Source organism: Streptosporangium sp. NPDC002544, assembly GCF_040295965.1.
In the GTDB taxonomy this organism is placed as follows: domain Bacteria; phylum Actinomycetota; class Actinomycetes; order Streptosporangiales; family Streptosporangiaceae; genus Streptosporangium.
In genome coordinates, this window is sequence record NZ_JBEOWJ010000031.1 from 57,672 (window position 1) to 114,974 (window position 57,303).

A 57,303-nucleotide genomic window follows, 5' to 3' on the forward strand; every position below is an offset into this window, starting at 1 on the left:
CTGAGCTGCATAGGGCGTTCACGCAGCTCACACCGTGTAAGTCAGCCATACGGCCACCGCTCCCCTGATCCGAAAATCAAACATTCGCCAGGCACGCGGCAGCAAACCTCATGTGGTGATGCGGAGCGAGGTCGTGCGGACCGTACTGGTCAGGCGGTGAGTTCGAGAGTGACGCGATAGCCGAGGGCTTCGAGTTCGCGGACGTGGTTGCGCTTCTTGTGGTCGAGGTTGGCGTGCCGAGCGTAGAAGTCGGCGCCGAGATCGATGAAGTGCGCATCGGGGTCGGATAGCAGGTACCAGATGATGACCAGGATGGAGCGGCCGACCGCGACGATGGCGCGTTTCTTGCCTTTGCGCCGGACTATCCGCCGGTAGTGCTCGCCCAGGAAGGTGTCGGTGCGGCCGACGACGACCGCGGCTTCGCCGAGGGTGCGGGCCAGGTAGCGGTTGCCGTGCCCGGTGGCGTTCTTCCCCTTGCGCTTGCCAGCTGACTCTTTCACTCCTGGCGCGAACTTCGCCCAGGAGGTCAGGTGCGCGGTGGTGGGGAAGCGGCTCATGTCCAGGCCGATCTCGGCGATGATCGCGTGCGCGGCGGTCAGGCCGATCCCCGGAACCTCATCCAGGCGCTCGACAGCAGCAGTGAACGGCGAGATCTACTGAACGAGTAAGTCCGTCGCATGTGGTGCCTGAGGGGCCACAGCGTGCTGGTTTCTCGGCGATGCCGGCGGCTGCGTGCCACGACGGTGGCATGCTCCTCGCTATGCATGAAGATCCGCAGGGCAAGGCAACACCGGGTTTGTGGGGGCGTATCGCGTGCACCTGGGCGGTCGCTTTCGCTGTGCTTCATTTCTACTGGGCGCTGGGCGGTGGGTGGGGCCTGAGCGTCTCGGCGGGACCTCTGGCCGCGGAACGCCCTGGGTGGTTCGTGGTGGTTGGCCTGTGGGGTGTGGGAGTGCTGTGCCTTGTCGGCGGCGTGCTGGGATGGCTTCTCGCCCGGCCGCGGCCTGGTGGCCTGGGTGGACGGGTGATCAAGGCGCTGGGCTGGTGCGCTTGCGCTGTGCTGCTCGCGCGCGGCATCGCCGTGGAGGTGCTGTTGCTGACTGACACAGCGGGCCAGGGGATAGACATAAGCCCGCAACAGCGGCTATGGACGCTGGTGCTGTGGAATCCCTGGTTCCTGGTCGGCGGTCTTGCCTTCGGCGTGGCCGCACGAGGGTTCAGAGGAGCGAAGGGCCCAAGTAGCGGTGCCGCCTGACGATACGTCGGGGAACGCGAAGAGGGTGTCCAAGATCGTTGTGTGACGAGTGACCTGGACGCCCTGCTGACCGCGCTGTACGTGAAGGTCGATGACGAGCTGGAGACCCGTCGCTGGATGGCAGGCCACCGCGGCTGACCGACGCCGAACTGGTCACTCTCGCGGTCGCGCAGGCGCTGCTCGGCTTCCACTCCGAGACGCGCCGACCGCGGTACGCAAACGCGCACCTGACGTCGATGTTCCCGTACCTGCCGCAGCAGTCCGGGTACAACAACGCGTTGTCGCTGGTGAAGAAGGCGATACGGATGCCGGCGGCGGACACGGACTTCTGGTTCGACACCCACTGGATCGCAGACTCCACGCCGGTGCCGTGTGGCATGGCCCGCCCAGGTCAGCTGTCCGCCGTGGTCGGCCGTACCGGGGCGAAGGTCGCCTGACCGGCGCGGCGGAAGCACCAGAGGCGACGGCCGAGTGCGACCGCCCCGAGCACGCAGCAGATGAGGCAGAAGAGCGCCAGCAGCGGCAGCAGCCAGGCGGTGACGATCCAGTACTGGAAGCTGAACGCCCCCCAGATCAGCGTCGGCAGCACCACGCCCAGCACCATCACCAGGGCAAGGGGCACGAGCCGCAGAACCAGCCTCGGCCGGCGCGCCGCGCGGCGTCGCGAGGCCCAGCGACGCGCTCGGACGACCGCGGTGACCAGCAGTGCGGTCATCCCCACCGTGAGCCCGAGCAGGACCGCGTTCACGACGGTGAGCGGGTTGCTCATCGGCGTTGCCGGTGCCCCGATCCGTTCGGCGAGAAGGTTGGTCGAGAGCAGGCTGGGATCGCCGCCGCTGTTGGTGAGGACGAGGGCGGCCACACCGGTCTTGGGCGAGAAGACCATGTCCCCGGTCCACGTCGCCAGTGTTCCGCCGTGGCCGATCACCGACGGCGGGGCGCCTGCCGTGACGGGGCGGGCCTGCCAGCCGAGGGCGTAGTCGCCGGCCTTCGGCTGGACGGTGTGCAACTCGGCCAGGGAGCCGGCACTCAGCAGGTCCGCCCCTAAGGTTCCCTGGTTGAACCGCAGCCACCGCACCATGTCGTCCAGGGTCGAGATCACCCCGCCGTTGCCGACGCAGATCCCCGGCATCTCCGGTGCCGCGACGGCGACCCCGAGAACGACCTCGTACCCGGACGGCAGGCCCTCGGCACGATCGGAACACCCCAGCGTCGAGCTGGTGCCGGTCATGCCCAGCGGCGTGAACAGCTCGGTGTGGAGGAAGGCGTCGAAGGACTTCCCCGACACCACCTCGACGATCCTCGCCGCGATCGAGTAGTTGGTGTTGTGGTACTCCGAGCGGGTGCCCGGATCGGCGGCCAGGGTCTTGTCGGCCAGCCTGGCCACGATTTCCTGCGCGCTGCGCGGAGGCGGGAACACGTACTCGTTGTTCGTGCTGTTCGACAGTCCCGAGGTGTGGCTGAGGATCTGGCGCACGGTGATCCCGGTGAAGCGGGGATCGGCCATCCTGAAGTCGGGCAGGACCTTGACGACCGGGTCGTCCAGGGAGACGCGGTCACGGTCGACCAGCAGCATGATCGCCGCCGCCGTCATCGACTTGCTCATCGACGCGATCCGGAACCGAGTCCGCGCCGTCACCGCGTCGCCGTCCCCGTCCCGGCCGCGGACGATCGTCTCGACCGACGCCCCGTCGATCACGGCCGCCGCGACACCCGGCGTGCCGTAGACGGAGCGGTAGTCGTCGACCAGTCGTTCGCCGGTGGCATGGGCCGGTGCCGTCCAGCCGAGCAGCAGGGCGACGAGCACACCTCCGAGGACGAGGAGGGAGATCACACGAGGAAAGCGCAGATGTAGGAAAAACACGACGTCGAACCTAGGCCGGGCGTCACCGGCCGACATCACCCGAAGGGGTGAGACGGCACCACCCGGCAGGATGGAATCTCAGTCAGGCAGATCGTTGCGACCCACAAGCCCGTTCTCGTACGCGTGGATCACCGCGTGCACGCGGTCGCGCAGGTTCAGTTTCTGCAGGACGGCCCGGACGTGCGACTTCACCGTGTTCTCGCTCAGCACCAGTTCCGCGCAGATCTCGCTGTTGGACCTGCCGCGGGCGAGCAGGCCGAAGATCTCGACCTCGCGTGGGGTGAGGCCGTCCAGGGCTGCCGTCCTCCGCATCGGCACCTGCCGTACGAGATCGAGGATCGTCGCGGCCACCCCCGGGGCCAGCGCCGACGTCCCGGAGGCGACGTCACACACGGCCTGGGCCAGGGCGGCGGGCCGGACGTCCTTGGTCAGGTAGCCGCTCGCGCCGGCCCGGATGGCGGCCACGACCAGTTCGTCATCATCGAACGTCGTCAGCATGAGCACCCGGGTCGCCGGTGCGATCTTGACGATCTCCGCCGTGGCGGCGACCCCGTCCATGCGCGGCATGCGGATGTCCATCAGTACCACGTCGAGGCGGTGCCGCCGGACGACCTCGATCGCGTCGCTGCCGTTCGCGACGTCGTGGGTGACCTCGATGCGTTCGTCGGCCGACAGCACCGTACGGAGCGAGGCCCGCAGCAACTCCTGATCGTCGACGAGCATGACACGGATCCCGGTCACGAGACCTCCTTCGTCGGCCTCATGACCAAGGTGCTGTGCTTGCTGATTCCCTCACTTCGTTCGGTCATTCCCCTCCTTCGTGGGGAGCCGCGCCCGCAGCACCCACCCGTCGTCCCCGTCGTCGATCGACAGGGTGCCGCCTGCGGTACGCACACGTTCCTCGATCCCCATCAAGCCGGTCCCCTGGCTGCCGACGTCGCGAAGCGCCTTGCCGCCGTCGTCGCGCACCTCCACCACCACCTCGGCCGGGGTCCAGCGCAGGCGAACGGTCACCTCGACCGGTGGTTCGAGGTGGCGCAGCGCGTTGGTGATGCCCTCCTGCACGGTCCGGACCGCCGCGACCTCGGCACTCAGGCTCAGCGGTCGTCGCTCACCCACCTCCGCGAACGTCACCGCATGGAGCGGGCTCGCCGCCGAGGCCACGAGGTCGGGGAGGGCATCGAGCGAGATCGGGACCTGTCTGGGCCGGGGATCGGCGCGCGGCGCCACGGTGGCCGGGCCCAAGGTGGCCAGCATCGCTCGCAGACCTTGGTGGGCGTCCCGGCCGGCCTCGGCGATGTCGCCGAGTTCGCGGCGGGTCGCCGGATCCGCCGTCGTGACCGCCGCGGCCTCGATCCGCGCGACCATGACGGTGACCGTGTGGGCGATCACGTCGTGCAGGTCGCGGCGGATGCTGGCCCGTTCGTCCGCGACCGCCGCGGCCAGTCGTTCGCTCTCGGCTCGTCGGCCTGCCTCGTGCCTGCGGCGTACCAGCAGGGCCGCAAGCCACACGCCGCCGACCACGAGCATCAGCAGCCCGCCCTCGACCAGGCGGGTCCACCCAGGGTCAGGGGGCAGCCGGGCCCACGCCACCAGCTCGGTGAGGACGATCCCGAGCGCGGCGACGGCCAACGCGACCACCGAGGACCTGACCGAGACCAGGCTGGTCAGCCGCCACAACGTCAGGGGGAAGCACACAGCCGAGGGCAGCATGCTCGGTGACCAACCCAGGAAGGGCATCGTCACCAGGACGAGCATTGCCAGCGCGCCGATCGCGTACCCCACCCACGGCCGTCGATGGGCCACCACCGCTCCCACATGGAGCAGGACGGCGGCACCCGCCGCAGTGAAGATCTGCCACAGGTCCGCGCCGAGGTGCCAGACGCCCGCCAGGATGAGCATCGTCAGGAGAGCCAGGACCACGTGCGCCACCACCGTCGTCGCCGGCCATGTGCTCCGGCGCTGGGAGGCTGTCACGGTCGTCGCCTTCCGGTGGGCTCGTGGTGGGGAGCCGTGCCTGGCTCGACGTGCCACAGGATAGCCAGCAGCGGGCAGGCCGATTCTGGCGCCCCGCCACGAACCCGCCGGCGAAGCCCGTCGATGAGCTGCCTCATCGAACGCCGAGCCGTCGAAGCGGCCGGCGTCCCAGAAGACCGCGCGCGGGCATGTTAACGACGTCTGAATCTTGACCCCCAGGCGTCGCCACGGGGTCAGTTTTCACCCGCCGTCGACAGGGCAGAACGTGGGGCGGGCGGGCAGGCGCTGTCCTGAGCTGTGGTCAAGCGGCGTGGTGGTATTCGCTGATCACGCTTGTGACGACGGGTCTTCGGCCATCACCAGGTTGCGGGCCTGCACCGTCCGGGGTGCGCAATCACGCCGGCGCGGGATCGCCCACACCGTTGAGGCCGCGATGATGTAGCCCAACCGGGCCAATTCGCCTTGGAGATTGCATGCCCGTCGGCCTCCTGAGGCCGATGCCGACGTGTCCGGTCGTATGGTCCAGGTCCTACCAGCGGACGTGGACGGCCGCGAACCGGCGGGGGCCGCTGAGGCAGTCTCGGCTACCTGCTGCCGTCATCGGGTCGGGGTCCGGGGGCGGTTCCACCAGAGGGAGAGGGACAGGGCCGCGGCGATGAGGATGGCGCCGCCGGCGGCGAAGGCGGCGGCTGTGTCGACCCGTTGACGGATGACGGTGAAGCTGCCGGGAAGGGTGTCGAGGGCGCTTTGGAGCTGGTCGGCGTTCTCAGCGCGGTGGTAGGAGCCGCCGGTGGTCTGGGCTATCCGCTTGAGTGCGGGCTCGTCGATGGTGCGGGGGTTACGGCCGCTGTCGAATCCGCCGCGGCCGCCGAAGCCGCCGCCCCGGCCGCCGAAGCCGCGGCCGTCGAACTGTGAGTTGTCGCAGACCATCGGGGCCGGGTTCGTGGTGCCGAAGCCGATGGTGAAGACGCGAACGCGGCGCAGGGCCGCCTCCTGGGCGGCGAGCTGCGGGTCGACGCCCTGGGTGTTGGCGCCGTCGGTGAGCACGACGATCGCGGCACCGGCGTAGCCTTCCCCGCCGCCGGGGTCCGCCCCGGTGGGGGCGACCGACGGGTCGACCCCCGCGATCGCGTCGATCGAGGTGAGCATGGCCTGCCCGATCGCGGTGCCGCGGGACACGGTGAGGCCGTCCAGCGCCTCGATCAGCGAGTCGGTGTCGTCGGTGGGAGGGACGAGCAGACCCGCGGTGCCCGCGAAGGTGACCAGGCCGATGCGCGGCCCGCCCCGCTGTGACTCGATGAAGTCCGCGGCGGCCTTCTTCGCGGCGATGATGCGGTTGGGGTCGACGTCCGTGGAGCACATGGAGCCGGAGGTGTCGAACGCGAGCAGGATCGTCGCCGACGTCCGCGGCACCGGGACCGACACCTGCGGGCGCGCGGCCCCGACCACGAGCAGCGCGAGCCCGGCTATGAACAGTGCCGCGGGGATCTTCCGCGTCCAGCGCGTACGGCCGGGCAGGGCGCTCCGTACGAGCGCGATCGAGGTGACGCGCACGGCGGCCCGCCGACGGCGGCGCCGCGCCCACTCGCGGATGGCGAAGATCAGCGGGATGATCAGGACTGCCGGCAGCGCCCACGGCCATGAGAACGACATTCAGATCACCCGTCCGGACCGGAGCACGGTGAGCGCCGCTCCCGCGGTGAGCAGCGCGAGGGCGAGCCCGATCAGCCCGCCGGCGAGGGGCAGCGGCTCATCGGAGACGGTGAGCCGCAGATCGATCGTGTCGGCGATCCCGTCGAGCCGCGCGGTGTCGGAGGCGGGGTGGTAGGCACCGCCGGTGGTCTGCGCGATCACGGCGAGGGTGTCCTCCTCGAGCGAGGTCTGCAGGTGGTAGCCGTCGACCCGCACCGTCGCCCCGGCCGTGGTGCCGACCCCGACGGTGTGGATGTGGACGCCCGCCCGCTGGGCCACGGTGGCGGCGCGTTCGACGTCCGCGCCCTGGTTCTGGCCGTCGGAGAACATCACGATCGTCGCCGACGGCCAGTAGCCGATGTCGGGAGCGGCGCCGTCGCGGCCGACGGTCACCTGCTTGCCGGTGATCGCCGACAGCGAGGCCATGATGGCCGTCCCCAGCGAGGTGCCGCCAATGATCTTCAGCCGGTCGATGGCCGCGAGCGCGACGGAGTGGTCGGCGTCGGGCCGTGCGGTGGTGAGCGCGCCCCGTTCGAACGCGACGACTCCGATGTCGACGCTGTCGGGCTGGGCCGCCACGAACGCGCGGGCCGCCCGCTGCGCGGCCGCCAGCCGGGTGGGCGCGACATCGTCGGCGCCCATGCTGTTGGAGACGTCGATGGCGAGGATGACGGTGCCCGCGGTCCGCGGCACCGGCACCATGGCCGTCGGTCCGGCGGTGGCGATCGCGAGTACCCCGACGCCGGCGATCGTCAGGCCGATGCCGAGGTACGCCTGGCGTCCGCCCGGCACAGCGACGCCGGCCGCGGCGAGCGCTGCCGTCCGGCGGCGCGCCGAGACGACGGTCGCCCAGACGAGCGCCGCCGTGACGAGCAGTCCGATGGCCAGCAGGAGCGGGGAGGACAGGGTCATGAGGCCGGCCTCACATGTCCGTCGATGACCTCGACAGGCCCGGTCATGGCGACCGGTCCCCGGTTCTGGCGACGACCTCGACGAGCGCCTCGGCCAGATCGCGGTCGGTGTCGATGCGGTGGACGGGCACCCCGGCCCGGCGCATGCCCGCCGCGAGCCGGGCGTCGCGGGCGTCGACGGCGGCGCGGAAGCGGACCCGCAGCAGCGGGTCGGCGGAGTCGACGACGAGTTGCTCGCCGGTCTCGGCGTCCTCGACCACGATCAGTCCGGCTTCGGGCAGCACGTCGTCGGCGGTGTCCACGATCCGCAGGGCGACCACCTCGTGCCGCCGGGCCAGGCGCTGGAGCGAGCGCTCCCAGTCGCCGTCGCCGATGAAGTCCGACAGCACGACGATGAGTGCGCGGCGGCGCGCGAGCCGTCCGGCCGCGTCGAGCATCTCCGCCAGGTCGGTGGTGGTGCCGGCGCGCGTCCCGGAGGCGCGTTCCAGCTCGGCGCCGATCCGCAGCGCGTGCCGCCGGGAGGTGCCGGGCGGCACGACGCGCGGCGTCCCGGTGTCGAACAGCAGGGCGCCGACGCGGTTGCCGCCCCGGCCGAACAGCCGAGCGAGGACGAGCGCGAGCTCGGCGAGTACGTCGTGTTTGCCGCGCCCCGGCCGGCCGGCCGCCATCGACGCCGACCGGTCAAGGACGAGCCACACCGTCAGCTCGCGGTCCTCGGTGAACACTCGCAGGTGCGGCTCGTCCAGCCGCGCGGTCACGTTCCAGTCGATGTGCCGGGCGTCGTCGCCGTCGCTGTAGGCGCGCAAGCCGGTGAAGTCGATCCCGGAGCCGCGGTGCGCGGTGCGGTGGGCGCCCTGGAGCCGGCCGTCGAGCCTGCGGACGACCTTCCACTCCAGGCGGAGCAGGAGCCTCTCGGGGGCGGTGGCCATGGCTCAGCGGTTCTGCAGGACGACGTCGGGCGCCCGGACGGCCCCGAGCACCCTGGTGATGATCGTGTCGGCGTCGACGTCGTCCGCGAGGGCCTCGTAGGACAGCACGAGGCGGTGGCGCAGCACGTCGAGCGCGAGCTCGGACAGGTCGTGCGGCAGGGCGTAGTCGCGACCGCGCAGGAACGCCAGTGCCCGGGCGCCCGTGACGAGCGCGATGGACGCCCGCGGGCTCGCCCCGTAGGTGACATACCGTTCCAGCTCGCCGAGCCCGGCCGTCGCGGGAGAGCGCGTCACGGAGACCAGCCGTACCGCGTAGTCGACGATCGCCGGATCGACGTACACCTGCCGAGCGCGGGCCCGCATCGCGATCAGGTCCTCGGCCGTCACCATCGGCTGCGGCGGCTCGGGCGGACGCAGCGCCCGGTCGACGATCGCCTGCTCTTCTGCCCGCGTCGGATAGTCGACGACCACCTTCATCATGAAACGGTCGACCTGCGCTTCCGGCAGCGGGTAGGTGCCCTCCGACTCGATCGGGTTCTCCGTCGCCATGACCAGGAACGGCTCGGGCACCCGGAACGTCTCGCGGCCGATCGTCACCTGATGTTCCTGCATCACCTCCAGCAGGGCGCTCTGCACCTTGGCGGGGGCACGGTTGATCTCGTCGGCCAGCAGCAGGTTCGCGAACACCGGGCCGAGCTCGGTTCGGAACTCCCCGGAGTGCTGGTGGTAGACCCGCGTGCCCACGAGGTCGGCGGGCACCAGGTCGGGGGTGAACTGGACGCGCTGGAAACTCCCGGCGATCGCGGCGGCCAGCGACCGCACCGCGAGCGTCTTGGCCAGGCCCGGCACGCCCTCGACGAGCAGGTGGCCGCCGGCGATCAGCGCGACGGCCATGCGCTCCAGCAGCACGTCCTGCCCGACGATCACGCGTTTGACCTCGAACAGCACATGTTCCAGCGGATGGGCCGACTCGGGGGACTTGGTCGAGGTCATGGTCTTCCTTCTCGTGAGGCTTCGATCAGATCTCGGGCCCGCCCGGCGGGCCGTCGCCTTCGCCGCCGCCCAGGGCCACGCCGATCGGCACCGCGAACGCGATACCGGCGAACGCCTCGTCTCCTCCCGGGTCGGCGATCGAGACGACGATCCCGATGACCAGGCCGCGAGCGTCCAGGAGGGGACCGCCGGAGCTGCCCGGGTTGACGGAGGCGTCGAACTGAATGAGCCCGCTCAGGTCGCCGTCTTTGGCGGACCGGTTCAGGCCCGACACGACGCCGGTGGAGACGCTGTAGGTCAGGCCCAGCGGATTGCCGATCGCCACGACGGGCGCGCCCACGGCCACGGCGCCGCCGAGCGTCGCCGGGACGACGATCTCCGGCAGCTTCGCGGGCTTGAGGGTCGCGACGTCGCGCTTGGGATTCGACGACACCACAACGGCCTTCGCCCTGGTGCCGTCAGCGAACGTCAGGTTGACGTCCTTTGTGCCTTCGACGACGTGGTGCGCGGTCAGAATCGTCCCGTCCTCGGCCGCGATCACCCCGGTTCCGAGCGACTTCCCGGCCTGGACGACCACCACCGACGGCCCGACCCTCTTGAAGACGTCGGCCACCGTGAGCGTCACGCTGGGCGTCGGCGTCGCGCTCGGCACGGGCGCGGCCCCTTCGCCGTTCCCACCGATACCTCCCAGCCAGTACGCCAGCACCGCCACGACGACAAGTGCGCAGCCCCCGACGACGAACCGCCGAGCCCTCCCGGCCGCGGCTCCCTGAGCGTCGGCCGCATCGGCCTGCTGCGGCACACGCTCCATTGCCCCATACTCATAAATCTCAGTTGAAAGTTCTACAAGCTCCGCCTGAGAACTCCCTGAGAAACCGGTCCCCGCAGCCCTACGCGCGCAGCACGGAGACGAGGGGGCGGCGCCAACCGCTCTGGCCAAGCCGGGGTGGAGCCTGCGGTGTACCTTGGGGCGGCATCGTCGTCGACGCCTACGCGTTATCAGGGGTCGAAGGCATCTGTAAGCCCGACATCGGGCTGTTCGAGGTCGCGGCCCAGCGCTGCGGCATGACCCTTGCGCCCGAGGGGACGGTCGGCGACCATCCGATTGCCGATCTCCGTACGGTCTGGATCAACCGAGCGACGCGGTGGCGTACAAGGAGCGACTGGCGGAGCTACCTTGTCCGCATGCGACGGATCGTCGGTTTATTCGCCATCGGAGCACTTGTTTTTGGAACAGCCGGGTGCACCGTTCCCAGTAACGGGATCACCGGCATCACCATTGACGCCACGGGAAACCTCGTTGTCGTTCTCGCCTGGTGTGGTCGCCAGCCCGACGCAGTGATTGTCTATCACGATCGTTCCGCTGAGGGGGCCGCCGCCCCTTCAGAGTACGAACCTTCCTCTGGCGGCTCATCCATAGAGGATGCCGTCTACGTCGCTCCTCGCATTGAGGGTGGGATCGCGTCTTTCCGCCTTGACGCACCCGACAGCGGATGGGAAGCCGTGCTCAAGCCTTCGGCGTTCGATTCGACCATCACCTACAGCGCATACGGTGCGACCAATGACAACAGCTATTCAACACGTCATGTCCGGTTTCGAATAGGTGATGCGGAAGAACTCAAGCGCAGGCCGGGCACCGTGCTCGACAATCGGTACGATCTTCAGACGGGGGAGGAGTCCAACGTGTTCGTGCCGCGGGCGGAGTTCGATCGGCAAGGCCAGAAGGAATCCTGCCTGGAGTGAAAATCCCCCAGTCCGTCGGCCGCGACACCGGAGAACGTTGATATCCGGGCGGTCCGGTGAAGAGAACCCGGCCGGGTCAGGGAGCATTCGAGGAAATGGCCCTGAAACGGGAGCCCTGTGCCGGCCGGGGTGAAGTGTCAGGGGACACCGGGCCGGAAGCCAAGGATTCTCAAGACGGAGCGTGTTCCGGACTGGCGGCGGCCACCGCCGCATCGGTCGTCGTCAGCGTGACGCCCGCCGAATCGGCCGACCCTGTTCGCATGGTTGCCCGGAGTCACAAAGATGTATCCATTCATTGACCGTATACAGGCCAAGTGAAAGGATCTGCCGACTCGACCGGAAATACGCCCCGGAGTGGCCTGTGAACGGAACATTCATCAGTGAATCTGGATTTACCCCTGATGGTAGTAAAACGCCCAAAATTCTCCCCGCCGGGATGGCCTTCACCTTCGCCGACATGCCTTTTAAGCTCGAAAACGGAAACGTCCGGATCACGATCGGCAGCGAGACCGGCTGGGTGGACGCCGCGGCGGTGGTCTCCGACGCCGACGCGGCCCAGGTCGAGGCACTCGTCACCACCGGATCCGCGCCGTCGATCCAGGACGTCACGAGCGTGCCGGAGTTCGCCGCCCACTGCGAGGCGGTGCAGTCCGCCATCACGGGCCTGACCGACGCCGTTCCCGGCCGGGCGATGCTGAAGGGGCGACTGGAGAAACACCTCGACCGGTTGTCGGGTCTCCTGCTGAAGGTCAGCGCCGTACGGAAGGTGGCCGAGCAGGCCACTCTGCACTTCGCCACCGAGGACAGCGCAGGACGGTGGCCGACCATGTTGCGGCTGTGGGCCGGCCGCACGGAAAAGGAGCGCAAGGCGGCGTTCAAATGCATTCCCCCCGAGCTCGCCGAGGCGTTCGCCGATCTGATCGAGGTGTACGCGGACGGGGCGGCGGACTTCGACAGCGCGGAGGCGGAACACAGTGAGCTGTCCATCACCCTTCGGGTGGCGCTGGACACGGCGACGCTGCGCCCGGGGACCTTTCTGACAGACGAGATGCAGGCGAAGGCGGCGTACGCGAAGCTGCACCTGCACGGACCGAACCTCTTCTCCACTCAGAACGGTTTCATGGTCGAGCTGCCCGAGCCCCGTGTCGCCAAAGGGCTCACCGTCCACTCCAACGACGTGGTCCTCGACAAGCCGACGGAAGTCCCCGACGAGAAGCTGCCGAAGGTGGTAAGCCTGACCCAGGAGAAGGAGAAGCTGTACCTCGGGGGCGGGCCGAGTGGCGACGACGTGTGCCAGGGAAGCCTTGGCGACTGCTACTTCCTGTCCCTGCTCGCGTCCATCGCCGACCACGACTCTGATCAGCTGAAGCGGATGATCAGGAAGAGCGAGTCGGCCTTCCTGATCACGTTCACTCGGACGATCTCCTTCATGGATCGATCGTTCCGGCTGCCGCAGCTCGTCGAGGTCGAGCCGCTCTTCGCGCAGAGCACGACCTTGGGTGCGAAAAACATCCTGCTGGGGGCCCGAGCCAGGGCCATATGCGGGAACTCCGTGGTGCGGCGCCGCAGGACCCTGGGAGGCGACGTGTACCTGGAAGAGGCGTTCCCGGTGACGACGGCCATCTGGGTGCCGATCATGGAGAGGGCGTTCGCCGCCTTCGTCGCCGCCTACGGCCTCTACTTCACCGACACTCCCACCGAGGACGCCCCGGAGGAGGACGGCTATCGCCTGATCCGCGAAGGCATGCAGTTCTCCGAGGTACTTTTCGCCTGCCTGTACGGTCACCGGCTCCGCTACAGCCGCGGCGTGAAGGTGGAACCGTTGGGCAAGGCGGTCGTCGAGCGCCCGGAGCGGCTCGACCTGGTGACCGGCGAGCTGTTCAACATGCTGCTCATGGTGGCCGATCAGGCGGCGAGTAACTCGCCGTGCATCGCGGTGCCGACCGCCTCGGTGAGCTGGCGAAAGGTCGGTGCGGAGCTGATCGCGCTGGGAGAGCGGTACGAGGGCCCGTTGTCACAGTACTTCGCCGAGATCGGGAAGAAGCTGCGGCCCGTGCTCGACGAGGAACGTGACACCGTCGCGACCCTGACAAACGATGCCGCCTTCCAGAACGCGTGCGCGCAGGTCACGAAGACTCTGCGGCCGCTCCGGCCGAAGGACCTCTGGGCGGACAGGGTCGTCAGGCTGCTCGCGTCGCTGGCGGAGCCGATGGCCGAGCATGGCCCGTGCCCCTACATCTTCGCCCGCCACGAGTACGCGATCAGCGGAGTCCGCCTGGTGCTCGCGGGAGACTCGCCGGCCCCCGACTACGTGACCAACCCCGCACTGGGCACCGCGCTGGTGAACGCGGCGTCACTCGCCAAGGCGGTCGCCGCTCTCGACCTCCAGAAGTCGACCGTCACCCTGCGCAACCCGCACCACCGAGGCTCCCCCGACCTGGACGGGAACCTCCCCTTCGAACAGAACACCGGGCTGTTCACCCTGTCTCTCCAGGAGTTCCTGAACTTCTTCCACGACGTCCAGTACGCCGTCGTCAGCCGCCACGCCTGACCACACCCGCATGGCCCGTCAAAGGTCCAGGCCGTCGGCCATGCCCGTGGCCGTCGCGGCTGAGGAGCCACGGCGATTCCGGACAGCCGTCTTATGGGCGTAGCCCTCGCCGGTGCGTATGTCGAGGATGGTCAGGGCGGCGGCGCGCAGTTGGGCGAGATGCCGAGTTGGGCGTAGGCGTGGACGAGCGCGGCGCCGGTCGCCGATGCAGCGTTCGGGTGTTCGGCGTGCCCGGGTCCGCTGATCGCGCAGCGGTCGGGGCCGCCGGACCCCTGGCATGGATGAACCCGGTACGCCTGCGCCTACCGTCACGATGACGGATTCGCCGACTGGCCGATCTTTATAGCTTCGGTTCGGGGCACGGCGCCCCGAAGGAGGCGGAGATGAAGATTCTGGTCGGCGCGGTGTTGGCGTTGAGCGTGATGGCGAGCCCGGCGCAGGCGAAGGACGGTTGCGCGCAGGCGCGAGAGGAGGTGTCGAGCATCAAGGGTTGGGTGTCGCCCAACGCCTGCTCGTTCATCAACAGGCAGATCAGTTTCGGCAAGGTGACCACGGAGAACCGGGTGCAGGCCTACGTGGACATGTGGGACGCCAGAGCGACGCTCTGGGAGCCGCGGGAGGCGGGCCTGCCCCTGACGCAGGGTCTGGACACGATCAGGGCGTCGATCGCGGGGACGCTGGCCCTGGTACCCGACTTCCGGTTCCGCGGCACGCGCATCGCCGTGAACGGCCCGGCGGTGATGTTCGAGGCGGTCAACGAGGCCACGGTGAAGGGTCACAAGATCACCTACCCGGCGGTGTACCGGGTCCTGCTGGCCGATGACGGCAAGGTGCTCCAGGGCCGTCGGTACTACGACCGTCACCAGATGTTCTCCCCGCTCGAGCCGAGCCTGCCCAACCTGTTCGGCGGCGTCACCGACAGCGGCCTGCCCGAGGGGGGCAGGCAGCGGGTCATGGGTCCCGACGAGCTGGCCGCCCGGGCCGCGGCGTGGAACAACGAGGACGTCGCGGCCCTGACGGCGCCCCTCAGCGGTGCTCCGCTGTCGGCCCCCGGGCTGGGCGAGCGCGAGCTGCGGACGGCCAAGGGCAAGCAGGACTATCTGACGACCTTCTTCGACCAGGTCAGCGATGTGAAGCTGCAGCCAGGCCAGGCCGTTCGGGTGCACGGCGCGACGTACGTGGAGTGGCACGGCACGGTCCTGCCGAAGGGGCAGAGCGAGCCGATGAGCTTCGGCATCGTTGAGCGGATCGCTGACAAGGGCGGCGTCTCGACGCAGTGGCGGCTCACCTTCGACCAGCTGCCGCTGATCGCCGACCAGGACAAGATCGACCGGCTGTACGGCCTGCTCAGGTGAGCGCGGCCGGCTCCGCCCGCGAGGTGATCCCCAGCTTGGGGAAAGCCTTGTACAGGTGGTAGCCGACGGTTCTGGGACTGAGGTACAGCTGGGCCGCGATGTCCCGGTTCGAGGCACCGGTCGCGGCCGGCCGTAGGGGGGAGCACGCTGAGCGGGTCATCCGCCTGGCGCGGAGCGGCGGGCACGTCGCCGGTGAGCCGCAGTTCGGCGCGTGCCCGCTCGGCCCACAGCCGCGTGCCGAGGCGGTCGAAGATGTCCGGCGCGGCTCGCAGCCGCCGGCGTGACTCCGCAAACCTCAAAGAGATCTTGATTGGGAAGATGGGCATCATGCCCTCGCATCAGGAGCAACTCCGCACCCGTTTGCGCACCGCCCCGCTTCAACCTCCACCCACGCCTTGGCAGCCGCCGGCCCCGACAGCGGTGGGTGGCCTATGCGCGTCATACGTATCTCCTGAGCAGCACAGCATCATGAAGGTGGGATTTTCAGCGCTGCTTTAACGCGGCCTGTACGGCGTGCACGGCCGCGGTTGGCCGACCAGGTGCTCGGGACCGTACCGGGAATGGATCTCCAGCGGTCTGACCTCCGCCTCGACCGGCAGGCCATCTGGGCTGGTGGTCATGTCGCAACAGGTCGGCGCCTCGACAGGCTTCAGCGCGTGGGTCCGCGCATCGATGGTCGGCCTCTATCCTGGGGTTTCCGCTTCGGCAAACGGTCACGGAAGATCGAGAGACCCTTGAAACAGCGGACTTTCCTCGCCGCCCGCATCGACCAGTGGTCACGAGAGCATCCCAGGCTGCTGGATCTGACACTGACCGGCTTGATGTGGCTGGTTTTCGGCCTGTTGAGTGCTCTTGCCGGGCCGCACGCCTTCCTCGTCGGCACCGCGGCCATCCTCCCGCTGGCCGTACGGCGACGCTTCCCGACTGCGGTCCTCGCCTGGTCGGCCGCGGCCTTCGCCGTTCAGCTCATGGTGGTGCCGATTCCGTTGCCGGCCAACATCGCGCAGGCGATCGTCGTCTATACCGTTGCCGCACATGTCGCGTCTCTGCCGATCCGCCTGCTCGCCCTCGGTGCCGCGCTCGCCGGCAGCGTGCTCGCCGGCCTCCGATGGAGCACCCCGCCTGAATACATGGCGAACGTGCTCACGAACGCTGTGTTCCTGGGGATCCTGTCCGTGCTGGTCTGGGTCATCGGCGATCTCGTCCGCGGCCGCCAGGCCAACATGAGTGCACTGCGTGAGGCGAGTGCCCGACTCGAGGAAAGCCGGTTGCAGCGCGAGCGGTTCGTCGCACAGCGGCAACGTGTTGTCGCGGCACGGGAGATTCACGACATCGTGGCCCACTCTCTCACCGTCGTGATTGTGCAGGCTGACGGCGCTGAGTACGCCGCCGAGCACGCGCAGCCCTGGGATCGCGCGGACGCGGGAAGGGTCTTCGCCACGATCGGGCGTACCGCGCGTTCGGCCCTCACCGAGGTACGTGGCGTCATCGAGGTTCTCCGCGACGCCGAACCCGACACCGGCACCGGCACCGGCGGGCCGGACGAACCGCGCGGGGCCGGGCTGGGAATCGCCGAGCTGCGGCAGCTCGTGGACTCGGTACGGGCGGCGGGACTCACCGTGGATGTCGACGCCGAGCCGACCGTGTTCGACGATGTTCCCACCGCTATACGATTTGCTGTGCTCCGTATCGTCCGGGAGTCACTGACGAACGTGTTGAAGCACGCCGGTCCGCATGCCACAGCGCACGTGGTCGTCGCGAGGACACAGGGATGGATCATGGTTCGAGTCGAGGACGACGGCGTCGGTGTCCGTCGCGCCGACGCGACCGCGGACCACGTTGCCGAACCCGGCTACGGCCTCGACGGAATGCGGGAGCGTTTGCGCGCCCTGGGCGGAGTGCTGGAGGCAGGTCCACGCCGTGGCGGCGGATTCGTGATCGATGCCGCGACCCCCGTCACCGTTCTATCGCCTTCCGCGCGACCTGCGAGCCTTGCCACCCCGTCGGGCGGCATGGGGCGAAGCGGCGAGTGATGAGTCCCGACCGCCTCATCCGCGTCTTCTTGGTGGACGACCAGGAGCTGGTGCGAACCGGGTTCGGGATGATTCTCGACGCCACCCCGGATCTGCGGGTCGTCGGATCGGCCGCCGACGGGCAGACGGCCCTCGACGCCCTGCGCCGGCCCGAGCACCGTGCGGACGTCGTCTTGATGGACATTCGCATGCCGGGTCTCGATGGCGTGGAAACCACCCGGCGGCTGCTGGCCGCACCCGACCCGCCACACGTCGTCATGCTGACGACGTTCGACGACGACGAGCTTCTCGTCGCTGCCCTTCGAGCTGGAGCGGCTGGGTTCCTGGTCAAGGACGCGGGCGCGGCGGAACTGCTGGCGGCGATCCGGGCAGCCGCCGCCGGGGAGGCGCCTGTCGCGCCGAGGCTCGTACGTCGCCTGATCGACTCGTTCGTCCTCGCGCCGCCGACGACCGAATCCGCCGAGCACCCGCCCGCCACCGCGTCCAGGTTGGAGCGTCTCACCACCCGTGAACGCGAGATCCTCGCCTCGGTCGGCCTGGGTCTCACCAACGCGGAGATCGCCGCGCGGCTGCAGTTGGCGGAGTCGACCGTCAAGACGCACCTCGGCTCGGTGCTGCGCAAGCTCGAACTACGCGACCGTGTTCAGGCGGTCATCCTCGCGCGGACGCAAGGGCTGACCGGCGACTCGCGGCGGACCGACTGATCCCGATCGCGAGGGCACAGGCCGTCGTGCCGATGAGCACGAACAGCCCGGTGTCACCGGCCAGGTACTCGCGCACCACCACGGGCTGCTCAGTCGAGATCGCGTGCTCCAGCAACAGGGCGAAGGTGGCGTTGTGTGCGAAGTGGGCCAGCACGACCGGCCACACGCTCCCGGACATGACACGCAGGTACCCGAAGAGGAACGAGAACGCGATCACCGAACCGCTGAACAGCAAGAGCACCAGGCCACGGTTCCCTTCGCTGTGGTAGTACGGCGTGAACAGGATGTACGGCAGATGCCAGGCGATCCACACCAGCCCGACGACGAGCATCGCCGAGCGCTCGCCCAGGAACGCGAGCCGTGGCTGCAGGTAGCCCCGCCAGCCGACCTCTTCGGCGAACGACAGGATCGGCCCGGTGATGGACACAGCGATCACCGACTGCAGCCAGTCGCCCTGCGGCGCGGAGAACCGGGCGAAGCCGAGCGCGACGGCGCCCGCGGTGGCGAGCAGGCAGACACCGGCGGTGGTGGCGACCGCGAGCGGCCAGGTTCGCAGGCCGAGCCGCCCCATACCGAGCCGGCGCCATCCGTCTCTGGAATACCCCTCTCGCGTGATGACGAGCAGCATCGCCATCACGACGAGCAATGGCGATAAGGCGAGGACGAGCCCTTCGGCGATGTCGGCGGTGCCCAGCGAGATCGTGAGCGTCAGGACGATGAAAACGATCGACGTAGCGCGATCGGAGAGCCGTTCGAACACGGACAGACCTTCTTTCGGGGAACTGACCTGGCCCAGTGTTCAAGAACGCGCCGCCGCCGCCATCCACCGGCAGTCCGAATTTCGGCCGCTCTCCACCCGGCCCTTCCTCCCGTGGGACTAGCACCACCTGATTTTGCCGGCGAATAGCAGCAGCGTTTGCCGGTCAGTTTTGACAGCAGTCGGGGGTTGCTCGGGTCCGGAATGTCGGTGAGAAGTAGCAGCACCCCGAGACTCGGTACTCGCACCCCGGCAACGGTGCCGCCAGGCAGCAAGGTCAGTAGAGGCTGATTGTTGCGAACTCGAACGACAGCGTGACGACGCGGCTCAGCCAAGCAGGTTCTTCGCGAAGATCCACTCCAAGCCGTCCTCGCCGGCGATGTCGAGGTGTTCAGCCCGTACCAGGCCAGCGCGCACCGTCACCCGTTGAGAGGCGGTGTTGGCCGGGCGCACACGGGCGATGACCGGCAGATCGGGAACGCATTCCGTCACCCGCTCAACCACCGCGGTCGCGGCCTCGCCGGCCACTTGTTAGGATACGACTGTATCCATTCGGGAGATGAGGTCACCATGCGAATGCCTGACCGGCCGTCCGCCTTCACCAGCGACTCTGCCCGTGACAAGTACTACGCCGTCTATGACCGAGTGCTCGGCGAGCTGTGGCCGGTGCCGGTGGACGCCATCGACGTGGAGACCCGCGCCGGCATTGTGCGGATCCACCGGGCCGGGCCCACTGAGGGGGATCCCGTGGTGCTCCTGGCCGGTGCCGGCGGGAACGCGTTGGCCTGGTACCGCTACATCGAGCCGCTGGCGCGCACGCGCCCGGTCCTTGCCGTCGACCCTCTCGGCGAGCCAGGCCGCTCGGTTCAGAGGCGGCCGCTCGCGACCGGTGCCGAGGTCGGTGGCTGGGTCACCGACGTACTGGCCGCAGTTGGAGCCGAGCGCGCGCACGTGGCGGGTTTCTCTGCCGGTGGCTGGGCCGCAGTGGAACAGCAACTCGGCGGGGGCGGCCGGGTCGCGGCGCTGACGCTGGTGGACCCGGGCGGCTTCGCGCCGTTGCCCAGGCGGTTCATCCGCTGGGCCCTCGCCGGCGCCATCGCCTCCATGCTTCCTCGTACGTTGCGACACCGCATGGCCGGCGTAGTGGACAACGGGGTGCTGCGCGAGGATGGGCTGGTGGAGCTGATGCGGGTCGGCTGGTCCTTCCGCAGGCGCGTGCCCATCCCGCCCGCCTACACCGACGAGCAGATACGCGAGGTGTCCGTACCCGTGCAGGTGCTGCTGGGCGCCCGCAGCGCACTGTTCGACGCGCAGGCGCTGGCCGCGCGGCTGGCCGACATCGCGCCGTCCTGGCGCGTGGAGATCGTGCCCGGCACCGGACATTCGCTGCCCGTCGAAGCTCCGGACCTGGTCGCCGAGCGGATCCTCACCTTTCCCGGCCAGGCGCGGCCCAGGACCGCAACGCCGAAGCACAGCACGAACAACAGGTAGGAAACGGGCATGCCCCGACAGGTGGATCATGATGAGCGGCGGCGCCAGTTGACCGAGGCGCTGCTGCGCATCGCCAGCACCCGCGGCCTGCAGGCAGTGTCGATGCGTGAGATCGCCGCCGAGGCCGGGGTCTCGCTGCGCGTCGTCCAGTACTACTTCACGAACAAGCAGGCCCTGCTCGAGTCCGGCCTCACCGAGCTGGGTGCCCGCATGGACCGCCGGGTCAAGCAGCGGGCCGCCGCTGCCGCGGGCGAGCTGACACCGCGAGGCGTTTTCGCCGCTGTCCTCGGCGCGATCCTGCCCTTCGACGAGCAGAGCAAACTGGACTCTATGGCCTGGACCGCCTACTACACCGCCGCCCTCACTGACCCGGCGCTCGCCGCGGTCGGGCTCACCCTGCCCAACGCACTGGAAAACTTCCTCACAGTACGGTTGACCGCCGCGCAGCAGGCCGGGGACATCGCCCCCGATCGTGACCCGCGTACCGAAGTCGCCAGCCTTCTGGCTCTCGCCAACGGCCTGACCTCCAGTGTCCTCAGCCGACAGCGCAGCCACGAGGCCGCCATCAAGATCATCGACTACCACCTGGACCGCCTGTTCGGGCCGGCAGCGGCTTGACCCAGCGGGACCACGGGCAGAAAAAGGGTCAGCCGGCGGCCTTGTTCGCGACGGCGGCTGCTTCGGCCTGGGCGCGGGTCCGGGCGAGCCGATAGGACTCGGTGCCGGTCTCGATGATGTTTCCGCCGTAGGTGAGCCGGTCAACGATGGCCGCGCATAGCCGGGGCTCGGTGAATGTCTTGGTCCATCCATCTGGGGGTGGCACATGTTCCTGAATCGGATCTGCGGGCGGCGCTGGGCGACGTAGGTGCGGACCATCCCGTACGACGCCCCGGCCGCGTCGTGCTCCTCCACCAGCAGGTCGAAGATGCGTCGGGCGGTGTGCCGCTGCTTGGGCGGCGCGCCGAGATCCACCCGCAGCATCTGATCGATCAGCGGCTTGAACCGGTCCAGCCGAGACGGCCGGGGCGGCAGCGGCTTGCGCGGCTCGGGCCAGACCGAGGCCAACGCCTTCTCCACGGTGCGAAAGCCCACATTGTGCTTGCTCTGGATGGCCCGGATGGACAGCCCAGCTCGAGAATCGCGGCGGATCGCCGCGTACAACTCGACCTTGGACTTGGGCTGCACCAGCGCCACCTCATCCCGCGAAGCACACCAATGCTCTCACCGCAAGCCCCCAAGCGCTGTTACCTCTCAGCGACATCGTCTTCCAGCGGAAACGATCGCTGCCGCAAGAGACCGGCAAACGCTGTCACTTGTCACCGACAGAACCAACCACCGACTCAAGAAGGTCGATCGGTCATCAACTCGGTGCGTCAGGACCGGACACGGCCATCCCGTCGTATACGCGCCGTTGCGGTACGAAGCCGCGCGCCGTGCACCTCTCAGCCACAATTGCGCACCTTGTTGATTCGCCGGGGAGAGCAATGGTCAGGCCTGGCCGTCTCCCGGCAGGACGCGCGTCCCCGGGCGAGCGGCCTCACACCAGCGGATGCACCTCGGGGTGTGCCTCCCACCAGCGTCCGAAGAGAGGATTGTCGTACGCATGGTCGATGAACGCCGCGGCGAGGCCGCGATAGAGCGCCCCGGCGGTCGCATCGCCCAGGCGGTCCCTGTGCCACGCGACGAGCAGCCGTGCCACCTGTGGCTCTCCCATGAGCGGTCGTACGACGGTGCCCGGCGCCGCGGTCCAGCAGGGATCGACCAGCCGCACGCCGTGCCCGTCCGCCACCAAGGGGCGGCCGGCGCCGCTCGGCGCCTCGAAGCGTAACCTGGGTTCGAAACCGGCCGCCCGGCACGAGGCCCGCAGCGCGGCAAGGGAGCCGTCGTCGGCTCCCGGAGGGCTGATCCACGCCTCGTCCTTGAGGTCGGCCAGCCGGATCTCCTCGTTTCCCGCGAGCGGGTGCCCCGCCGACAGGGCGACGAATATCGGATACCGGTATACCAGCGCCCGGCTGGTGACCGGCGGCGTCAGCGTGACTTCGAAGCCCTCGATGACGCCGAGCAGCGCCGCGTCGAGCCGCCCGTGCGTGAGCGCCTCCGCCAGCAGCGCCGTGGAGGGCTCGATCCGTAGTGAGATCTCGCGTCCGGGCAGGACGTCGCCGACCCGGTTGACGATGCTGCCCACGCAGCCGACGTGGACCGAACCCAGCCGCAGGGATCGGGCCTCCGACGGCCCATGCAGGTCGCCGAAGAGCGCGTCGACCTCGGACAGGACGATCCGGGCGCGGGCGATGACCTGGCTGCCAAGCGGTGTCGGCTCCACCCCGGAGCGGCTGCGGACGAAGAGCTCGCCCCCGACGAAGGTCTCTATCCGGCGCAGCAGGTTCGTCATGGCCGGCTGGGAAAGCCCCACCTGGGCCGCCGCCCTGGTCAGGCTGCCCGACTCCGCTATCGCACAGATCATACGGAGATGACGGATATCGAGATCCATAACCGAGAATTATGCGGCAATTAATGACCAGCACCTGAATTTTCGAGCAAAATTCATTTTTCCCCTTACGCATGACTGCTTCTTCCTCCTTCCCCACCAGCCTGGGGATGCCCCGGCGCTTCGTTCCGGCGCGCCGCGAGTCCGGCCACGGGTTCACGGCGGCACTGTCGGCGGCACTGTCGGCGGCACCGTCGGCGGCACTGTCGGCGGAAGGGCGGGGGCGGCGGTCACAGGTGGGGCACGAGCGGCACGAAGACGATGGCATCGAAGCAGCCTGCTGAGCCGGACGAGCAGGTACGCGCCCGCGACCAGGCCACAGCCACGATAAACGGGCCCAAGGCGCACATGTCGCCGGACCGCCGCTCGATTCGCCACCAGGGGGCGGGCGCCATCGTGGCCGCGCGACCAGACTGCGCGCCGCAGGTTCCGGGCCGGCCACGTGTGCCGCACGAGGCCGGACGACACCCGCTTGTCCACGCCGAGCCAACCCGCTCCGCCGCGGCTCAGGCTGGACTGCAACGGGGTCATAACCAAGACCTATGCGCGCCTTTATGACCGCTGGTTTGGTTTCGTCACCAAACTACGGGCGGCAACACCTCTTCGCTCTCCGAGATCCCTGAGCCACGTGGCCCGCCGGTCCGACAGGACCCGGCGGAGCCCCCGCCGCGTCCTGGCCCGTTCCGGCCGCCGCGGCACCCCCTGTCACATCCAACCTCACGCTCGTTCTTCCACACCCCCCGGAGGTTGCTCGTGGGAATCACCCCACCCCTGCGCGCGCTCAGAAAATCGTCACTGACCGCGCTCGTCCTCGTCCCGGCCCTCGGCCTGGGACTCGCCCTGCAGCCGGCGGCCGCATCGGCCGCCACCGAGCCCATCGCCAAGCCCGTCGTGACGGCATCCGCGGGTAAGACGCCGCCCCCCGCGCCGGCGCTGCTCGCGACCGACGGCACCGACCACGTCCAGCGTTCTCCGCTCCCGGTCAGCGAACGGGCGCCGATGCCCTCCTCCAATGAGCGGCTGCGCCATGACTACGATCGGCCCGAGCCCGCCCCGGCGCACCCGCGCCCGTCCATGAAGGAGAAGGCGAAGTCCGCCGCCACGGTGCAGGCGGCGGCCGTGTGCGCCGTGAGCGACTTCACCAGCCGGACCGGAAGCGCCCTGGTCCAGCAGATCAAGTCCGCCACGACCGACTGCGTCAACACCCTGTTCAGCCTCACCGGCAGCGACGCCTACTACGCCTTCCGCGAGGCGCAGATGAGCAGCGTCGCGTACGGCCTGCGTGACAACGGGTCGTACTACCCCGGTGACAACTCCACCGGCACCGCTCAGCTCGTGCTCTACCTGCGCGCCGGCTACTACGTGCACTGGTACAACGCGTCCACCGTGGGCACGTACGGCTCATCGCTCAAGACCGCGATCGAGGCGGGCCTGGACGCCTTCTTCGGCAACTCCAAGTCCTCGACGGTGAGCGACGCCAACGGCGAGGTGCTGGCCGAGGCGGTCACGCTGATCGACAGCGCCGAGGAGAACGACCGCTACCTCTACGTGGTGAAGCGGCTGCTCAACGGCTACAACAGCTCCTACAACGCGAGCTGGTGGATGCTGAACGCGGTCAACAACGTCTACACGGTGCTCTTCCGCGGCCACCAGCTCCCGGCGTTCGTGACCGCCGTCCAGGCGGACCCCAGCGTGATCGACACGCTGTACGGTTTCGCCGACAACAACTGGAACCTGCTCGGCACCGACCAGAGCTACCTGGCGTCGAACGCCGGCCGGGAGATGGCCCGCTTCCTTCAGGAAACCGCCCTGCGGTCGAAGGTACGGCCGATGGCCAAGGCCCTGCTCGACCGCGGCGACATCTCCGGGACGACCGCGCCCATGTGGGTCGGTGTCGCTGAGATGACCGACTACTACGACAGGGCCAACTGCTCCTACTACGACACCTGCGACCTGCAGGCGCGGCTCGCGGCCGCCATTCTGCCGATCCGGTACACCTGCAGCTCCAGCATCACGATCCGTGCGCAGGCCTTGACCTCCGCGCAGCTCACCACCGCCTGCAACAGCCTCAAGAACCAGGACGCGTACTTCCACAACCTGGTGAACGACGGCAACCGACCCGTGGCGAACGACAACAACACCACCATCGAAGTCGTCGTCTTCCACTCCAGCACCGACTACCAGAACTACGCCGGGACGATGTTCGGCATCGACACCAACAACGGCGGCATGTACCTGGAGGGCGACCCGGCCGCGGCCGGTAACCAGCCGCGCTTCATCGCCTACGAGGCGGAGTGGCTGCGGCCCGCGTTCGAGATCTGGAACCTCAACCACGAGTACACCCACTACCTCGACGGCCGGTTCGACATGTACGGCGACTTCACCGCCGGCATCACCACCCCGACCATCTGGTGGATCGAGGGCTTCGCCGAGTACGTGTCGTACTCCTACCGGAACGTGACCTACGACGCGGCGATCACCGAGGCGGCCAAGAAGACGTACCCGCTCAGGACGCTGTTCGACACCGACTACTCGCACGATACGACCCGCATCTACCGCTGGGGTTACCTGGCCGTGCGGTACATGTTCGAGAAGCACCCGGCTGACGTCACCACCGTCCTCGGCAACTACCGGACGGGCAACTGGAGCGGCGCCCGCACCTTCCTGACCAGCACCATCGGCAACCGCTACGACAGCGACTGGTCGAGCTGGCTCACCGCCTGCGCGTCCGGCTCCTGCTCGGGCGGCGGCGGCACGAACAAGCCGCCGACCGCGAACTTCACCTTCACCGTCAGCGGCCTCAACGCGACCTTCACCGACGCCTCGACCGACTCCGACGGCACGATCGCCTCGCGCTCGTGGGAATTCGGCGACGGCACGTCCTCGACCGCGGCGAACCCCACCCACGCGTACGCCGCGGCGGGCACCTACCCGGTGAAGCTGACCGTCACCGACAACGGCGGCGCCACCGCGTCGACCACCAAGCAGGTGACCGTGACGTCCGGAGGCGGCACCCTGCCCGAGTGCACCTCGTCCGACACCAGGGAACTGGGCAAGAACTGCCGGCGCGGCAACGTGTCCGCGACCGCCGGTAACCACGCCTACTTCTACCTGTACCTCCCGGCCGGCACTACCAGGATCGTCATCACGTCGTCTGGCGGAACCGGGAACGCCGACCTCTACTACAGCCCCAGCACGTGGGCCACGAAGTCGGCGTACACGCAGCGGTCGACCAACTCCGGCAACAGCGAGACCCTGACGATGACCAACCCGGCGGCCGGCTACCACTACATCAGCCTGTACGCCACCACCGCATTCTCCGGGGCCTCGGTGAAGGTCGAGTACTGACGCTCACCGTCGCCTCATAACGGCTGATCATCCATGCCGGGACCGGTCCTCACGTCCGGTCCCGGCTCTGCGATTTCATATATGGACTTCGGCATCCGCCCGCTCTACCGGACGCTCACGACGTTCAAGGCGGAGCCGGGCGCGGCCGGTGCGGAAATCGTCCCGGACCTCGCCACCGACCTCGGCACCCCCGGCGAAGGTGGCAAGGTCTGGACGTTCACCCTCAAATAGGGCGTGAAGTACGAGGACGGCACCCCGATCCGAGCACAGGACATCAACCAGGGGCTGCGCCAGACCGTGGTCGACGACCGGCTCATCGACAGCAGGGGCGAGGATGCCACGTCGGCCGGTCTCCTACGGCGACGCGACCGCAGCCGGCCTGGCGAAGATCCTGCCCCGCCCGCAGGTGAAGTCCCGGCCGGCCAGCGAGATGTCGGGCTGCACCAGACTGATCGGCTTCAACACATCGGATAAGGCACGTGTCCGAAGAAGAGCCGGAGAAACCTTCTCATCCATCTGATGACGATCGTCTAAGTTGTCAGTGATGCTTTGAAAAAGTGCGATCGGGGGTGTTCGCGGTGACCCCTGGACGGCAGGCGGGTCGCGGTGCCGACGGCACGGAGGTCGCCGACGGTGTCCTCCGGAGCCGCGATCGGGAACCTCCCGTCCCGGTACGGACCCGGGCGAGGCGCCGTCCCCGCATGATCGCGGCCGTGCTGCTCATGGGAGTCTGCGCCTGCGGGCCCGCCGCGCCACCGTCGGCCACCGACGGACAGGCTCCGAGCGTCCCTTCCGGAGAAGGTGCTTCGCCGGAGTGGCTCGGCCCGTCGGAGACACCGCCACCCGTGCCCTCTCCCGTTCGGAAGGCCGAAACGCCTTTCGCCCGGGCCTATCCCCGGGCCAGGATCCTGTGGATCCCCGCCAAGGACACGATGTCCCGTTCCGTCGTCGGCGCCCTGCCCGACGGGCGGCTCATCGTCCGCAAGTTCTCCCGGTACCTCCCGTACCTCGACCACGTCGACATCCTCGACCCCGTCACCGGCCGCAGCACGCTGTTGCAACGCAAGAACAGGGAGTCGTACACCGCCGCCGCCGCGGCGCACGGCACGCGCGTGGTGAAGCTGCTCGGAAACGACGAGCCGGGCGGATGGATTCTCGAGGTCACCGACATGCGCACCGGCCTGACCCGGCAGATGACGAACACCTGGGGCGTTCCCGGGGGGTACTGCGGGACCGGCTGGCAATACCCCATCGACCTCCAGTTCCATCGGGGCGAGCTCTACTTCTCCCGGTGCGTCCCCAACAGCTCCGGAGACGTGGGCGTCTACCGCATGGGCCCCGGCGACAGGACTCCCCGGCTGTGGCTGCAGGGGCTGTACGACATCGCCTGGGAGGGCGACACCTTCCTCGCGAGGTCCCCTGTCATGGTGCCGGATTCATCGGATCCGGGGGAGTTCACCGGCTCGCCGCCGGCCCGCTACGGCCCGGACGGGGCCAGGCGCGGCGTTTCCGATCCGGCCTCGTACATCGCCCGGGTGGGCAGGGACCGGGATCGCCTGGAGTACGGCGACGGCACCGTCGCCGGCCTGAGCCCGCGTGCCAAGAACGTCGACATCTCGCGGCACGGACGCTTCGCGGCGTGGCGCGAGGACGGGACCGGATGGCTTCTCGACGCCCGGACACGTACCGCGGTGCGCCTGCCAGGCCGGGAGACGGACAAGGTGAGCATCTCCAATGCCAGGTACCTCCATTGGAAGACGGCGGGCGGCTACCACGTCCTGGACCTGGCGGCCCTGAACGACCGAGGTTGAGCGTCCTCGGCTACGGCGGAGACCGGAGCCGGGACGTGCGGCCGGGCCCCCGGCAGGCAGGTCGGGCGGTATCGGAGCGCCGTGGTAGGCCAGGTTCATGGTCAACGAAACTGAAGGCGTGATGTCGCCAAGGTGAGGCCGGTTGCGGTCAGGCATCCGTGGACGAGGTCGCTGCGGTACTGGAGTTTGCGAAGTCCTCGACGCGGGCTGCCGAGCAGGTGGTCGGGGTCGGTGAACCGGGAGGAAAAACCAATGTGCGCGGAGTGGTTCGACTGAGTATCGTGCTTGCCATGTCGAGCCCAGAGGCATCCAAGGTGGGGGCTTTCGGTCACCCGTCAGCCCCCTGAACCACTGAACAATCCTGTTCTGCCGCACGGTGGCGGCAGATGACAGGAGTAGTCGGGCCGCTGACCGCGGTGACGAGACGTTTCATCTGATCTCTCATCACCTCGGAGTTTCTCGATGCCTCTACCTCTCTATCTGCTTGCCATGGCGCTCTTCGCCATGGGCACGTCAGAGTTCATGCTCGCCGGCCTGCTGCCGGACATCGCCGCAGACCTCGGCGTTCCGGTTGCGACGGCGGGACTGCTCACATCGGCCTTCGCCATCGGAATGGTGGTAGGCGCCCCGCTCATGGCGGGCCTCGCGCGCCGGTGGCCACGGCGATCCAGCCTGCTGGGCTTTCTCGGCCTGTTTCTGGCCGCACACGTCCTCGGCGCCTGCACCGGCAGCTTCACGGTTCTGCTCGCCACCCGAATCATCGCAGCGCTTGCCAATGCCGGCTTTCTGGCGGTCGCGCTCACCGCAGCCGCCGAACTGGTCCCCTCCGACCGGAAGGGCCGGGCCCTGGCCGTCCTGCTGGCGGGCACCACGGTCGCCACCATCGCAGGGGTCCCCGGTGGTGCCTTGCTGGGGACACTGCTCGACTGGCGCGCCACCTTCTGGGGGATCGCGATGTTGTGCCTACCCTCGGCGCTCGGCGTAGTGCGTGGCATTCCCGCCAAGACAGCACGGCCAGACGAGCCGGCAGGCCCGGATCTACGTCGGGAGCTCACTGAACTACAGCGTCCGCGACTGCGCCTGGCCCTGCTGCTGGGCGCGCTGGTGAATGCCGCGACGTTCGGCACTTTCACCTTCCTCGCTCCGATCGTCACCGATGTCACCGGGCTGGATCCGCTGTGGGTCTCTGTCGTGCTGGTGCTGTTCGGCCTAGGGTCCTTCGTCGGCGTCACCGTCGCCGGGCGGTTGTCCGACCAGCGGCCCGGTGTCGTCATCGCAGTCGGCGGGCCGTTACTGCTCGGCGGCTGGGTCACCCTCGGCCTCGTCGCGTTCAACCCGATCGCTCTGCTGATCCTCGCGTTCACCCAGGGTGCGCTCTCCTTCGGCCTTGGGAGCACGCTGATCGCACGCGTGCTGTATGAGGCCGCAGGAGCGCCGACCATGGCAGGCTCCTACGCCACCGCCGCTCTCAACGTCGGGGCTACCGCCGGTCCCGTCATCGCCGCAGCCACGTTGAACACCTGGTTGGCCGAACTGGGACCCGTCTGGGTCAGTAGCGCCTTGGTCTCGGTCGCACTCCTCCTCGCTCTGCCCTTTCGCCGGGCGCTGCCCGTAGGAGAGTTGGCGGAGTAGCTGCCCCGGTTGTCGTACGAGCTCACCCAGGTGCCGGCGGAGACGTCTTGTCGATTCGTGCCACGGATTCGCACACGCCGGCTCCCGGGTTGGCGGACACGTCCGGTCAAGCCGATCCGCTCGTGTGACTCCAACCCCTTTCCCAAGAGATGTTGGAAATGCCATAATCCCAACATGTCTTGGGAAAAGGGTGACGGCCTGGTGCCGCTGCGTGCGCTGGCGAACCCGCTCCGGATCCGCATCGTGTCGCTGCTCACCGGCGCGTCCATGTCGGCCACCGAGGTCGCGGAGGAACTGGGCATCGCCCACGCCTCGGCCAGCTACCACCTGCGCCAGCTGGCCGAGGCCGGCTTCCTGCAGCAGGTGGACGAGCGGCCGCCACCGGGCGGCAAGGGCAGACCCCGTCGGCTCTACCAGTACGACCCCTCCAGCGGCGCGCGGCTGGACCGCGCGAACGGCCGGCAGCTCCTGCACGAGGCGCTCACCACCGACCTGGCACGACGCCTCGCCCAGACCAAGCTGCAGCGCATGTCCATGGACGCCGAGGTATGGCTGGATCGCGCCGTGTGGGAGGAGATCGTCGGGCTGATCGAGCAGGCGGTCGCGCTGGCCCACGACAAGGCCGGGCCGCCCCGCTCCGACGACCGGGTCAAGGTGAGCATGACCGCGATCCTGCTGGAACTCGACGACGTGCGATGACCCGCCTGCTGATGGCGTGCGCGGGAGCGTGCTTCCTGTCGCTCGGGCTGCTCATCCCGACGATCCCCAAGTACGTCACCGGCCCGCTGGACCAGGGGCCGGGCCTGGTCGGCGGTTGCTTGGCGATCACGGCCGGGTGCGCCGTGCTCTTCCGCCCACTGGCCGGTCGGCTGGCCGACCGGCTCGGCCGCAGGGCGGCGGCCTGCACCGGCGCCGCGCTGCTGGCGGTCACCTCCTTCGCCGTGCTCATGGCCGAGTCGCTGCCGCTGTTCCTGGCGTGCCGGGCCGTCGCGGGAGCGGGGGAGGCCCTGACCTACGTCGGTCTGGCCGCCGCGGCCAGCGATCACGACCGTCCGGGTGCCGCGATCAATCGCTTCTCCGTCGCGGTCAACGCCGGCCTGCTCGCCGGACCGGCGCTCGCCGAGGCCGGCCATTCCGTCGCCGGCCTGCGGGCCACATGGGCGCTGTCCGGAGCCGTCGCCCTCGCGGCCTTCGTGGCCTGCCTGTTCCTGCCCGCGGGCCCGGCCGTCGCCGGCGATCCCGCCGGCACGAGGAAGGCCGGGCCGCTCGTGCATCGCGCGGGACTGCGTCCCGGGCTGGCGTACTGGGCGTCGGTGTGGGGATACACCGCCTTCGGCGCCTTCCTCCCGCTGCACGTCGCCGTGCTGGGCGGCAGCGGCAGCGGCCCGCACTTCCTCGTCTACGGCTGCGTGCTGCTCGCCGTGCGGCTCGGCGGCCAACGATGGACGGACCGGATCGGCCCGCGTGCGACGGCGACCGCGGCCCTGCTGGTCACCGCGGCCGGGCTGGCCCTGCTCGTCGCCTGGCCGTCCGTGACCGGGGCGCTGGCCGCCGCGGCGGTGATCGGCGCCGGGCAGGCGCTGGGGCTTCCCGCATTCCTCACGATGGCGGTGACCGGTCTGCCCGCCGCGCAGCGCGGCTCGGCGGTGGCCACCACGACGGCGTTCTTCGATCTCGGGTTCATGACGGCCGCGCTCGCACTGGGCGCCATCGTGCAGTCGTCCGGCCTGGCCTACGGCTTCGCCGTCGCGGGCTGCGTGCCGGCCCTGGCGCCGCTGCTGTTCCTCTCCCGCTCTCGCAAGGTCCGCAGGACATCCCCCCAAGGAGACAGCCATGACCATTCCCACCGCTGAATTGGCCGGCTACGCCGACGTCGTCTTCGACATAGCCGTACCGGTCGTCGCCGGCGACCGGGTGCTGATCAACGCCGAGATCGAGCACGCCCCGCTCGCCCGCGCCCTGGCCGAGGCGGCATACGCCCGGGGTGCCCGCTATGCCGACATCTGGTATTTCGACCCCTACGCGAAGCGATCCCGGGTCCAGCACGCGGACGCGGCCACCCTGAGCGAGGTCCCGGCCTGGCTGGACGCGCGCAACGAGGAGCTGGCCCGCCACTGCGGCATCCTGCTCAACATCCGCGGCGTCGCGGCCCCGGATCTCCTCGCCGGGCAGGACCCGGTACGGGCGGGCCTGGACCGCATGCCGTACCTCACGTCGAGGCAGCGGCTGCAGCTCGGCAGCCTCGTCCGCTGGACGATGGTCCCCTGCCCGACCGCGGAATGGGCGCGCGCGATCTTCGGGGAGCCGGACGGAACCCGCCTCTGGCAGCACCTGCGCCCGATATTACGGCTGGACCGGCCCGATCCCCGCGCCGCCTGGGAGCAGCGGATCGCCGAGCTGCTGAGCCGCGCGGAGGTGCTGAGCAGGATGCGGCTCGACGCCGTCCGGTTCGAGGGGCCGGGCACCGACCTGACCATCGGCCTGCTCCCGGACGCGCACTGGACCGCGGCGCGCCTCGAATCCGTGCGGGGGCACCGCTTCCAGGCCAACCTCCCCACGGAGGAGGTGTTCACCACGCCTGACTACCGCCGGGTGGAGGGCACCGTCCGTTCGACGCGGCCACTCGCGCTCAACGGGAGCGTCATTCGCGACCTGGAGCTGACCTTCACCGGTGGGGTGGTGACGGAGGTGAGGGCGAGTGCCGGCGCCGACGTGGTCCGCACCCACCAGGCGACCGACGCGGGCGCGGCCCGTCTGGGCGAGCTGGCCCTGGTCGACGGCTCGTCGCCGGTCGGGCGATCGGGCCTCACCTTTCTCGAGACCCTGCTGGACGAGAACGCCACCTGCCATCTGGCCTGGGGTGCCGGCCTGCCTCCGGGCGTGCCCGAGCACCTGCGCGAGCGGGACGCCGCCGGGCTCGATGCGGCCGGGGTCAACCTCTCCGGCGTGCACGTCGACTTCATGGTGGGCGGCCCCGACGTCACCGTCACGGGGATCGGGCATGACGGCGGCGCGATCGAGTTGCTCCGCGACGACGAGTGGCAGGTCTGAGTCGAATCCACGTAGGACGGCGCGAGCCGCGCGGGATCAACGGACATCGCCGTCGGTACCGAGGAGCGAACCTCTCCGTACCGACGGCGATGAGGCCCCATCGCGAGTCACCTCCACGGACCCTGTCACGCGGACGGCCGCCGTCACCGGCTCCGGGAACTACCGGGAGAACCGCGTCGCGGTCTCCCCCGCGTGATGTGTCGGTGACGGCGCATATGGTCGGGGGATGGCAGAGACGCTGACCGGTGTGGGTTCCCGGCTGGAGCCGTTCCGGACCGAACTGACCGGTTACTGCTACCGGTTGCTCGGCTCCGGCTTCGAGGCCGAAGACGCGGTGCAGGAAACGCTGCTGCGTGCCTGGCGGGCGTTCGACCGCTACGACGAGCGACGGGCGTCGCTGCGTACCTGGCTCTACGGCATCGCCACCAACGTCTGCCTCGACATGCTGCGCAGCACGCAACGCCGGGCCTTGGCCATGGATCTCAGCCGGGCCGCGGACGGCGGGCCGAGCATCGGTGAGCCGGTCTCGGAGCGGATCTGGATCCAGCCGGTTCCAGACGGTCTCGTGCTGCCGATGGACGGCGATCCGGAAGAGCTGGCCGTGCGGCGGGAGACGATCCGGCTGGCATTCGTCGCCGCGCTGCAGCACCTGCCGCCCCGGCAGCGGGTGGTGCTGATCCTGCGCGACGTGTTGCGGTGGAAGGCCGGGGAGGTCGCGAACCTCCTGGAGACCACCGTCGCGTCGGTGACCAGCGCGTTGCAGCGGGCAAGGTCGACGCTCAAGACGGTCGACGTCATGCCCGGTGAGCCGTTCCGGCCGTCCGATCCCGCCCAGCGCGAGCTGCTCGCCCGCTATTGCAGCGCGTTCGAGCGTCACGACATCACCGCGCTCGTCGCCCTGCTGCACGAGGACGCGACGATGTCGATGCCGCCCTTCACCTGGTGGCTTCGCGGCCGCGACCGGATCGAGCAGGCGCTGCTGGACCCGAACGCGTCCTGCGCGGGCGCGCGCCTCGTCCCGGTCACGGCGAACGGCTCGCCGGCGTTCTGGCAGACCAGACCCGGCCCCGACGGCGTTCACGTGCCCTTCGGGCTGGTCCTCCTGGACGTGTCCGAGGGTCTGATCAGCGGCATCACCACATACCTGGACGCCGACCGGCTGATCCCGCTTTTCGGCGCTCCGGCCGAGTCCTCCCGCACACCGATGAGTTTCGTGACGCCACGGCGTATCACCCTGAACGGCTAGTCACAGCAGACCGGAGGAGCGGACATGACGACTGTCCAGCCCATCATCATCACATCCGACCTGGATCGACTGCGAACCTTCTACGAGCGCCTGCTCGGCGCGGTGGAGGTGAGCCGCTTCCCCGACGACGGGCCCACCTTCTTCGTGAACCTGAAGCTGGGCGACTCGGAACTCGGACTGGTCAACAAGGCGGCGACCGACCTGTCCGCCCCGCAGCGGATCCTGCTGCGCGTGCAGGTCGACGACGTCGACGGTCTGCTGGACCGGGTCGAGTCGGCCGGCGGACGGGTGCTCGGCCCGTCGACCGACATGCCCTGGGGAGAACGCGTGGCCCACATCCACGACCCTGACGGAAACAAGGTCAACCTGACCCAGTACCTCCAAGAAAGCGCCGGATAACTCAGGCGATGACGCGCTCTGGATCCTTAGCCGACCCCACTCTGACCAGGGGCGGAACAACGGGGAACCGGATGTGAGCGCCACGCGCCCGCCGCTCGCCTGAGCCGGTCGGCGAAAACCCGGTCCGCGATGCGCGGGAAAGGCCCCGGCAGGCCGGTGAAACCCCGCCTGACCAGCGTGGTGGCCCGGCAAAGAAAACACACCGTAGCCGGCCATACGAACACCGTGAAATATCGAAACCGATGGTTGAAAAGATTCAACTCGCTGACTATGCTCAAAGTAAAGATCCAGTCGACAAAAAGAAAGGCGAAGTGTGAGGCTTCGGAAAAAATTACTTCGAGTGACTTCAGCGGCAATTCTGGCCGGGGCGATGTTCGCCTCCGCACCGGCATCGGCTTCCGCAGCGCCGACGCCGGGCGATGTGCAGATACTTGGATGCGGCGCCTACGAAGGAGCCGTGAAAAAGCAAATCATCTACTGGTACGCGCGGGTCTACAACGCGTGCGGCTCATCGAAACAAATGCGCGCGGTGGTCAACGGGTGGCCCGACGGCCCATGCGAATGGGTGGGCGCGTACAGTCGCGCGGATCTCTACGCCGGTGTGTACCAGCCGAGCGGCACCGCCGACTGCTGACAGACGGCACCGTCTACGACCCGGTTCCGGCGGTGGGGCTCCGGACTCGGCGGCCATTCCCCATTTCGTGGTTCAGGTGATCGTCCCTCGCGATGTGGAGGTCTGGCGCCTCGCCGCCATTCTTGTGTGACGGGCCCTCCCGGAACCCCCCGAGAGGGCCCGTCACTGTTTAATCGGGCTCCCGCAGCAGAGATAACGGTAAGACAATCAATCGAAGCCTTGAGCCCCGGAGCCGATGCCGCCGAGTCGGTGTTCTCTTTTTCAGGTCAGGGTGGTCGTGCGGAGCCATTTCGTTTCCGGCTCAGTCGAAGACGGAGACGCGGGTGCGGTGGTGCCGTGGCGTGTCGATTTCGTCGATCACCGCCACCGCGAGGTCCGCATAGGACAGCTGCGCCGATGCCGATCGCGGCACGGTCTCTCCCCCGATCCGGTAGCGGCCGGTCCTGGGACCGGCCGAATCCAGCAGCGCGGGCGGGGTCAGCATGAGCCAGTCGACCGCGGTGTTCCCGGCCGCCCGGAGCCGGTCCAGGCCGGCCGTGTGCGCGATGGCGAACGGCCGGATCTCAGCCGGGAAGACCGAGGGATCGTCCATCACCAGCTGCCCGTGGGCGTCGCGGAGGTTCGCGAACAGTCCGACCAGAACGAGCCTGGGCACGCGCGCTTCCGCCAGGCCGTGCAGCAGGGCGTCGGCCGCCTTGACGAAGAACTGCGGGTCGAGGCCGGCGAAGCCCTGCTCCGGGCCGGAGAACGGGCTCACCCCCTGAACCGCGGCATCATGGCCGGGCGCGATCGAGGAGATCGCCGCCACGTCCGTGACGTCGCCCCGCACCACGTGGACGCCGTCCGCCTGAATGTCGCGGTACCTGTCCGGATCCCGGACCACGGCCGTGACGTGATGTCCGCGCCCACGTGCCTCAGCCGTGATCGCCCGTCCCGCCCGGCCTCCCGCCCCGAAGATGACGATGCCGCTCATGTCGCTCCTGTCTGGTCGCGTATGTCGCCGCCGGACAGAACGGTATCCAGGGGATACTGGTTACCTCAAAGATACTGGGATAGCCTCGCGTTCATGGTCGAACCCCTGGACCCGCAGATGTTCGACCCCGTGTGCCCGTCCAGCGCCATGCCGATACGGATCGGCGACAAGTGGACCGCGATGGTCGTGCTCTGTCTCGAAGGCGGCCGGCGGCGGTTCAACGAACTGCGGGGACCGCTGCGCGGCATCACCCCGAAAGTGCTCACCCAGACCCTGCGGGCGATGGAGCGCGACGGTCTGGTCACCCGCACCGCGTACGACGAGAACCCGCCCCGGGTCGAGTACGAGCTGACCGCGCTGGGGCGCAGCCTGCTGACCCTCATCGCGGCCGCACGCGCCTGGAGCGGGGAGCACCTCCCCGCGCTCCTCGAAGCCCGCGACGCGCACGACTCCGCACCCGGCCCGTCACCGCTGGGATAGATCGCCCGAAAGGCTACGTGCGGTCCTGGTGCGGGAAGGTGGGGAGGGTCGGGGGTTCGAAGTCGGCGCCGGTCCGCGGGTCGCCGGTGGACTGGGTCAGCAACAGGCGGGTGGTCTCCAGCAGGTGGTCGTGCATGGCCTGCGCGGCGCCCTGGTTGTCACGGGCCCGGATGTTGTCGAGGATGCGCTCGTGGACCCGCCAGATGTCGGCGAGAGTCCGCGTCTGGGTGGTGGACAGGCCCCGGGCGGACATCTGGGCGCGGGTCGTCGCGACGGACTGGGTCACCCGTGCGTTGCCCGCCGACTCCAGGATGAGCTGGTGGAACTTCACGTCCTCCTCCTGGAAGAGGCGCTCGTCCCCGGCCTCGCCCGCTTGGCGCATCTTCTCCAGGGCCGTGGCGACCAGTGCCATCTGGGCGTCGTCCATCATGGTCGCCGCGCGGTACACCGAGGGGACCTCCAGCAGGAAGCGGAGCGAGTAGATCTCCTCGATGTCACGCGTGGTCATCTGGAGGATCCGGACACCGCGGCTGCGCTCGAATCTGACGACCCCGTGTGTGGCCAGCTGGAGCAGGGCCTCCCTGACCGGGGTTCTGGACACGCCGAGCTGGGCCGCTATCCCCACCACGGAGTGCAGCGTCCCGGGAGCCAGCTCACCGGTGATGATGGCACGGCGAACCACCTCGAAGGTCCGGGCCGTCAGCGATGCCTGGTCCACCGAAATCTGTTCCATCCGACAAGACTCCCGGGGGGATCGGTCCGGCGCCCGACTGAATGATCAGGCGCCCCTGGTTGGGCAAAAAGGTACCACGCGCACAGTAGTGCAGCATGCAACATGCAGCATTACTGCTCTGCGGGATCAGAGGAACGACAGATCGGCGCCCTCACCCGCGGGGAGAACCGTCTGCGCGTACAGTCGCCGCCAGCCTCGCTCGGGCAGCTCGGGCGGGGTGAAGTCCGCCCGGCGGCGCTCAAGCTCGTCCTCGTCCACCAGCAGATCGAGCCGTCGCGCCTCGACGTCCAGCCTGATGAGATCGCCGTTGCGGACGAGCGCGATCGGCCCTCCGGCGGCGCTCTCCGGGTCGCAGTGCAGCACCACGGTGCCGTAGGAGGTGCCGCTCATCCGCGCGTCGGAGACCCGCACCATGTCCCGGACCCCGGCGCGGGCCAGCTTGGCCGGGATGGGCAGGGCACCGGCCTCGGGCATGCCCGCGGCGATCGGGCCCGCGTTGCGCAGCACCAGTACGTGGTCCGGGGTGACGTCCAGATCCGGGTCGTCCAGGATCCGCTGCGCCTCCTGCGCCGAGTCGACGACCAGGGCGGGGCCGGTGTGGTTCATCAGGTGGGGGCTCGCGGCGGCGGTCTTGATGACCGCTCCGCCCGGGGCCAGCGTGCCCCGGAGCACGGCCAGGCTCCCCGCGGGTCCGAGCGGGTCCTCCAGGGGGCGGATCGTCGTCTGCCAGTCCTCCCGCGCGGGGGTCTCGGCGAGCAGCGATTTCAGGCTCTCCCCGGAGACCCCGACGGTCTCCGCTTCGAGCAGCGGTTCGAGGACCTTCAGCAGCGCGGGAAGTCCTCCGGAACGGTGGAAGTCCTCCAGGTACCCCGAGCCCGCGGGCTTGCAGTCGACCAGGAACGGCACCTCGGCACCGATCACGTCGAAGTCCCTGAGTTCGAGCTCCACGCCGGCCCGCCGGGCCACGGCGAGCAGGTGGATCAGCGCGTTCGTCGAGCCGCTCATCGCCGAGAGCACCCGGATGGCGTTGCGGAACGCCGCGGGGGTCATGATCTCCTTGGGCACCGGGCCGCCCGACCGGGCGAGCTCGACGGCGCGGCGGCCGGTCTCGGCGCCGTGCCTGAGCCGGGCACCGGTGGCCGCCGGGGGCGTCGCGCCGCCCGGCAGCATCATGCCGAGGGTCTCGGTGACGCAGGCCATGGTGGAGGCGGTGCCCATCACCGCGCAGGTGCCCGCGGTCGTCACGAGCTCGTTGCGCACACTGGTGATCTCGGCCTGGTCGAGTTCCCCGCCCCGGTGCCTGCCCCAGAAGCGCCGGCAGTCGGTGCAGGCTCCGAGCCGCTCACCCCGCCAGCTGCCGGTCATCATCGGGCCGACGACCTCGAGCAGTACCGGCTTGTCCGAGGAGGCCGCGGCCATGAGCTGAGCCGGCACGGTCTTGTCACACCCGCCGAGCAGCACCGCGGCGTCCATCGGGAGGGCGCGGATCATCTCCTCGGTGTCCATCGCGAGCAGGTTGCGGAACAGCATCGTCGTCGGGGAGGTCAGGATCTCCCCGAGCGAGATGGTGGGGAACTCCATGGGAAGGCCACCGGCCTCCAGGACCCCGCGCTTGACCGCCGCCAGCAGCGCGGGCATGTCGCGGTGGCAGGTGTTGTAGTCGGAGGTGGTCACCGCGATGCCGACGATCGGCCGGTCCAGCGCCTCGTCGTCGTACCCGCTGGAGGCCAGGAAGGCACGCCGGAGATATTTGCTGAAACCGTCATCACCGTAGGACGTACGACTCCGGTCGATGACCGATTCAGTGGGTTTGGCGTGCATGGTGGTAATGCCTCCGGGGGTCAATCCGATCAGGGAAGAATGGGGTCGCGTCAGGGGCGGAGCGGCATGGCCAGCGGGCGCATCGGGGCGCCGGTCGCGCCGCGCAGTTTCATGGCGGCGGCCACGAAGGCGAACTCGTAGAGCCGCTCGGCCGAGATCTGCTCGCAGTCGACCACCTCCATGATGGGGATGCCCGCCTCCCCCAGCAGATAGGTGTGGACGACCTGCCAGTTCTCCTCGTCCGCGGCGGGCATCTGCTCCAGGGCGAGGGTGTCGCCGCCGATGACCGACGCGCCCAGGTGGGCGAGGAACCGCGCCCCTTCCAGGTTCAGGCCGGGGCTGTTGTCGATGTAGGCGTCGATCTTCGGCCACGCGCGCATCCGGCCGGTACGCACCAGCGCCACGTCACCCGGCCGGAACTCGACGTTCTGGCGTCGCATGGCCTCGCGCAGGTCGTCCGCGCCGATCCCGTGGTTGTCCGGGAGCACGTCGACGTCGTGCAGCGCGGCGATGTCGAACAGGACCCCGCGGGCGATGATGGGAGGGATCTTGTCGGCTCCGCACTTGGTCCAGTGCCGGGAGGTGATGTGCTCCTCGGCGGAGAACCCGTTCCAGATCCGGCCGTTGTACCCGAAGTGGTTGAGGGTGTCGATGTGCGTCCCGCAGTGGGTGTACATCGAGATCGCGTCACCCGAGTAGGAGACCAGCTCGTTCTGCGCGCGACCCATTCCGGTGATGTCGTCCAGGACGGTGCCGGCGGGCGTGTGCGTCATCCACTGCTGGAAACCCGGATCGCCGGCCTTGGTCCACGAGGGCATCCCGACGAAGTAGTCGACCGACAGGTCGATGACGCTGCCGCCGTCCGCCCGCCGCAGCACCTCACGTGACGCCTCGGGGGTGAGCAGGTTCAGCATGCCGATCTCGTCGTCGGGACCGAATGGGCTACGGGTGACCTCGCGGAACTTCGCGCAGTACGCCGCGATCCTGTTCCTGGTCGCCTCGCTGATGAGTGCCGGCCCGCACATGTGGTGTCCGCCTTCCTGTTAACGGTCCGGGGTCACCGGACGGGTGATCTCGCCGTACATCTCGGGGCGCCGCCCGGAGAACACCGGGAGCTCGAACTCGCCCGGCCTGATGATCAGCCTCTTCGTCCGGGAATCCCGGACGTCGATCGCCGCCCCGAACAGCCCTTCCTTCTCCCCCGCGTCCACCAGCACCGTCCCGGAGGGGGCGATGATCTGACTCCTGCCGATGAAGCGGGTTCCGGACTCGGAGTCGGCTCGGTCCGCGACCGCGAGATGGACCAGGTTCTCCAGGGCGCGCACGCGGACCATGTGGTCGGCGAGGATGTCCGCTCCCTCCGGCCAGTTGGTGGGCATCGCGATGACGTCGGCGCCCTGCAGCCCGAGCTCGCGGGCGGATTCGGGGAAGCGCAGGTCGAAGCAGATCATCACGCCGACCCGGCCGAAGGGGGTGTCGACCACCCGTGGCGCCGCGTCGGTGCCCGGGTCGACGAACCGGTCCGCGCCCAGGTAGGGCAGGTGCTGCTTGCGGTACCTGCCGATGATCCCGGTGGGTCCGAGCACCAGGGCCGTGTTGTGGACGCGTCCGTCCGCCTCCTCCAGCAGGCCCACCACCGCGTGGGTGGAGTACTCGCGGCAGGCCTCCACGATGCGGCCGATCCTCGGGTCCCCCGCGCTGATCGCGGCGGCGTGCGTCTCGGCCCGGGAGCCGAACAGGTACCCGGTGAGCACGCATTCCGGGAAGACCACCAGTCGCTGCCCGGTCGCGGCACCCTCTCGCAGGGTGTCGACGACCCGCTCGACGTTCGCCGCCACATCGGTTCGGTCGACGCCGACCTGAGCCACGCCGATCCGGATGCCGGTTTCGGTATCTGCGCCGGGCAAAGTGCCACCCCTTGGGTCCGCCGTGAGTTGAGTATGCCCCAGAGTGGCATGCAACATGTTGCACGTCAACGCAGTACTCATCATTGACATGCAGCGTGCTGCATGCCAGTCTGGCCGACCAAATCGGACATTGTGCTTGAGAGGGATTGAGTCGTGCCGGAAGTAGTGATCCTCAGTGGCGCCGGAGGCGGGATCGGCGCCGCGACGGCCCGCGAATGCGCGGCAGCCGGCGCGTCCGTCCTACTCACGGATCAGCGGGTCGAGCTCGTCGAGCGGCTCGCGGCCGAACTCCGCGCCGACGGTGCCGACGCCGTGGCACACGGGCTGGACGTCACCGACGAGGAGGCGGTCGCCCATGCGGTACGGGTCGCCGTCGACCGGTGGGGCCGGATCGACGGGCTGGTGAACTGCGCCGCCACGATCGTGGCGAAACCGCTGGTCGACACCACTCTTGACGACTGGAACCGGGTCATGACCATCAACGCGACCGGGACCTTCCTGCTGTGCAAGCACGTGGTGACCGCGATGCTCGCCCAGCGGACCCCCGGGGCGATCGTCAACCTCTCCTCGATCTCCGGGACGGTCGGCCTGCCCAACCAGCCCGCGTACTGCGCCTCCAAGGGAGCGGTGCTGCAGCTTTCCCGCCAGATCGCCGTCGACTACGCCGCCGCGGGAATCCGGTGCAACGTGGTCAGCCCCGGCTCGGTGGCCACCGAGCAGCTGGCCACCTACCTGCGGTCCCAGCCCGATCCCGAATCCGCCCGGCAGAGCCTCATCGCCGGCCACCCGATCGCGCGCCTGGCGGATCCGCACGAGGTGGCCAAGGTGGTCGCCTTCCTGCTGAGCTCCGCCGCCGGCTTCATGACCGGCGCGGACGTGGCCGTCGACGGCGGCTACACCGCCATCTGAGCACGGATTTCCAGGAAGGGACTCGAAAAATGTCTCGGCATACGACCTTGCCTCCGGCGGAGCGCGCCGGTCCTGGTGGGCTGCTCGACCTGCGCCGCCTCAAAGGCGGCCGGTTCTCCTCGATCTGGCTGATCACGCTGCTGCTCTTCGCCGTCAGCCCGCTGATCTCACCCGGCAGCCTGTCCGGATCCGCCGTGTTGTCGATGCTGCCGTTCGCGGCGGTGATGGCGATCGCCGCGCTCGGGCAGACCCTCGTCGTCTCGCACGGCGGCATCGACCTGTCGGTGCCCGGCGGGATGGCGCTGGCCGCGGTGCTGGCCACCAAGCTGCCCGCGGTGTCGGGCGTCCCGGTCTGGGCGGCCGTCGCGCTCGGGCTGGTCGCGGGCGCGCTGAGCGGACTGGTCATCGGCATCGCCGTGGTCCGGCTCTCCATCGCGGCGTTCGTGGCCTCGCTGGCGGTGAACTCGATCCTCATCGGTGTGGTCCTGCAGGTCTCCAAGGGCTTCCCCGCGTCGGCCGGTCCCGCGCTGAGCGCGTTCGCGGTCGGCTCGGTGGCCGGTATCCCCAACCTGCTGCTGGTCGCGGTCGTGGTGATCGGCCTCGCGCACTGGGGCATCCGGCACACGGTGCTCGGCCGGCGCTTCATCGCGGTCGGCGCCGGACGGCCCGCGGCCCGGCTGCTCGGCCTGCCCACCGGCTCCTACGAGGTGGGCGCCTACGTGGTGGCCGGAATCTGCTACTCGCTGGCCGGAATCCTGCTGGCCGGCTACCTGCGCACCCCGGACATCCTGCTCGGCGACACCTACCTGCTTCCCACCATCGCGGCCGTCGTCCTCGGTGGCAGCCTGCTGTCCGGCGGCATCACCAACCTGGCCGCCACCGCCGTCGCCGCGCTGTTCCTCACCCAGCTGAACCAGGTGGTCCTCGCCGCCGGCGCGTCCACCGCCACCCAGCTCCTGGTCCAGGCCGGCGTGCTCGCGCTCAGCGTGGTGGCCCGCGGAGTGCCCTGGAACTCCGTCCGCGCGCGGCTGCGAAGCCGCTCCCTCGAACCCGCTTCCACGCTGTCCTCGCCCTAGAGGCCTCCCCCAACAGGAGATCACAATGTCCCTCACCAAAACCCGCCTGCGGGCCCGTCAGTCGGTCGCCGTCCTGGCCCTCGCCGCCCTCGGCGCGGCGGGCTGCGCCGGTGGCCCCGGTGAACCGGCCGCCGCGAACGGCGGTGTCGAGGCCGTCTACAACGACGCGGCCCGGACCGGAGACGTCTCCGCCCTCCGCCCCATGGCGGACTTCTGCGGCACCAAGCCGGTGAAGGTCGCCCTGGCCGACGGCACCGGCGACAACGCCTTCCGCAAGACGGCTCGCGCCGAGTTCGAGGACGAGGCGAGCAAGTGTCCCAACATCACCGTACTGCCGTACGCCGACGGCCAGAACAACCCGCAGAAGGCGATCAGCGACGTCAAGGCCCTGGTCGCCCAGGGTGTGGAGGCCCTGGTGGTCTTCCCCGACGCCGGCGAGGCGCTGCTGCCCACCCTGCGTGAGGCGTACAAGGCGGGCGTGCAGGTGGTGCCGTGGACGGCCAACCCCGGTGGCAAGCCGGGCACGGACTACACGACGTTCGTCGGCCACAACACGGTCAACGACGGCGTGACCTGGACCCGCTGGATGTGCGAGGCGCTCGGCACCAAGGGCGGCAACGTGGTCTTCCTCGGCGGTACGCCGGGCAACACCCAGAGCCTCACCGAGCTGGTCGGCATCGAGAAGGAGCTTAAGGAGAACCCCGGCTGCTCGGCCGTCAAGCTGCTGAACGACCCGGGCAAGCCGATCGACACCAACTGGAACCCCGCCCAGATGCAGAAGGTCGTGTCCGGGCTGCTCACCAAGTACCCGACCATCGACGGTGTGATCACCGACTCCGGTGACGCCTCCCTCGGTGGCATCCGCGCCTTCCTGCAGGCCGGCCGGCCGCTGCCGCTGTGGACCGCCAACGACCTCAACGGCTTCGCCTGCGCCTGGAAGGACAACTCGGGCAAGCAGCCGAACTTCCAGACCGTGACCGTGTCCTCGCGTACCTGGATCATCCGTCTCGCGCTGCGCAAGGCCGTCGCCGCGCACCAGGGGATCAAGAACGACGAGCCGGAGATCATCAACATCCCGATCTTCGAGAACACGCTCGACAAGTCGAAGCTCCCCAAGTGCGACCCCTCCCTTCCCGCCAGCGCGATCCTGTCCTCCGAGCTCACGCCGGAGCAGCTCAAGCAGGCCTACAGCTGATCACTTGTCGTCTTCCGCCGGGCACGCGCCCGGCGGAACGCACTGAGCCGGAGTAAGGAGTGATCCTTCGCATGGTCGAATCGACCGCTGGACTGGTTCTCCGTGGAGTGACCAAACGCTTCCCCGGCGTGGTCGCGCTCGACGGGGTCGATTTCCAGGCGCACCCGGGCGAGGTACACGCCCTGGTCGGCGGGAACGGCGCCGGAAAGTCCACGCTCATGGCGGTGGCCTCCGGTGCGCTGGCACCCGACGCGGGCACCGTCGAGATCTCGGGCTCGCCGATGCGGCAGTCGTCCCCGATCGCCGCCCGGGAGCAGGGCCTGGCCATCGCCTTCCAGCATCCGGCGCTTCTCCCCGATCTCACGGTCACCGAGAACCTCCTGCTGAGCGTGCCGAAACGGCTCCGCCCGTCCTTCGGCGACGCCCAGGACTGGGCCAGGGAAAAGCTGCTGCCCATGGGGATGGACATCGACCCGGCCGCCGCGGCCGGCCGGTTGACCCTCGCCGAGAAGCAGGCCGTCGAGATCTGCGGGGCCCTCGCCTGCGAGCCCGGCGTCCTGATCCTCGACGAGCCCACCGAGCCGTTCATGGTGGCCGAGATCGAGAGGCTGTTCGAGCAGATCAGGAAGCTCGCCGCCGACGGGATGGCGGTGGTCTACATCAGCCACCGGCTGCCCGACGTGATGGCCCTGTCCGACCGTCTCACCGTGCTGCGCGACGGGCAGATCCGCGGCACCTTCCTCGCCTCGGAGGTGACCGAGGAGGAGATCGTCACCCGCATCGCGGGACGGGAGATCGACGCGCTGTTCCCGCCGTGCCCCTCCTCGGTCGGCGACGTCGTGATGGAGGTCCGTGACCTGCGCTCGGACCGGCTCCGCGGGATCACCACCACGCTGGCCCGCAACGAGGTCCTCGGCCTCGCCGGGGTGGAGGGCAACGGGCAGCGCGAGTTCATCCGCGCGCTGGGCGGAGCCGACCCGGTCACCGGTGGCACCGTCACCGTCGACGGCCGGACCGTCGAACTCGGCAGCCCCCGCCGGACCCGGCGGGCCGGGGTGGTGCTCATGCCCCAGGAACGGCACGTCGAGGGCGTCGCCACCGTACTGTCGGTCAAGGAGAACCTGGGCGTCGCCGCCACCGGCAGGACCGCGGTCGCCGGAGTGGTACGAGGCTCGGCGGAGAACGCGATCGTGGCCGAGGAGATCAGGAAACTCGGCATCAAGGTGGCCTCACCCGACTCCGCCGTCGACCACCTGTCCGGCGGCAACCAGCAGAAGGTGGTACTCGGCCGGTCGCTGCTCTCCGCGCCCAAGGTGCTGCTCTGCGACGAGCCCACCCAGGGCATCGACGTCGGCGTCCGCTCCGACATCTACCACCGGCTCCGCTCCACCGCCGACTCCGGGACACCGGTGGTGGTGCTCAGCTCCGACAACGTCGAGCTCGCCGGGCTCTGCGACCGGGTGCTGGTCTTCTCCCGGGGGGAGGTCGTCCGCGAGCTGACCGGGGACCAGATCTCCGAGCACGCCATCACCGAGGCGTCCCTCACCGCCGCGACCTCGGCGCGGAGCGCCGAGACCACCGAGCGGGCCCGGGGCACCGGCCTGCTCGGCGGGTTCCGCAGGCTGCTCTCCAGCGAGCAGGCGCCCAGCGCGTTCCTCGCCGTCGCGATCGTGCTGCTGGCCGCGGTGAGCGCGACCCGGAGCGACCGCTTCCTGTCCGAGTTCAACATCGCCAGCATGCTGGGGCTGCTGGCCCCCGTGCTCTTCCTCGCCGCGGGCCAGCTCATCGTCATGCTCACCGGAGGCATCGACCTGTCGGTCGGCCCGCTGAGCGGGACCCTCGTGGTCATCGCGTCGTTCTACGTCCTCGACGGGTACGGCGCCGGATGGTGGGCCCTGGGCTTCCTGCTGATGGTCCTCGCGGCGACCGGCGTGGGACTGACCAACGGCATGCTGGTGAGATTCGCCCGGGTGACCCCGGTGGTCGCGACGCTGGTGACCTACACCGCGCTCCAGGGACTCTCCCTGGTCATGCGGGACTCGCCCGGAGGATCGATCTCCACCTCCGTCACCGAGGCGCTCGGCGCGCGCATCGGCCCCATCCCGTACGCGGTGATCGTCGGCGCCGGTGTCCTCGTCGCGCTGGAGGTGATGTCCAGGCGCTCCATGACGGGGCTCCGGCTGCGCGGGGCCGGCTCGTCCGAGCAGGCGGCGCGGAAGCGGGGCATCCCGGTGGCCCGCGTCCACCTCGTGGTCTACCTGGCCAGCGCGCTGTTCACCGTGGTCGGCGCCCTGCTGCTGATGGCGCAGATCGGCGTGGGCGACCCGACCGCCGGCGTCAGCTACACGATGGCCAGCATCACCGCGGTCGTGCTCGGCGGGGCCTCGATCTTCGGCGGCCGGGGCAGCTTCGTCGGCGTCCTGTTCGGCGTCGTCCTCCTGCAGGTCATCCAGAACGCCACGGTCTTCCTCGGCCTCTCCCAGTCGTGGCAGTACTGGATGCTCGGCCTGATGGCCCTGGCGGCGACGGCCGTCTACTCCCAGGCCCGCACGGCGCGGGCCTAGGCGTCGCTGTCGGAGGTTCGGATGCCGCACTCCGGGAGCGGGCACCGTCCGTGGGCGTTCCTCAACTCACGGAGGGTGCTCCTCTCAGGGTTCGAGCACAGCGGATTCGAACACGAAGGAGAGGCCCGGCCAGCGTTCCGCCGCACAGAGCACGGGAGGCCGGTCGACGGGGGCGGGCAGCGTCACCACCCGCGAGCCGCCGAGGACCGTGCCGGTCCAGACGTCGACCCACTCCCCTTCAGGGAGGTACACCGGTATTTCCGAAATATCCGGTGCGGTGACCGGGGCGACGAGCAGCGCGTCCCCGAGCTTGTACTGCAGCGGGAAGTCCCACACCCGCGGGTCGCGGGGGTGGTCGAAGAAGAGCCCGCGCATTAGCGGCGCTCCCCCGCCGACCGCCTGGCGAGCCTGCTCGGCGAGGTACGGCACGAGCCTCTCGCGGATCTCGACCAGCCGCCTGAACACCGGCACGACCCGCTCGTCGCCGGTCCGGGCGGCGATGTTCCACGGCGTGCGGTCCCTGCTGGGCGTGCGGTGGTGGTTGAACTCCGAGTGATACTGCATGATCGGCATGAACGCCGCCGCCCCGGCCGCCCTGAGGTAGAGCTCCGCGCTCGGCACCTCGCCGGAGAAGCCGGCCAGGTCCCACCCCCAGTAGACGATCCCGCAGGCGGACGCGGTGATCCCGGCCCTGATCGAGGAGCGGAAGGCCTCCCAGGTGGAGTCCTCGTCCCCCGCCCAGAACGCGCCGTGGGGCTGCGACCCGGCGAACCCGGCCCGGCTGAACGTCACCGGAGCCCTGCCGTGCCGGCGCAGCAGATCGCCGAAGGCACGGGCGTAGTGCACGGGGAACAGGCCGTTGCCGTCCGCGCCGCGCCGACCGTCGGCGTAGCGCAGGTCGTGCCCCCAGGCGTGCTCGCCGCCGTCGGTCTTGAAACCGTCGATCCCGACCTCCTCGACCAGGTAGGCGCGCTTGGCCGTCCACCAGTCGCGCACCTCCTGCGACGACAGGTCGGGCATCAGCGCGAGCGGGAACCACCAGCCGCGGTTGCGGTACGGCCTGCCGTCGGCCTCCCGCACGCCGTATCCGCGCTCGACCAGCTGCCTGGCGTCGACGGCGGCCTGGTGCCTCGGGTGCGGGCGCGTCTTCTGCAGCGGGATCTGCCAGAGCAGCACCTTGATGTCACGTTCGTGGAGCTCGTCCACCATGCCCTTGGGGTCCGGCCACGGCCCGTCGGCCGGGAAGGTGTAGTCGGCGAGCCGGTGCGGCTCCTCCGACGGCTCGTACTCGGCGCCCCTGAACGCGGTGAACGTGCTCTCGTCGCTCCACGCCTCGATCACCACGGCGCCGACGGGGATGCCGTGCTCGCGGTGCCGGTCCAGCTCGGCCAGCACGCGCTGCTGGGTGTTCCACTCGTTGCCGCTGGCCCAGAGCCGGAACACCCAGGAGGGCAGCTCGCTGGGCCGCCCGACGTCGTCGAGGAAGGCGTGCAGCACGTCACCGGGGGTCACCCGGGGCGTGACGTCGGGGGCAGGACCGGAAGCCGTCGCGAGGGACGCGCTGTCGTAGACGCGCAGGGCCGGCTCGGCGCCGGGCCCGACCTCGGCCTCGACCCGGAGCCGGCCGGGCGTGCTCGCGCCCACGTCGTACCAGGTTCGCCGGGATGTCTCGACGTGCACCCCCCAGCTCTCCTCGCCGCCCACCACCAGGGCGAACGGCATCGGCAGGTACGTGCGGCCGTGCGCGCCCTGCGTCTTGTACTGCTCGAACACCACCGCGTCGAGCTCGCGTCCGCGCTGGTCCACGGCGTCGAAGCGCTCGCCGAAGCCCACCACGTGCTCGCCCTCGGCCAGGGCCAGCTCGAACCGGACCCGCCGCACGCCTTCGCCGTCGCCCAGCCATCGGACGCTGCCGGGTACGACCCGGTCGCTTCCGCGTACGTGGAGCCTCCCGCCGGTCTCCGACCAGGTCGCCGCCGTCACCTCGAACCACTTGCCGCGCCGGCTTCCTCCGCCGTCCAGCGTCGCCACGAACCGGTAGGAGTAGTGATGCCCGCTGTGCAGCACGGGTGTCGTCACCACCCACGACCCGGACGCCGCTCGCGCGGCCCGGGCCTGCGCGGCGGCCAGATGCCCCCCGTCGACGGCCGTGCCCCCGCCGCCCGGGGCCGGGGCGGCGGAGGGGACGCCCGGTCGCCCGGTCGAGCCGTCCGCGCGGCTGAGCGGGAGCTCGACCCGAGTGGTGTGGTCCACCAGCCACTCGCAGACCACCGCCGTCACCTTCGCCGACGCGCGCACCCGCAGCTCCACCGTCTCGCCGTCGAGCGGCAGAGCCGGCACACGCTGGTCCTCGGTCGTGGCGTACGGATGCCCGGACCCGTACGGACGATGCCGGATCATGCCCGCACCCCCAGTTCGTCGGCGAGAATCAGGTACATCCCGTGCGACCACAGCAGGGGCGTGGCGACCGTGCCCCACCGAGCCACCCACTCGTCGTGTCGTTCGGGAGCCAGCAGCACGTCCGACACCTGCTCGGGCAGGTCGCCCCCGGGGGTCGCCTGGGCCGCCATCCAGTCGAGGTACCGGGTGGCCTCGGCCGTCCGGCCCGCCCGCGCGTGGTTCCAGCCGAGGAACCCGGCGAGCAGCACCCACCGGCCGCCGCCGTAGAAGGTGTCGGCGAGGTACCGGAACACGCCGCCGTCCCTGGCCAGTTGCCGCTCCACCTCGGCCACCGTCGCGGCGCCCACCGGGTGGTCGGCCGGGTAGAGCCCGAACGGCTCGACGCAGGCCAGCAGGCTCGCGTCCACCGCGTCGGTGCCCAGCCACTTCGTCAGGCGGCCCGCGACGACACCTTCGGCCGCGACCAGCGCGGCGATGCCCGCCACGGCCTCGGCGGCGGCCTCCGCCTCGGGGCCGCTGAGGACACCGAGGGCCAGGGCCGCCCGCAGGCCGGCGTGGACGGAACCGAGCGTCGCCACGTGCCGCTGCTCGACGTGCTCCTCCCACCAGTCGTAGCAGGGCAGCTGCCAGAACGCGGTCAGGTAGCTGACCGCGGTCCTGACGCCCTTCTCGACGCCGGGAACCGCCCTGCCGTGCCGGAGGGAGTGCTCGCGCAGCGCCCACAGCCAGGCGCCGTAACCGTCGAGCTGGAAGTCCCACCATTCGTCATCGCCGTCGACGCCGTCCAGGGTGAACCTGGTGGGCAGCATCTCCGCCGGCGAGACGCGCTCGCCGCGGGCCGCGCGGGCGACGAGCGCGTCGACCTGGCCGGCGCGGTCGCCGAGCACTCCGGCACTCCAGGCGTGGAAGGCGTCCGCCCCGGCCACGTCGCCGTGCCGGCTCACCCCCTCGGCGATGAACGCGCCGTCGCGCAGCCACGAGTAGCCGCGGTAGGCGGAGAAGGTGGGCGATGCCGGGTACGCGCCGGTGTGGGACTGGAACCTCTTGATCACGTCGAGGCTGTGCGACACGAGGGTCACGAGAACGTATCTCCTGGAAGTAGGGAAACTAGCCGAGCAGGGCGTCGACCGCGGCGGCGGCGGCCTTGAGCGCGTCGGGCACCGGCTTGCGGCCGGCCGCGGCCTCGCTCAGTTCCTTGGTCACGGCGTCCTGCATCTCCTGCTGGCGCTTGATGACCGGCGGCAGCGCGATCGACTCGAGCGCGTCGAACACGGCCTGGCGGTTGGCCGGCTTCGGGTCCTTGAGGTAGCCCGACAGCACCGCCTGGTCGGAGACGGGCGGCAGCTCCCACGACGACTCGATGCGGGTGGTGGCCGCGGTGCCCGAGGATGACAGGAAGCGGGCCCAGGCCCAGGCCTCCTTGCCGTGCCTGGTGGTGGAGGACGCGGCGACGGCGTTGTGGAAGACCGCGCTGGCCCGGGTGGCGTCACCGGGCTCGACGACCACGTCCCACTCGAACGGCATGTCCTTCAGCCCGGCGAACTGCCAGATGCCGTTGTGCCACATCGCGAGCTTGCCGGACTTGAAGAGGTTGGTGTCGTAGTCGGCGGTGCCGCCGATCTCGGCCTCGGTCGGCATGGTCTTGCCCACCTTGGACACCAGCCACTGCGCCGCCTTGACGCCCTGTGGGCTGTTGAAGGCCGACTTCTTGCCGTCGGCCGTCAGGAACTCGCCGCCCGCCTGCTTGAGCGTCTTGTAGAACTCGAAGAACTGCACCGGCTGGAAGTCGCCGAACACGCCCTTCTTCTTGTCGGTCAGCTTCGCCGCCGCGGCCTGCTCCTCGGCCCAGGTCCAGTCGGCGGTCGGGACGTCCACCCCGGCCTTCTCGAACAGGTCCTTGTTGTAGAAGAGCACGACCGTGGAGAAGGAGGCGGGCAGCGCGTACTGCTTGCCGTCGCGCTTGAAGGCGTTCAGCGACTCCTGCGCGTACACCGACGGGTCGCCGTCGCCCGCGACCGAGCCGAGGTCGAGCAGCGAACCGGCGCTGGCGTAGGTGACGAAGTTCTCGTAGTTGAGCTCGAAGGTGTCGGGCGCGGTGCCGCCCGCGATGCTGGTCTGGAGCTTGGTGAAGTACTCGTCGTAGGGCGCGGTCTCCACGACCACGTCGATCTTCGGGTTCTCCCGCTCGAACGCGGCGACGATCTTGTCGAGGTCCTTCAGGTGGTCCGGCGCCGCCGAGAAGGTGAAGTAGCGCAGCGTCGTCTTGCCGTCCTCGCCCGACGAGGTCCTCGTCGCCGAGCCCTGCGAGCATCCGGCGGCGAGCAACGCGGCCGTCAGCACGGCGGCCATCTGGAACTTCCTGGTGTGCATGGGGGGATTCCTTTACTTGAGCCCGGACTGAGCGACGCTGGCGATGACGTGCTTCTGCGCGAAGACGTACAGGATGAGAATGGGGACGACGCTGATCACCGAGCCGGCCATCACCACGTCCCACTCGGTGGTGAACTGGCCGTGCAGCGTGGCCAGCCCCAGCGGGAGCGTCATGAACTCGGGCGACTTGATGATGATCAGTGGCCAGAGGTAGCTGTTCCAACTGGCCATGAACCCGAAGATGGCGAAGGTCGCCAGCGCGGGCCTGATCAGCGGCAGCACGACATACACAAAAATCCGGAAATGTCCGGCGCCGTCCAGCACGGCCGCCTCGTCGAACTCCTTCGGCACCTGGTTGATCGCCTGCCGGAGCAGGAACACCCCGAACGCCGAGGCGATGGTCGGCGCGAGCAGCGCGAAGTAGGTGTCGACCAGGTTGAACGTGCGCATCTCGATGAACAGGGGCACGACCAGCACCGGCAGCGGCATCATCAGCGTCGCCAGGTAGACCGCGAACAGCGCACCCCTGCCGGGGAACGGCAGCCTGGCGAACGCGTAGGCCGCCATCGCGCTGGTGACGAGTTGCAACGCGGTCGAGGCGGCCCCGATCCAGGCGCTGTTGGCGACGATCCGCCAGAACGGCAGGGTCTCCAGGAGCTTGCCGTACGCGTCCAGGCTCGCGTTGTCGGGGGTGAAGTCGGGCGGCACGGCCAGCACCGCGTCGCTCGGCGTGATCGAGGTGATCACGGCCCACGCGAACGGGAACAGCATCACCAGCGCGCCCAGCCACACCAGCAGGTGGCGGATCACCTTACCCATAGGTCACCCACCGCTTCTGGCCCCGGATCTGGACGACGGTCACCAGCAGCACGACGGCGAACAGCAGCCACGACAGCGCCGAGGCCGCGCCCGCCCTGCCGTACCGGAAGGTGAGGTCGTAGATCTGCGACACGACGACCTGCGTCGCGCCAGCCGGCCCGCCGCCCGTCATGATCTTCACCTGGTCGAACACCTGGAAGCCGTTGATCAGCGAGATCACGATGACGAAGAACGTCGAGGGGGAGAGCAGCGGCAGCGTGATGTGCCGGAACCGGCGCAGCGCGGTGGCGCCGTCGACCATGGCGGCCTCCTGGTACTCCTTCGGGATCGCCTGCAGGCCCGCCAGCAGGATGATCATCACGAAGCCGAGGTCCTTCCAGGCCGAGGCGAGGATGACCGACGGCATCGCCCAGCCTGGATCGGTCCACCAGCCGGGCCCGCTGATCCCGAAAAGGCCCAGTGCCCAGTTCACGATCCCGCTGGCGGGGTTGAGCAGCCACTTCCACATCAGCGCGACGACGACCCAGCTGGTGATGACCGGCAGGAAGTACACGCCGCGCAGCAGGCTCCGCCCGGCCATCGCCCGGTTCAGCAGCACCGCCAGCCCGAGCCCGCCCAGGTACACCAGCGGCAGGTAGCCGGCGATGAAGTACAGGGTGTGCAGGAAGGCCGCCCTGGTCTGGGGGTCCCCGATCAGCTCGGCGTAGTTGCCGAGGCCCACCCAGCGCATCTCGGTGATGAGGTCCCATTCGTGGAGGCTCGTCCAGAACGACCAGATCATCGGGATCAGCGTGTAAAGGAGCAGCGGGACGAGGCTGGGCAGCAGGAACACCGCCACGGTGGCCGCGTACCGCAGCCGCCGTCTCGGCGCCCGCCGCGCGTGCGCGGGCCCGGCCTCCGGCCGGGCCGCGATGAGGGTCATGCGATCGCTCCCTTACTCGTACGGCGGGCGCTCACCAGGCCGCCCTCGATGAGGCGGGCCCTGACCAGGCGGCCCTGTTCCCCGGCGGCTCCGGCGGCGTCGAACGGCGTGGCCAGCACCAGCGCGGCGGCGCCCTGGGCCCAGCTGGTGTCGTCCCAGCTCTCCACCTCGATCGAGATGTCGCGCCGCCCGGGATACAGCTGCGCCCGCACGGCCCGGTCGAACCCGGCCTGCCAGAGCGACCAGTCGGCCGTCCCCTCGCCGAGCAGCACGACGACCTCGGGGTCCACCACGTTGATCAGCCCGGCGGTGGCCCGGCCGAGGATCGCCCCGGCCTCGGCGAACACGGCCAGTGCCGCCCGGTCCCCGCCCGCCGCGGCCCGCCCCAGAGCGGCCACGGCGCCGAGGGGGTCCGTCTCGTCCTGCCGGCCGCCGTCGCGCTTGGCACGGGCCGCCGCGAGGAGCCCCGCGGAACCGACGAAGGCTTCGAGGCACCCCCGGGCGCCGCATCCGCACACCGGTCCCGAGGGATCGACGGGGAGGTGGCCGAACTCGCCGGCCCCGCCCCTGGCACCCCGGTACACCCGGCCGTCGGCCACGATCGCCGCGCCGACGCCCCGGCCGATCGTCAGCACCAGGAAGTCGCGGTGCGTCCGGCCCCTGCCGTACAGCCGCTCGGCCGCGGCCAGCGCGTTCACGTCGTTCTCGACCAGCACCGGTAGGTTGAGGCGGCGGCGCAGCCGCTCGCCGACCGGCATGGCCTGCCAGCCCAGGGTGGGCGCGTTGACCGTGCCCACCGCCTGGTCGTCCACGCTCCCCGGGACGCCCACACCGATGCCCAGCAGGGGCGGCGCCTGCCCGGCCGCCGGAGCCGCCGACATCACCGACTCGACCGCGTCGGCCAGGTCGCCGAGCGCGTCGAGCGAGGCGGGGTCGAACGGACGCTCCCAGGAGCCGAGCACCTCACCGTCGAGCCTGACGTCCACCAGCACCAGGTGGTCGGCCGTCACCTTCACGCCGAGCGCCCTGCCCGCGCTGCCCACCAGGCCGAGCCGCTGGGCGGGCCGGCCGCCGCGCGACGGCTTGAGGTCGAGTTCCTCCAGCATGCCGTGGCCCATGAGCTCACGCGTCAGCTGCGTGACGCTCGCCGGGCTGAGGTCGAGCTCCCGGGCTATCTCGGTCCGGCTAAGCGGGCCGACCGTGCCGAGGAGGGCGAGGATCGCCGTCCTGGTGAGGTCGCCGCGGTCAGTGCCTGCCATGAGGGACTTTCTATAGAGGTAAAGTTAGTGGTGAAAATATGACCGCCCGAAACGTCGCTGTCAAGCCCCCGAAACATGCGAAAGGCCCCAGCCCGCGAGTGCGGGCCGGGGCCTGGGGCAGGTGGTCACGGCCCCTTCAGGCCGATGGGCGGTTCGGGCACGGCCAGCCCCAGCGCGGCCGCCATGTCGATCGTTCTGCGGGGGGTCGAGCACCGCCTGGCCAGGCCGGCCTGGTCGAGCCGGCCGTTACGGGCCTGGAACAGGTACTGCGCGGCGGGATGCCGTCGCAGCTCGTCCGTGGTGAGCCCGTCGGCGACGCGATGCGCCGCGGCCACCAGGGCGGGAAACGACGACCGCAGATCCGCGGCCCACTTCTCGACCGTCTCCAGCCAGCCGCGCGCGGCGGCGTCGGGCACCGAGTCGGGCACCGGGGAGAACCGCACGATCGCCTCAGCCAGCTCCGACCAGGTGAAGTCATGCCAGGGCTTGGTCTCCAGGACGGGCAACTGCCACTGGCGCTTGGCGACCGACCAGTGATCCGCGTGCGCCTGCACCGAGTGGACCGTGAATCCCGGCACGCACAGCGCGGTCAGGTTCCCGCCGTGACAGGCACCGGTGTCCAGGCCGAAGATCCTGCCGTCGCGGATCATCGGCTCACGTCCGGTCACATGATGGCCGAACACGACCGGCTTGACGTCGGTGTAGTGGTCGTGCCAGTGGCCGTCCGGGAACAGCGCGGTGAGCTCTCGCTGGCCGCTGGTCGAGCCGCAGAGGATTTCCTCCTTCTGGTCGGCCGGCGGAATTCCGGGCAGCATCGCGGCGTGGACGACCCGGACATGCTCGTTCTCGAAGTAGTACGGCAGCGTCCGCATCCAGTGGACCGTCTCGGCGTAGCGGTCGCCCAGCTGCAAGCGGGTGATCTCCTGCGCGTAGGAGAAGATCCCGCGCACGTGCTTCCTCTCGTGGTTGCCCATGACCACGACCGAGTTCGGACGCTCGCGGAAAAGCCTGACCACCTCACCGGGCGCCGGGCCGCGGTCGACCAGATCGCCGACGCTGACCAGCAGGTCGTCCGGGCGGAGGTCGACTTTCTCCAGCAGTTCGAGCAGTTCGTCGAAGCAGCCGTGGATGTCACCGACGATGACGGTACGTCGCACCCCGGCGAGCCTAGGCGGGCAGTGATTCGGCGTGCAAAGGATTATCCACCGCGTACGACTCTCAAGCACTCCCATGGGCGGGCACGACCTCCCGGACAGATTGCCGTCGACTTCACTGCGGGGCTCGGCAGCCTCGCCCTCGCCCCCTTACGCTCTCGGGTATCCGGTCAAGAAGCGAAACTCCGTATTCGTTTACGCGCCGTCGCGCCCTATGATCTTTACTCGGCAGAGTGCGTCACCTGGGCCGCCGTTCACCTTGAGTGGATCGATCGGCCCGATGAGCTGGTCCCACGGGAGAATCCAGTAATAGATCGCCATTTCTTTTATTTCGAGGGATTCGTTAATTTGATAACTCGCCCGGTGCGGCAAAGGGGGCACGCATGACGGCTGACGGTCTTGAGGCGCTACTCGCCGGCCGGTACGAGCTGCTGGGAGAGATCGGCACCGGGGGAATGGGCACGGTGTGGAGAGCCCGCTCGGTGGCCACCGGCGAGCCGGTGGCGGTGAAGGCTCTCCACAAGAACCTCAGCGCCGACGACGGTCTGGTACTGCGGTTCGTGCAGGAGCGCAACGTGCTGCGCGCGCTGCGCCATCCCCACATTGTCACGATGCGCGACTTCGTGATGGGGGGCGACCAGCTCGCCCTGGTGATGGATCTCGTCGACGGCAAGGATCTACGGGCGCTGCTGCGTGAGCGTGGCTCATTACCTCCCGCCGAGGCCGTACGCCTGATCGGCCAGATCGCCGACGCACTGACGCACGCCCACGCCCACGGCGTGGTTCACCGCGACGTCAAACCGGAGAACGTCCTGGTCGATGCCGCCGGACAGGCACGGCTGACCGACTTCGGCGTGGCGCGTCTCGCGCACGGCCCCGGTCTGACCCAGACCAGCCTGATCCTCGGTACCCCTTCCTACCTGGCGCCCGAAGTGGCCGATGGGCGACCTGCCACCCCTGCCGTGGACGTCTACGCGACCGGCCTGGTGCTGTACGAGCTGCTGGCTGGACGTCCGCCCTTCGTCGGCGACCATCCGATGGCCGTGTTGCGCCAGCACGCGATCTCGGCCCCACGCAGGCTGGCCGGGATGCCCGATGCCGTCTGGTCGATGATCACTGCCTGTGTCGCGAAAGATCCGGTGCAGCGGCCCTCCATCGATCACGTGGCCGCGACCGCACACACCCTGGTGCCGGCCCTGACCGGCTTGCCCGCGCTGCCCCCGATCAGCCGGACGGCCGACCCCGCGATCACCCGCGAACCCCTGGCCCCCGACGTGGCCGCCGATATGGCCGCCACCTCGCCTCGTCCCCGTCCCGAGTCACGATCACGGCTCAGGCCGCGCCTGATCGGCGCGGCGGCGGTCACGACCGCGCTGGCCGCCTCAGCCGCCGTAGCCCTGGTCGTGAACTCCTCCGGCGAGGCCGATCTCACCGTGCCGGCAGGGCGTTCCACGACCGCGGCCGCCCTGGCTCCCCCCGTGACGGCCCGGAACACACCACCGATCCCGCAAACCGACGCCCCCGCCTCGGAAGAGTCCCCTCTACCCAAGCCCAAGCCCAAGCCCAAGACGGTGCCCAGCACCCCGCCGATCACCGCCACCGAGCCCGCCAAGAAGGACGAGGTCACCGCCAGGCCGTTGCCGAAACCCACACGGCCGAAGACGGAGGTCGCACCGGCAGTCGAGGGCCCGGCGGACACCCCCGCTTCCGAACAGCCGAAACCTCAGTGGCGGTGTAGGGCGTGGATCTCCACCGGAAACGGCACCGGCACGCAGATGTCACCGTGCATGGCCCTGGTCGGCGATGTCTTCCATCTCCTCGGCCGTATCCGGGGCGCCGCCGATGTGCGCTCGGACG

General features: G+C 69.6%; 51 protein-coding genes and 1 pseudogene (1 of these 52 cut by a window edge). 26 read left to right on the plus strand and 26 right to left on the minus strand.

Annotated features, from left to right (window positions below; all coding sequences use genetic code 11):
• Window positions 1-149: 149 nt before the first annotated feature.
• Window positions 150-653 (minus strand): transposase, encoded by a 504-nt coding sequence (locus ABT061_RS35950; protein WP_350926639.1) that lies wholly within the window; start codon window positions 651-653, stop codon window positions 150-152.
• 95 nt (window positions 654-748) lie between these two features.
• Here ABT061_RS35950 and ABT061_RS35955 point away from each other — a divergent pair, with 95 nt between their 5' ends.
• Both ABT061_RS35955 and ABT061_RS48445 read left to right on the plus strand, forming a co-directional pair.
• On the plus strand, window positions 749-1,255 hold the full coding sequence (locus ABT061_RS35955; protein WP_350926497.1) for a DUF3995 domain-containing protein: 507 nt from the start codon (window positions 749-751) through the stop codon (window positions 1,253-1,255).
• A 42-nt stretch (window positions 1,256-1,297) separates the two neighbouring features.
• Window positions 1,298-1,644 (plus strand): annotated as a pseudogene (locus ABT061_RS48445) (IS982 family transposase); the annotation flags it as partial.
• A gap of 2 nt (window positions 1,645-1,646) precedes the next feature.
• Here ABT061_RS48445 and ABT061_RS35965 read toward each other — a convergent pair.
• From ABT061_RS35965 to ABT061_RS36000, 8 genes are all read right to left on the minus strand, one after another.
• Window positions 1,647-3,119 (minus strand): serine hydrolase domain-containing protein, encoded by a 1,473-nt coding sequence (locus ABT061_RS35965; RefSeq protein WP_350926501.1) that lies wholly within the window; start codon window positions 3,117-3,119, stop codon window positions 1,647-1,649.
• 78 nt (window positions 3,120-3,197) lie between these two features.
• Complete coding sequence (locus ABT061_RS35970) at window positions 3,198-3,860, minus strand: response regulator (protein WP_350926503.1); 663 nt, start codon at window positions 3,858-3,860, stop codon at window positions 3,198-3,200.
• 51 nt (window positions 3,861-3,911) lie between these two features.
• Window positions 3,912-5,096 carry a sensor histidine kinase gene (locus ABT061_RS35975; RefSeq protein WP_350926505.1) on the minus strand — a complete coding sequence of 395 codons (1,185 nt, stop codon included), beginning with the start codon at window positions 5,094-5,096 and terminating at the stop codon, window positions 3,912-3,914.
• Window positions 5,097-5,693: 597 nt separating this feature from the next.
• A complete protein-coding gene (locus tag ABT061_RS35980; protein WP_350926507.1) occupies window positions 5,694-6,749 on the minus strand; it encodes a VWA domain-containing protein in 1,056 nt (351 codons plus the stop codon).
• Window positions 6,750-7,700, minus strand: coding sequence for a VWA domain-containing protein (locus tag ABT061_RS35985; protein WP_350926509.1), 951 nt, complete (start codon window positions 7,698-7,700; stop codon window positions 6,750-6,752).
• 43 nt (window positions 7,701-7,743) lie between these two features.
• Window positions 7,744-8,628: a DUF58 domain-containing protein gene (locus tag ABT061_RS35990; RefSeq protein WP_350926511.1), complete on the minus strand. Its 885-nt coding sequence runs from the start codon at window positions 8,626-8,628 to the stop codon at window positions 7,744-7,746.
• A gap of 3 nt (window positions 8,629-8,631) precedes the next feature.
• A complete protein-coding gene (locus tag ABT061_RS35995; protein ID WP_350926513.1) occupies window positions 8,632-9,621 on the minus strand; it encodes an AAA family ATPase in 990 nt (329 codons plus the stop codon).
• 25 nt (window positions 9,622-9,646) lie between these two features.
• The gene (locus ABT061_RS36000) at window positions 9,647-10,432 is read right to left on the minus strand and encodes a S1C family serine protease (RefSeq protein WP_350926515.1); all 786 of its coding nucleotides are present in this window, start codon (window positions 10,430-10,432) and stop codon (window positions 9,647-9,649) included.
• Between the two features lie 374 nt (window positions 10,433-10,806).
• Here ABT061_RS36000 and ABT061_RS36005 point away from each other — a divergent pair, with 374 nt between their 5' ends.
• From ABT061_RS36005 to ABT061_RS36015, 3 genes are all read left to right on the plus strand, one after another.
• A complete protein-coding gene (locus ABT061_RS36005) occupies window positions 10,807-11,364 on the plus strand; it encodes a hypothetical protein (RefSeq protein WP_350926517.1) in 558 nt (185 codons plus the stop codon).
• A gap of 457 nt (window positions 11,365-11,821) precedes the next feature.
• Window positions 11,822-13,915 carry a C2 family cysteine protease gene (locus ABT061_RS36010; RefSeq protein WP_350926519.1) on the plus strand — a complete coding sequence of 698 codons (2,094 nt, stop codon included), beginning with the start codon at window positions 11,822-11,824 and terminating at the stop codon, window positions 13,913-13,915.
• A 383-nt stretch (window positions 13,916-14,298) separates the two neighbouring features.
• Window positions 14,299-15,270 (plus strand): nuclear transport factor 2 family protein, encoded by a 972-nt coding sequence (locus ABT061_RS36015; RefSeq protein ID WP_350926521.1) that lies wholly within the window; start codon window positions 14,299-14,301, stop codon window positions 15,268-15,270.
• Here the strand turns inward: ABT061_RS36015 and ABT061_RS36020 are convergent.
• Complete coding sequence (locus ABT061_RS36020; RefSeq protein ID WP_350926523.1) at window positions 15,263-15,430, minus strand: response regulator transcription factor; 168 nt, start codon at window positions 15,428-15,430, stop codon at window positions 15,263-15,265. The genes ABT061_RS36015 and ABT061_RS36020 overlap by 8 nt on opposite strands.
• 496 nt (window positions 15,431-15,926) lie before the next feature.
• Between ABT061_RS36020 and ABT061_RS36025 the strand changes: the two genes are divergently transcribed.
• Both ABT061_RS36025 and ABT061_RS36030 read left to right on the plus strand, forming a co-directional pair.
• Window positions 15,927-17,303: a sensor histidine kinase gene (locus ABT061_RS36025; RefSeq protein WP_350926525.1), complete on the plus strand. Its 1,377-nt coding sequence runs from the start codon at window positions 15,927-15,929 to the stop codon at window positions 17,301-17,303.
• A complete protein-coding gene (locus ABT061_RS36030) occupies window positions 17,303-18,007 on the plus strand; it encodes a response regulator (RefSeq protein ID WP_350926527.1) in 705 nt (234 codons plus the stop codon). Before ABT061_RS36025 ends, ABT061_RS36030 begins: the two co-directional genes overlap by 1 nt.
• Here ABT061_RS36030 and ABT061_RS36035 read toward each other — a convergent pair.
• On the minus strand, window positions 17,955-18,767 hold the full coding sequence (locus tag ABT061_RS36035) for a CPBP family intramembrane glutamic endopeptidase (protein ID WP_350926529.1): 813 nt from the start codon (window positions 18,765-18,767) through the stop codon (window positions 17,955-17,957). The two genes, ABT061_RS36030 and ABT061_RS36035, sit on opposite strands and share 53 nt — an antisense overlap.
• A gap of 324 nt (window positions 18,768-19,091) precedes the next feature.
• On the minus strand, window positions 19,092-19,292 hold the full coding sequence (locus tag ABT061_RS36040) for a GNAT family protein (RefSeq protein WP_350926531.1): 201 nt from the start codon (window positions 19,290-19,292) through the stop codon (window positions 19,092-19,094).
• A gap of 42 nt (window positions 19,293-19,334) precedes the next feature.
• Between ABT061_RS36040 and ABT061_RS36045 the strand changes: the two genes are divergently transcribed.
• Together ABT061_RS36045 and ABT061_RS36050 are read left to right on the plus strand one after the other, a co-directional pair.
• Window positions 19,335-20,255 (plus strand): alpha/beta fold hydrolase, encoded by a 921-nt coding sequence (locus tag ABT061_RS36045; protein ID WP_350926533.1) that lies wholly within the window; start codon window positions 19,335-19,337, stop codon window positions 20,253-20,255.
• A gap of 9 nt (window positions 20,256-20,264) precedes the next feature.
• Window positions 20,265-20,873, plus strand: a complete 609-nt coding sequence (locus ABT061_RS36050; RefSeq protein ID WP_350926535.1) for a TetR/AcrR family transcriptional regulator — start codon at window positions 20,265-20,267, stop codon at window positions 20,871-20,873.
• 28 nt (window positions 20,874-20,901) lie between these two features.
• Here ABT061_RS36050 and ABT061_RS36055 read toward each other — a convergent pair whose 3' ends face one another.
• Window positions 20,902-21,078: an ATP-binding protein gene (locus ABT061_RS36055; RefSeq protein ID WP_350926537.1), complete on the minus strand. Its 177-nt coding sequence runs from the start codon at window positions 21,076-21,078 to the stop codon at window positions 20,902-20,904.
• Between the two features lie 714 nt (window positions 21,079-21,792).
• Window positions 21,793-22,746: a LysR family transcriptional regulator gene (locus ABT061_RS36060; RefSeq protein ID WP_350926539.1), complete on the minus strand. Its 954-nt coding sequence runs from the start codon at window positions 22,744-22,746 to the stop codon at window positions 21,793-21,795.
• Between the two features lie 71 nt (window positions 22,747-22,817).
• Here ABT061_RS36060 and ABT061_RS36065 point away from each other — a divergent pair, with 71 nt between their 5' ends.
• From ABT061_RS36065 to ABT061_RS36115, 11 genes are all read left to right on the plus strand, one after another.
• Window positions 22,818-23,027, plus strand: coding sequence for a hypothetical protein (locus tag ABT061_RS36065; RefSeq protein WP_350926541.1), 210 nt, complete (start codon window positions 22,818-22,820; stop codon window positions 23,025-23,027).
• A gap of 469 nt (window positions 23,028-23,496) precedes the next feature.
• On the plus strand, window positions 23,497-26,091 hold the full coding sequence (locus tag ABT061_RS36070; protein ID WP_350926543.1) for a collagenase: 2,595 nt from the start codon (window positions 23,497-23,499) through the stop codon (window positions 26,089-26,091).
• Between the two features lie 81 nt (window positions 26,092-26,172).
• A complete protein-coding gene (locus ABT061_RS36075; RefSeq protein WP_350926545.1) occupies window positions 26,173-26,322 on the plus strand; it encodes a hypothetical protein in 150 nt (49 codons plus the stop codon).
• A 701-nt stretch (window positions 26,323-27,023) separates the two neighbouring features.
• A complete protein-coding gene (locus tag ABT061_RS36080) occupies window positions 27,024-27,902 on the plus strand; it encodes a hypothetical protein (RefSeq protein ID WP_350926547.1) in 879 nt (292 codons plus the stop codon).
• Window positions 27,903-28,364: 462 nt separating this feature from the next.
• On the plus strand, window positions 28,365-29,534 hold the full coding sequence (locus ABT061_RS36085) for a Cmx/CmrA family chloramphenicol efflux MFS transporter (RefSeq protein WP_350926549.1): 1,170 nt from the start codon (window positions 28,365-28,367) through the stop codon (window positions 29,532-29,534).
• Window positions 29,535-29,708: 174 nt separating this feature from the next.
• Window positions 29,709-30,233: an ArsR/SmtB family transcription factor gene (locus tag ABT061_RS36090; protein ID WP_350926551.1), complete on the plus strand. Its 525-nt coding sequence runs from the start codon at window positions 29,709-29,711 to the stop codon at window positions 30,231-30,233.
• Window positions 30,230-31,387: an MFS transporter gene (locus ABT061_RS36095; protein ID WP_350926553.1), complete on the plus strand. Its 1,158-nt coding sequence runs from the start codon at window positions 30,230-30,232 to the stop codon at window positions 31,385-31,387. Before ABT061_RS36090 ends, ABT061_RS36095 begins: the two co-directional genes overlap by 4 nt.
• On the plus strand, window positions 31,368-32,585 hold the full coding sequence (locus tag ABT061_RS36100; RefSeq protein ID WP_350926555.1) for an aminopeptidase: 1,218 nt from the start codon (window positions 31,368-31,370) through the stop codon (window positions 32,583-32,585). Before ABT061_RS36095 ends, ABT061_RS36100 begins: the two co-directional genes overlap by 20 nt.
• Before the next feature lie 226 nt (window positions 32,586-32,811).
• Window positions 32,812-33,831: a sigma-70 family RNA polymerase sigma factor gene (locus ABT061_RS36105; protein WP_350926557.1), complete on the plus strand. Its 1,020-nt coding sequence runs from the start codon at window positions 32,812-32,814 to the stop codon at window positions 33,829-33,831.
• Window positions 33,832-33,855: 24 nt separating this feature from the next.
• Window positions 33,856-34,230 (plus strand): VOC family protein, encoded by a 375-nt coding sequence (locus tag ABT061_RS36110; protein ID WP_350926559.1) that lies wholly within the window; start codon window positions 33,856-33,858, stop codon window positions 34,228-34,230.
• A gap of 340 nt (window positions 34,231-34,570) precedes the next feature.
• Window positions 34,571-34,864, plus strand: a complete 294-nt coding sequence (locus tag ABT061_RS36115) for a hypothetical protein (RefSeq protein WP_350926561.1) — start codon at window positions 34,571-34,573, stop codon at window positions 34,862-34,864.
• Window positions 34,865-35,165: 301 nt separating this feature from the next.
• Here the strand turns inward: ABT061_RS36115 and ABT061_RS36120 are convergent, their stop codons facing one another.
• Window positions 35,166-35,837, minus strand: a complete 672-nt coding sequence (locus ABT061_RS36120) for an NAD(P)-dependent oxidoreductase (protein ID WP_350926563.1) — start codon at window positions 35,835-35,837, stop codon at window positions 35,166-35,168.
• A 93-nt stretch (window positions 35,838-35,930) separates the two neighbouring features.
• On the opposite strand from ABT061_RS36120, the gene ABT061_RS36125 reads away from it, so the two are divergent.
• On the plus strand, window positions 35,931-36,317 hold the full coding sequence (locus ABT061_RS36125) for a winged helix-turn-helix transcriptional regulator (protein ID WP_350926565.1): 387 nt from the start codon (window positions 35,931-35,933) through the stop codon (window positions 36,315-36,317).
• Window positions 36,318-36,330: 13 nt separating this feature from the next.
• On the opposite strand, the gene ABT061_RS36130 is transcribed toward ABT061_RS36125, so the two are convergent.
• From ABT061_RS36130 to ABT061_RS36145, 4 genes are all read right to left on the minus strand, one after another.
• Window positions 36,331-37,050, minus strand: coding sequence for a GntR family transcriptional regulator (locus ABT061_RS36130; RefSeq protein ID WP_350926567.1), 720 nt, complete (start codon window positions 37,048-37,050; stop codon window positions 36,331-36,333).
• Window positions 37,051-37,176: 126 nt separating this feature from the next.
• A complete protein-coding gene (locus ABT061_RS36135; protein WP_350926569.1) occupies window positions 37,177-38,871 on the minus strand; it encodes a dihydroxy-acid dehydratase in 1,695 nt (564 codons plus the stop codon).
• A gap of 50 nt (window positions 38,872-38,921) precedes the next feature.
• Entirely contained in the window at window positions 38,922-39,896 is a 975-nt protein-coding gene (locus ABT061_RS36140) for a cyclase family protein (protein WP_344742881.1), read from the minus strand.
• A gap of 18 nt (window positions 39,897-39,914) precedes the next feature.
• Window positions 39,915-40,778: a carbon-nitrogen hydrolase family protein gene (locus tag ABT061_RS36145; protein WP_350926571.1), complete on the minus strand. Its 864-nt coding sequence runs from the start codon at window positions 40,776-40,778 to the stop codon at window positions 39,915-39,917.
• A gap of 153 nt (window positions 40,779-40,931) precedes the next feature.
• Between ABT061_RS36145 and ABT061_RS36150 the strand changes: the two genes are divergently transcribed.
• The 4 genes from ABT061_RS36150 to ABT061_RS36165 all read left to right on the plus strand — a co-directional run bounded on the left by ABT061_RS36150 (window position 40,932) and on the right by ABT061_RS36165 (window position 46,522).
• Window positions 40,932-41,687, plus strand: a complete 756-nt coding sequence (locus ABT061_RS36150; RefSeq protein ID WP_350926573.1) for an SDR family NAD(P)-dependent oxidoreductase — start codon at window positions 40,932-40,934, stop codon at window positions 41,685-41,687.
• Between the two features lie 29 nt (window positions 41,688-41,716).
• Window positions 41,717-42,763 (plus strand): ABC transporter permease, encoded by a 1,047-nt coding sequence (locus tag ABT061_RS36155; protein WP_350926575.1) that lies wholly within the window; start codon window positions 41,717-41,719, stop codon window positions 42,761-42,763.
• A gap of 25 nt (window positions 42,764-42,788) precedes the next feature.
• Complete coding sequence (locus tag ABT061_RS36160) at window positions 42,789-43,958, plus strand: substrate-binding domain-containing protein (protein WP_350926577.1); 1,170 nt, start codon at window positions 42,789-42,791, stop codon at window positions 43,956-43,958.
• A 71-nt stretch (window positions 43,959-44,029) separates the two neighbouring features.
• The gene (locus ABT061_RS36165; protein ID WP_350926579.1) at window positions 44,030-46,522 is read left to right on the plus strand and encodes an ATP-binding cassette domain-containing protein; all 2,493 of its coding nucleotides are present in this window, start codon (window positions 44,030-44,032) and stop codon (window positions 46,520-46,522) included.
• Window positions 46,523-46,606: 84 nt separating this feature from the next.
• Here ABT061_RS36165 and ABT061_RS36170 read toward each other — a convergent pair whose 3' ends face one another.
• The 7 genes from ABT061_RS36170 to ABT061_RS36200 all read right to left on the minus strand — a co-directional run bounded on the left by ABT061_RS36170 (window position 46,607) and on the right by ABT061_RS36200 (window position 55,449).
• The gene (locus ABT061_RS36170; RefSeq protein ID WP_350926581.1) at window positions 46,607-48,922 is read right to left on the minus strand and encodes a glycoside hydrolase family 31 protein; all 2,316 of its coding nucleotides are present in this window, start codon (window positions 48,920-48,922) and stop codon (window positions 46,607-46,609) included.
• Window positions 48,919-50,001: a glycoside hydrolase family 15 protein gene (locus ABT061_RS36175; protein ID WP_350926583.1), complete on the minus strand. Its 1,083-nt coding sequence runs from the start codon at window positions 49,999-50,001 to the stop codon at window positions 48,919-48,921. The genes ABT061_RS36170 and ABT061_RS36175 overlap by 4 nt, the downstream gene beginning before the upstream one ends.
• Before the next feature lie 28 nt (window positions 50,002-50,029).
• The gene (locus ABT061_RS36180) at window positions 50,030-51,292 is read right to left on the minus strand and encodes an ABC transporter substrate-binding protein (protein ID WP_350926585.1); all 1,263 of its coding nucleotides are present in this window, start codon (window positions 51,290-51,292) and stop codon (window positions 50,030-50,032) included.
• Between the two features lie 12 nt (window positions 51,293-51,304).
• Window positions 51,305-52,111, minus strand: a complete 807-nt coding sequence (locus ABT061_RS36185) for a carbohydrate ABC transporter permease (RefSeq protein ID WP_350926587.1) — start codon at window positions 52,109-52,111, stop codon at window positions 51,305-51,307.
• Window positions 52,104-53,033 (minus strand): carbohydrate ABC transporter permease, encoded by a 930-nt coding sequence (locus tag ABT061_RS36190; RefSeq protein ID WP_350926589.1) that lies wholly within the window; start codon window positions 53,031-53,033, stop codon window positions 52,104-52,106. Before ABT061_RS36190 ends, ABT061_RS36185 begins: the two co-directional genes overlap by 8 nt.
• Window positions 53,030-54,292: an ROK family protein gene (locus ABT061_RS36195; protein ID WP_350926591.1), complete on the minus strand. Its 1,263-nt coding sequence runs from the start codon at window positions 54,290-54,292 to the stop codon at window positions 53,030-53,032. The genes ABT061_RS36190 and ABT061_RS36195 overlap by 4 nt, the downstream gene beginning before the upstream one ends.
• 125 nt (window positions 54,293-54,417) lie before the next feature.
• Window positions 54,418-55,449 carry a metallophosphoesterase family protein gene (locus tag ABT061_RS36200; protein ID WP_350926593.1) on the minus strand — a complete coding sequence of 344 codons (1,032 nt, stop codon included), beginning with the start codon at window positions 55,447-55,449 and terminating at the stop codon, window positions 54,418-54,420.
• Between the two features lie 380 nt (window positions 55,450-55,829).
• Between ABT061_RS36200 and ABT061_RS36205 the strand changes: the two genes are divergently transcribed.
• On the plus strand, window positions 55,830-57,303 hold the 5' portion of the coding sequence (locus tag ABT061_RS36205) for a serine/threonine-protein kinase (RefSeq protein WP_350926595.1). Its footprint extends 221 nt past the window's final position; 1,474 of the gene's 1,695 nt are visible here — the first part of the coding sequence; its start codon is at window positions 55,830-55,832; its stop codon lies beyond the right edge, outside the window.

Coding starts and splice junctions, on each gene's coding strand:
- ABT061_RS36165 (WP_350926579.1), top strand. CDS start 44,030: ATGGTCGAATCGACCGCTGGACTGGTTCTCCGTGGAGTGACCAAACGC.
- ABT061_RS36120 (WP_350926563.1), bottom strand. CDS start 35,837: ATGAGCGGCATCGTCATCTTCGGGGCGGGAGGCCGGGCGGGACGGGCG.
- ABT061_RS35990 (WP_350926511.1), bottom strand. CDS start 8,628: ATGGCCACCGCCCCCGAGAGGCTCCTGCTCCGCCTGGAGTGGAAGGTC.
- ABT061_RS36060 (WP_350926539.1), bottom strand. CDS start 22,746: ATGGATCTCGATATCCGTCATCTCCGTATGATCTGTGCGATAGCGGAG.
- ABT061_RS36065 (WP_350926541.1), top strand. CDS start 22,818: ATGACTGCTTCTTCCTCCTTCCCCACCAGCCTGGGGATGCCCCGGCGC.
- ABT061_RS35980 (WP_350926507.1), bottom strand. CDS start 6,749: ATGTCGTTCTCATGGCCGTGGGCGCTGCCGGCAGTCCTGATCATCCCG.
- ABT061_RS36015 (WP_350926521.1), top strand. CDS start 14,299: ATGAAGATTCTGGTCGGCGCGGTGTTGGCGTTGAGCGTGATGGCGAGC.
- ABT061_RS36130 (WP_350926567.1), bottom strand. CDS start 37,050: ATGGAACAGATTTCGGTGGACCAGGCATCGCTGACGGCCCGGACCTTC.
- ABT061_RS36180 (WP_350926585.1), bottom strand. CDS start 51,292: ATGCACACCAGGAAGTTCCAGATGGCCGCCGTGCTGACGGCCGCGTTG.
- ABT061_RS35955 (WP_350926497.1), top strand. CDS start 749: ATGCTCCTCGCTATGCATGAAGATCCGCAGGGCAAGGCAACACCGGGT.
- ABT061_RS36050 (WP_350926535.1), top strand. CDS start 20,265: ATGCCCCGACAGGTGGATCATGATGAGCGGCGGCGCCAGTTGACCGAG.
- ABT061_RS36005 (WP_350926517.1), top strand. CDS start 10,807: ATGCGACGGATCGTCGGTTTATTCGCCATCGGAGCACTTGTTTTTGGA.
- ABT061_RS36075 (WP_350926545.1), top strand. CDS start 26,173: ATGGACTTCGGCATCCGCCCGCTCTACCGGACGCTCACGACGTTCAAG.
- ABT061_RS36160 (WP_350926577.1), top strand. CDS start 42,789: ATGTCCCTCACCAAAACCCGCCTGCGGGCCCGTCAGTCGGTCGCCGTC.
- ABT061_RS36100 (WP_350926555.1), top strand. CDS start 31,368: ATGACCATTCCCACCGCTGAATTGGCCGGCTACGCCGACGTCGTCTTC.
- ABT061_RS36195 (WP_350926591.1), bottom strand. CDS start 54,292: ATGGCAGGCACTGACCGCGGCGACCTCACCAGGACGGCGATCCTCGCC.
- ABT061_RS36080 (WP_350926547.1), top strand. CDS start 27,024: ATGTCCCGTTCCGTCGTCGGCGCCCTGCCCGACGGGCGGCTCATCGTC.
- ABT061_RS36140 (WP_344742881.1), bottom strand. CDS start 39,896: ATGTGCGGGCCGGCACTCATCAGCGAGGCGACCAGGAACAGGATCGCG.
- ABT061_RS36000 (WP_350926515.1), bottom strand. CDS start 10,432: ATGGAGCGTGTGCCGCAGCAGGCCGATGCGGCCGACGCTCAGGGAGCC.
- ABT061_RS35995 (WP_350926513.1), bottom strand. CDS start 9,621: ATGACCTCGACCAAGTCCCCCGAGTCGGCCCATCCGCTGGAACATGTG.
- ABT061_RS36135 (WP_350926569.1), bottom strand. CDS start 38,871: ATGCACGCCAAACCCACTGAATCGGTCATCGACCGGAGTCGTACGTCC.
- ABT061_RS36190 (WP_350926589.1), bottom strand. CDS start 53,033: ATGACCCTCATCGCGGCCCGGCCGGAGGCCGGGCCCGCGCACGCGCGG.
- ABT061_RS35985 (WP_350926509.1), bottom strand. CDS start 7,700: ATGACCCTGTCCTCCCCGCTCCTGCTGGCCATCGGACTGCTCGTCACG.
- ABT061_RS36095 (WP_350926553.1), top strand. CDS start 30,230: ATGACCCGCCTGCTGATGGCGTGCGCGGGAGCGTGCTTCCTGTCGCTC.
- ABT061_RS36105 (WP_350926557.1), top strand. CDS start 32,812: ATGGCAGAGACGCTGACCGGTGTGGGTTCCCGGCTGGAGCCGTTCCGG.
- ABT061_RS36110 (WP_350926559.1), top strand. CDS start 33,856: ATGACGACTGTCCAGCCCATCATCATCACATCCGACCTGGATCGACTG.
- ABT061_RS36170 (WP_350926581.1), bottom strand. CDS start 48,922: ATGATCCGGCATCGTCCGTACGGGTCCGGGCATCCGTACGCCACGACC.
- ABT061_RS36185 (WP_350926587.1), bottom strand. CDS start 52,111: ATGGGTAAGGTGATCCGCCACCTGCTGGTGTGGCTGGGCGCGCTGGTG.
- ABT061_RS36125 (WP_350926565.1), top strand. CDS start 35,931: ATGGTCGAACCCCTGGACCCGCAGATGTTCGACCCCGTGTGCCCGTCC.
- ABT061_RS36010 (WP_350926519.1), top strand. CDS start 11,822: ATGCCTTTTAAGCTCGAAAACGGAAACGTCCGGATCACGATCGGCAGC.
- ABT061_RS36030 (WP_350926527.1), top strand. CDS start 17,303: ATGAGTCCCGACCGCCTCATCCGCGTCTTCTTGGTGGACGACCAGGAG.
- ABT061_RS36155 (WP_350926575.1), top strand. CDS start 41,717: ATGTCTCGGCATACGACCTTGCCTCCGGCGGAGCGCGCCGGTCCTGGT.
- ABT061_RS36090 (WP_350926551.1), top strand. CDS start 29,709: ATGTCTTGGGAAAAGGGTGACGGCCTGGTGCCGCTGCGTGCGCTGGCG.
- ABT061_RS36045 (WP_350926533.1), top strand. CDS start 19,335: ATGCGAATGCCTGACCGGCCGTCCGCCTTCACCAGCGACTCTGCCCGT.
- ABT061_RS36085 (WP_350926549.1), top strand. CDS start 28,365: ATGCCTCTACCTCTCTATCTGCTTGCCATGGCGCTCTTCGCCATGGGC.
- ABT061_RS36020 (WP_350926523.1), bottom strand. CDS start 15,430: ATGACCCGCTCAGCGTGCTCCCCCCTACGGCCGGCCGCGACCGGTGCC.